General features: G+C 31.3%; 66 protein-coding genes and 4 pseudogenes. 41 read left to right on the plus strand and 29 right to left on the minus strand.

The genetic code is table 11. From position 1 onward, the window contains the following. Window positions 1–262: 262 nt before the first annotated feature. The 9 genes from CLLI_RS14690 (at window position 263) to CLLI_RS03045 (ending at window position 6,876) form a co-directional block, all read left to right on the plus strand. Window positions 263–454 (plus strand): hypothetical protein, encoded by a 192-nt coding sequence (locus tag CLLI_RS14690; protein WP_207655065.1) that lies wholly within the window; start codon window positions 263–265, stop codon window positions 452–454. Window positions 455–1,020: 566 nt separating this feature from the next. Further along, window positions 1,021–2,010: a hypothetical protein gene (locus CLLI_RS03005; protein ID WP_106062774.1), complete on the plus strand. Its 990-nt coding sequence runs from the start codon at window positions 1,021–1,023 to the stop codon at window positions 2,008–2,010. Between the two features lie 215 nt (window positions 2,011–2,225). Continuing rightward, complete coding sequence (locus tag CLLI_RS03010) at window positions 2,226–2,435, plus strand: hypothetical protein (RefSeq protein ID WP_106062775.1); 210 nt, start codon at window positions 2,226–2,228, stop codon at window positions 2,433–2,435. Between the two features lie 18 nt (window positions 2,436–2,453). Beyond that, window positions 2,454–2,813: a DUF5681 domain-containing protein gene (locus CLLI_RS03015; RefSeq protein ID WP_106062776.1), complete on the plus strand. Its 360-nt coding sequence runs from the start codon at window positions 2,454–2,456 to the stop codon at window positions 2,811–2,813. A gap of 4 nt (window positions 2,814–2,817) precedes the next feature. Next, window positions 2,818–3,501, plus strand: coding sequence for a hypothetical protein (locus CLLI_RS03020; protein WP_106062777.1), 684 nt, complete (start codon window positions 2,818–2,820; stop codon window positions 3,499–3,501). A 258-nt stretch (window positions 3,502–3,759) separates the two neighbouring features. Further along, window positions 3,760–4,002 carry a helix-turn-helix domain-containing protein gene (locus CLLI_RS03025; protein ID WP_242975504.1) on the plus strand — a complete coding sequence of 81 codons (243 nt, stop codon included), beginning with the start codon at window positions 3,760–3,762 and terminating at the stop codon, window positions 4,000–4,002. 12 nt (window positions 4,003–4,014) lie between these two features. Beyond that, complete coding sequence (locus CLLI_RS03030; protein ID WP_106062778.1) at window positions 4,015–4,548, plus strand: HNH endonuclease signature motif containing protein; 534 nt, start codon at window positions 4,015–4,017, stop codon at window positions 4,546–4,548. A gap of 369 nt (window positions 4,549–4,917) precedes the next feature. Next, window positions 4,918–5,559, plus strand: a complete 642-nt coding sequence (locus CLLI_RS03040) for a recombinase family protein (protein WP_106062780.1) — start codon at window positions 4,918–4,920, stop codon at window positions 5,557–5,559. Window positions 5,560–5,562: 3 nt separating this feature from the next. After that, window positions 5,563–6,876, plus strand: coding sequence for a tyrosine-type recombinase/integrase (locus CLLI_RS03045; RefSeq protein WP_106062781.1), 1,314 nt, complete (start codon window positions 5,563–5,565; stop codon window positions 6,874–6,876). Window positions 6,877–6,922: 46 nt separating this feature from the next. Here the strand turns inward: CLLI_RS03045 and CLLI_RS03050 are convergent, their stop codons facing one another. Continuing rightward, on the minus strand, window positions 6,923–7,102 hold the full coding sequence (locus CLLI_RS03050) for a hypothetical protein (protein ID WP_009532310.1): 180 nt from the start codon (window positions 7,100–7,102) through the stop codon (window positions 6,923–6,925). Window positions 7,103–7,274: 172 nt separating this feature from the next. Here CLLI_RS03050 and CLLI_RS03055 point away from each other — a divergent pair, with 172 nt between their 5' ends. From CLLI_RS03055 to CLLI_RS15090, 4 genes and pseudogenes are all read left to right on the plus strand, one after another. Next, window positions 7,275–7,829 (plus strand): hypothetical protein, encoded by a 555-nt coding sequence (locus CLLI_RS03055; RefSeq protein ID WP_106062782.1) that lies wholly within the window; start codon window positions 7,275–7,277, stop codon window positions 7,827–7,829. Window positions 7,830–7,844: 15 nt separating this feature from the next. Beyond that, entirely contained in the window at window positions 7,845–8,282 is a 438-nt protein-coding gene (locus CLLI_RS03060; RefSeq protein WP_242975505.1) for a DUF6508 domain-containing protein, read from the plus strand. A 131-nt stretch (window positions 8,283–8,413) separates the two neighbouring features. Then, window positions 8,414–8,704 carry a class I SAM-dependent methyltransferase gene (locus CLLI_RS03065; protein WP_106062783.1) on the plus strand — a complete coding sequence of 97 codons (291 nt, stop codon included), beginning with the start codon at window positions 8,414–8,416 and terminating at the stop codon, window positions 8,702–8,704. Beyond that, window positions 8,701–8,754: pseudogene (locus tag CLLI_RS15090) on the plus strand (hypothetical protein); the annotation flags it as partial. The gene CLLI_RS03065 and the pseudogene CLLI_RS15090, both read left to right, overlap by 4 nt. Before the next feature lie 4 nt (window positions 8,755–8,758). Here the strand turns inward: CLLI_RS15090 and CLLI_RS15095 are convergent. Continuing rightward, the gene (locus CLLI_RS15095; RefSeq protein ID WP_106062784.1) at window positions 8,759–9,013 is read right to left on the minus strand and encodes a response regulator; all 255 of its coding nucleotides are present in this window, start codon (window positions 9,011–9,013) and stop codon (window positions 8,759–8,761) included. 111 nt (window positions 9,014–9,124) lie between these two features. Here CLLI_RS15095 and CLLI_RS03080 point away from each other — a divergent pair, with 111 nt between their 5' ends. Continuing rightward, window positions 9,125–11,233 (plus strand): sensor histidine kinase, encoded by a 2,109-nt coding sequence (locus CLLI_RS03080; RefSeq protein WP_106062785.1) that lies wholly within the window; start codon window positions 9,125–9,127, stop codon window positions 11,231–11,233. A 267-nt stretch (window positions 11,234–11,500) separates the two neighbouring features. On the opposite strand, the gene CLLI_RS03085 is transcribed toward CLLI_RS03080, so the two are convergent. The 5 genes from CLLI_RS03085 to CLLI_RS03105 all read right to left on the minus strand — a co-directional run bounded on the left by CLLI_RS03085 (window position 11,501) and on the right by CLLI_RS03105 (window position 15,743). Then, a complete protein-coding gene (locus CLLI_RS03085) occupies window positions 11,501–12,415 on the minus strand; it encodes a transposase (RefSeq protein ID WP_106062786.1) in 915 nt (304 codons plus the stop codon). Window positions 12,416–12,542: 127 nt separating this feature from the next. Further along, a complete protein-coding gene (gene cutA / locus CLLI_RS03090; RefSeq protein ID WP_106062787.1) occupies window positions 12,543–12,878 on the minus strand; it encodes a divalent cation tolerance protein CutA in 336 nt (111 codons plus the stop codon). Window positions 12,879–12,909: 31 nt separating this feature from the next. Beyond that, a complete protein-coding gene (locus tag CLLI_RS03095) occupies window positions 12,910–13,683 on the minus strand; it encodes an arginase family protein (RefSeq protein ID WP_106062788.1) in 774 nt (257 codons plus the stop codon). Between the two features lie 323 nt (window positions 13,684–14,006). After that, entirely contained in the window at window positions 14,007–14,987 is a 981-nt protein-coding gene (locus tag CLLI_RS03100) for a diaminopimelate dehydrogenase (protein ID WP_106062789.1), read from the minus strand. A 309-nt stretch (window positions 14,988–15,296) separates the two neighbouring features. Beyond that, window positions 15,297–15,743 (minus strand): hypothetical protein, encoded by a 447-nt coding sequence (locus CLLI_RS03105; protein WP_106062790.1) that lies wholly within the window; start codon window positions 15,741–15,743, stop codon window positions 15,297–15,299. A 284-nt stretch (window positions 15,744–16,027) separates the two neighbouring features. Here CLLI_RS03105 and CLLI_RS03110 point away from each other — a divergent pair, with 284 nt between their 5' ends. Beyond that, window positions 16,028–16,414, plus strand: coding sequence for a helix-turn-helix domain-containing protein (locus tag CLLI_RS03110; protein ID WP_242975506.1), 387 nt, complete (start codon window positions 16,028–16,030; stop codon window positions 16,412–16,414). 196 nt (window positions 16,415–16,610) lie between these two features. Further along, window positions 16,611–17,327 carry an alanyl-tRNA editing protein gene (locus CLLI_RS03115; RefSeq protein ID WP_106062791.1) on the plus strand — a complete coding sequence of 239 codons (717 nt, stop codon included), beginning with the start codon at window positions 16,611–16,613 and terminating at the stop codon, window positions 17,325–17,327. Window positions 17,328–17,566: 239 nt separating this feature from the next. Here the strand turns inward: CLLI_RS03115 and CLLI_RS03120 are convergent, their stop codons facing one another. Beyond that, on the minus strand, window positions 17,567–18,466 hold the full coding sequence (locus tag CLLI_RS03120; protein WP_106062792.1) for an MBL fold metallo-hydrolase: 900 nt from the start codon (window positions 18,464–18,466) through the stop codon (window positions 17,567–17,569). A 216-nt stretch (window positions 18,467–18,682) separates the two neighbouring features. Here CLLI_RS03120 and CLLI_RS03125 point away from each other — a divergent pair, with 216 nt between their 5' ends. Further along, window positions 18,683–18,991 carry a hypothetical protein gene (locus CLLI_RS03125; RefSeq protein ID WP_106062793.1) on the plus strand — a complete coding sequence of 103 codons (309 nt, stop codon included), beginning with the start codon at window positions 18,683–18,685 and terminating at the stop codon, window positions 18,989–18,991. 2 nt (window positions 18,992–18,993) lie between these two features. Here CLLI_RS03125 and CLLI_RS03130 read toward each other — a convergent pair whose 3' ends face one another. The 3 genes from CLLI_RS03130 to CLLI_RS03140 all read right to left on the minus strand — a co-directional run bounded on the left by CLLI_RS03130 (window position 18,994) and on the right by CLLI_RS03140 (window position 20,925). After that, window positions 18,994–20,103 carry a Coenzyme F420 hydrogenase/dehydrogenase, beta subunit C-terminal domain gene (locus CLLI_RS03130; RefSeq protein ID WP_106062794.1) on the minus strand — a complete coding sequence of 370 codons (1,110 nt, stop codon included), beginning with the start codon at window positions 20,101–20,103 and terminating at the stop codon, window positions 18,994–18,996. Between the two features lie 40 nt (window positions 20,104–20,143). Beyond that, window positions 20,144–20,575: a hypothetical protein gene (locus CLLI_RS03135; protein ID WP_106062795.1), complete on the minus strand. Its 432-nt coding sequence runs from the start codon at window positions 20,573–20,575 to the stop codon at window positions 20,144–20,146. Window positions 20,576–20,691: 116 nt separating this feature from the next. Next, window positions 20,692–20,925, minus strand: a complete 234-nt coding sequence (locus CLLI_RS03140; protein ID WP_106062796.1) for a hypothetical protein — start codon at window positions 20,923–20,925, stop codon at window positions 20,692–20,694. 360 nt (window positions 20,926–21,285) lie between these two features. Here CLLI_RS03140 and CLLI_RS03145 point away from each other — a divergent pair, with 360 nt between their 5' ends. After that, on the plus strand, window positions 21,286–21,606 hold the full coding sequence (locus tag CLLI_RS03145; RefSeq protein WP_106062797.1) for a TIGR04104 family putative zinc finger protein: 321 nt from the start codon (window positions 21,286–21,288) through the stop codon (window positions 21,604–21,606). Window positions 21,607–21,862: 256 nt separating this feature from the next. On the opposite strand, the gene CLLI_RS03150 is transcribed toward CLLI_RS03145, so the two are convergent. Then, entirely contained in the window at window positions 21,863–22,321 is a 459-nt protein-coding gene (locus tag CLLI_RS03150) for a GNAT family N-acetyltransferase (RefSeq protein WP_170063633.1), read from the minus strand. A gap of 288 nt (window positions 22,322–22,609) precedes the next feature. Between CLLI_RS03150 and CLLI_RS03155 the strand changes: the two genes are divergently transcribed. The 7 genes from CLLI_RS03155 to CLLI_RS14785 all read left to right on the plus strand — a co-directional run bounded on the left by CLLI_RS03155 (window position 22,610) and on the right by CLLI_RS14785 (window position 28,112). Next, on the plus strand, window positions 22,610–23,230 hold the full coding sequence (locus CLLI_RS03155; RefSeq protein ID WP_278335560.1) for a sugar O-acetyltransferase: 621 nt from the start codon (window positions 22,610–22,612) through the stop codon (window positions 23,228–23,230). A gap of 178 nt (window positions 23,231–23,408) precedes the next feature. Next, a complete protein-coding gene (locus CLLI_RS03160; protein ID WP_106062800.1) occupies window positions 23,409–24,083 on the plus strand; it encodes a DedA family protein in 675 nt (224 codons plus the stop codon). Further along, window positions 24,058–24,606: a phosphatase PAP2 family protein gene (locus CLLI_RS03165; RefSeq protein ID WP_207655066.1), complete on the plus strand. Its 549-nt coding sequence runs from the start codon at window positions 24,058–24,060 to the stop codon at window positions 24,604–24,606. Before CLLI_RS03160 ends, CLLI_RS03165 begins: the two co-directional genes overlap by 26 nt. A gap of 91 nt (window positions 24,607–24,697) precedes the next feature. Then, window positions 24,698–25,300 (plus strand): undecaprenyl-diphosphatase, encoded by a 603-nt coding sequence (locus CLLI_RS03170; protein WP_106062801.1) that lies wholly within the window; start codon window positions 24,698–24,700, stop codon window positions 25,298–25,300. A 247-nt stretch (window positions 25,301–25,547) separates the two neighbouring features. Continuing rightward, window positions 25,548–26,600 (plus strand): RNA-guided endonuclease InsQ/TnpB family protein, encoded by a 1,053-nt coding sequence (locus tag CLLI_RS03175; protein WP_423236794.1) that lies wholly within the window; start codon window positions 25,548–25,550, stop codon window positions 26,598–26,600. A 159-nt stretch (window positions 26,601–26,759) separates the two neighbouring features. Then, a complete protein-coding gene (locus CLLI_RS03180) occupies window positions 26,760–27,515 on the plus strand; it encodes a DUF5694 domain-containing protein (protein WP_106062802.1) in 756 nt (251 codons plus the stop codon). A gap of 219 nt (window positions 27,516–27,734) precedes the next feature. Then, entirely contained in the window at window positions 27,735–28,112 is a 378-nt protein-coding gene (locus CLLI_RS14785) for an SDR family oxidoreductase (RefSeq protein ID WP_242975507.1), read from the plus strand. 492 nt (window positions 28,113–28,604) lie between these two features. Here the strand turns inward: CLLI_RS14785 and CLLI_RS03190 are convergent, their stop codons facing one another. Both CLLI_RS03190 and CLLI_RS03195 read right to left on the minus strand, forming a co-directional pair. Next, window positions 28,605–28,970: a hypothetical protein gene (locus CLLI_RS03190; RefSeq protein ID WP_106062803.1), complete on the minus strand. Its 366-nt coding sequence runs from the start codon at window positions 28,968–28,970 to the stop codon at window positions 28,605–28,607. Between the two features lie 51 nt (window positions 28,971–29,021). Further along, window positions 29,022–29,555 (minus strand): basic helix-loop-helix domain-containing protein, encoded by a 534-nt coding sequence (locus CLLI_RS03195; RefSeq protein WP_106062804.1) that lies wholly within the window; start codon window positions 29,553–29,555, stop codon window positions 29,022–29,024. Between the two features lie 183 nt (window positions 29,556–29,738). Between CLLI_RS03195 and CLLI_RS03200 the strand changes: the two genes are divergently transcribed. From CLLI_RS03200 to CLLI_RS03235, 9 genes and pseudogenes are all read left to right on the plus strand, one after another. Beyond that, the gene (locus CLLI_RS03200; RefSeq protein ID WP_106062805.1) at window positions 29,739–31,049 is read left to right on the plus strand and encodes a Na+/H+ antiporter NhaC family protein; all 1,311 of its coding nucleotides are present in this window, start codon (window positions 29,739–29,741) and stop codon (window positions 31,047–31,049) included. A gap of 80 nt (window positions 31,050–31,129) precedes the next feature. Continuing rightward, window positions 31,130–31,543 (plus strand): annotated as a pseudogene (locus tag CLLI_RS03205) (TipAS antibiotic-recognition domain-containing protein); the annotation flags it as partial. 75 nt (window positions 31,544–31,618) lie between these two features. Beyond that, complete coding sequence (locus CLLI_RS03210; RefSeq protein ID WP_106062807.1) at window positions 31,619–32,833, plus strand: MFS transporter; 1,215 nt, start codon at window positions 31,619–31,621, stop codon at window positions 32,831–32,833. A 19-nt stretch (window positions 32,834–32,852) separates the two neighbouring features. Continuing rightward, entirely contained in the window at window positions 32,853–33,011 is a 159-nt protein-coding gene (locus CLLI_RS14430; protein ID WP_170063634.1) for a hypothetical protein, read from the plus strand. A 38-nt stretch (window positions 33,012–33,049) separates the two neighbouring features. Continuing rightward, entirely contained in the window at window positions 33,050–33,508 is a 459-nt protein-coding gene (locus tag CLLI_RS03215) for a GNAT family N-acetyltransferase (protein WP_106062808.1), read from the plus strand. Window positions 33,509–33,558: 50 nt separating this feature from the next. Next, complete coding sequence (locus tag CLLI_RS03220; RefSeq protein WP_106062809.1) at window positions 33,559–33,960, plus strand: GNAT family N-acetyltransferase; 402 nt, start codon at window positions 33,559–33,561, stop codon at window positions 33,958–33,960. A 158-nt stretch (window positions 33,961–34,118) separates the two neighbouring features. Beyond that, the gene (locus tag CLLI_RS03225) at window positions 34,119–34,583 is read left to right on the plus strand and encodes a hypothetical protein (protein WP_106062810.1); all 465 of its coding nucleotides are present in this window, start codon (window positions 34,119–34,121) and stop codon (window positions 34,581–34,583) included. A gap of 227 nt (window positions 34,584–34,810) precedes the next feature. Next, a complete protein-coding gene (locus CLLI_RS03230) occupies window positions 34,811–35,293 on the plus strand; it encodes an RNA polymerase sigma factor (RefSeq protein WP_106062850.1) in 483 nt (160 codons plus the stop codon). After that, window positions 35,286–36,056 carry a hypothetical protein gene (locus tag CLLI_RS03235; RefSeq protein WP_106062811.1) on the plus strand — a complete coding sequence of 257 codons (771 nt, stop codon included), beginning with the start codon at window positions 35,286–35,288 and terminating at the stop codon, window positions 36,054–36,056. The genes CLLI_RS03230 and CLLI_RS03235 overlap by 8 nt, the downstream gene beginning before the upstream one ends. Before the next feature lie 107 nt (window positions 36,057–36,163). On the opposite strand, the gene CLLI_RS03240 is transcribed toward CLLI_RS03235, so the two are convergent. Continuing rightward, window positions 36,164–37,210 (minus strand): DUF4179 domain-containing protein, encoded by a 1,047-nt coding sequence (locus tag CLLI_RS03240; RefSeq protein WP_106062812.1) that lies wholly within the window; start codon window positions 37,208–37,210, stop codon window positions 36,164–36,166. Between the two features lie 4 nt (window positions 37,211–37,214). Further along, the gene (locus tag CLLI_RS03245; protein ID WP_106062813.1) at window positions 37,215–37,769 is read right to left on the minus strand and encodes a sigma-70 family RNA polymerase sigma factor; all 555 of its coding nucleotides are present in this window, start codon (window positions 37,767–37,769) and stop codon (window positions 37,215–37,217) included. A 271-nt stretch (window positions 37,770–38,040) separates the two neighbouring features. On the opposite strand from CLLI_RS03245, the gene CLLI_RS03250 reads away from it, so the two are divergent. From CLLI_RS03250 to lepB, 5 genes and pseudogenes are all read left to right on the plus strand, one after another. After that, entirely contained in the window at window positions 38,041–38,745 is a 705-nt protein-coding gene (locus tag CLLI_RS03250) for a YoaK family protein (RefSeq protein WP_106062851.1), read from the plus strand. Window positions 38,746–38,832: 87 nt separating this feature from the next. Further along, window positions 38,833–38,997: pseudogene (locus CLLI_RS14790) on the plus strand (flavodoxin family protein); the annotation flags it as partial. Between the two features lie 175 nt (window positions 38,998–39,172). Continuing rightward, a complete protein-coding gene (locus CLLI_RS03260; RefSeq protein WP_106062814.1) occupies window positions 39,173–39,652 on the plus strand; it encodes an RNA polymerase sigma factor in 480 nt (159 codons plus the stop codon). A 2-nt stretch (window positions 39,653–39,654) separates the two neighbouring features. Then, entirely contained in the window at window positions 39,655–40,350 is a 696-nt protein-coding gene (locus CLLI_RS03265; protein ID WP_106062815.1) for a zf-HC2 domain-containing protein, read from the plus strand. 160 nt (window positions 40,351–40,510) lie between these two features. After that, complete coding sequence (gene lepB / locus CLLI_RS03270; RefSeq protein ID WP_106062816.1) at window positions 40,511–41,062, plus strand: signal peptidase I; 552 nt, start codon at window positions 40,511–40,513, stop codon at window positions 41,060–41,062. A 41-nt stretch (window positions 41,063–41,103) separates the two neighbouring features. On the opposite strand, the gene CLLI_RS03275 is transcribed toward lepB, so the two are convergent. The 6 genes and pseudogenes from CLLI_RS03275 to CLLI_RS14955 all read right to left on the minus strand — a co-directional run bounded on the left by CLLI_RS03275 (window position 41,104) and on the right by CLLI_RS14955 (window position 47,896). Beyond that, complete coding sequence (locus tag CLLI_RS03275) at window positions 41,104–41,544, minus strand: hypothetical protein (protein ID WP_106062817.1); 441 nt, start codon at window positions 41,542–41,544, stop codon at window positions 41,104–41,106. Window positions 41,545–41,701: 157 nt separating this feature from the next. Then, a complete protein-coding gene (locus tag CLLI_RS03280) occupies window positions 41,702–43,699 on the minus strand; it encodes an oxidoreductase (RefSeq protein ID WP_106062818.1) in 1,998 nt (665 codons plus the stop codon). Between the two features lie 152 nt (window positions 43,700–43,851). Beyond that, window positions 43,852–45,042 (minus strand): SAM-dependent methyltransferase, encoded by a 1,191-nt coding sequence (locus CLLI_RS03285; RefSeq protein ID WP_106062852.1) that lies wholly within the window; start codon window positions 45,040–45,042, stop codon window positions 43,852–43,854. A gap of 229 nt (window positions 45,043–45,271) precedes the next feature. Continuing rightward, window positions 45,272–46,384 carry a helix-turn-helix domain-containing protein gene (locus CLLI_RS03290; RefSeq protein ID WP_106062819.1) on the minus strand — a complete coding sequence of 371 codons (1,113 nt, stop codon included), beginning with the start codon at window positions 46,382–46,384 and terminating at the stop codon, window positions 45,272–45,274. Between the two features lie 283 nt (window positions 46,385–46,667). Then, window positions 46,668–47,750: pseudogene (locus CLLI_RS03295) on the minus strand (AAA family ATPase); the annotation flags it as partial. Between the two features lie 14 nt (window positions 47,751–47,764). Further along, window positions 47,765–47,896: a hypothetical protein gene (locus tag CLLI_RS14955; protein WP_278335561.1), complete on the minus strand. Its 132-nt coding sequence runs from the start codon at window positions 47,894–47,896 to the stop codon at window positions 47,765–47,767. 341 nt (window positions 47,897–48,237) lie between these two features. On the opposite strand from CLLI_RS14955, the gene CLLI_RS03305 reads away from it, so the two are divergent. After that, window positions 48,238–49,230 carry a CPBP family intramembrane glutamic endopeptidase gene (locus tag CLLI_RS03305; RefSeq protein ID WP_106062821.1) on the plus strand — a complete coding sequence of 331 codons (993 nt, stop codon included), beginning with the start codon at window positions 48,238–48,240 and terminating at the stop codon, window positions 49,228–49,230. Window positions 49,231–49,251: 21 nt separating this feature from the next. On the opposite strand, the gene CLLI_RS14960 is transcribed toward CLLI_RS03305, so the two are convergent. From CLLI_RS14960 to CLLI_RS03320, 3 genes are all read right to left on the minus strand, one after another. Further along, complete coding sequence (locus CLLI_RS14960) at window positions 49,252–49,674, minus strand: helix-turn-helix domain-containing protein (RefSeq protein ID WP_146127066.1); 423 nt, start codon at window positions 49,672–49,674, stop codon at window positions 49,252–49,254. A 420-nt stretch (window positions 49,675–50,094) separates the two neighbouring features. Further along, window positions 50,095–50,457 (minus strand): VOC family protein, encoded by a 363-nt coding sequence (locus CLLI_RS03315; protein WP_106062822.1) that lies wholly within the window; start codon window positions 50,455–50,457, stop codon window positions 50,095–50,097. Window positions 50,458–50,540: 83 nt separating this feature from the next. Then, on the minus strand, window positions 50,541–50,768 hold the full coding sequence (locus tag CLLI_RS03320) for a DUF2798 domain-containing protein (protein WP_170063635.1): 228 nt from the start codon (window positions 50,766–50,768) through the stop codon (window positions 50,541–50,543). Window positions 50,769–51,269: 501 nt separating this feature from the next. Here CLLI_RS03320 and CLLI_RS03325 point away from each other — a divergent pair. Beyond that, window positions 51,270–52,409, plus strand: a complete 1,140-nt coding sequence (locus CLLI_RS03325) for an MGDG synthase family glycosyltransferase (RefSeq protein WP_170063636.1) — start codon at window positions 51,270–51,272, stop codon at window positions 52,407–52,409. Here the strand turns inward: CLLI_RS03325 and CLLI_RS03330 are convergent. The 4 genes from CLLI_RS03330 to CLLI_RS03345 form a co-directional block, all read right to left on the minus strand. Next, on the minus strand, window positions 52,406–52,900 hold the full coding sequence (locus tag CLLI_RS03330) for a glycosyl-4,4'-diaponeurosporenoate acyltransferase CrtO family protein (RefSeq protein ID WP_106062825.1): 495 nt from the start codon (window positions 52,898–52,900) through the stop codon (window positions 52,406–52,408). The genes CLLI_RS03325 and CLLI_RS03330 overlap by 4 nt on opposite strands. A 61-nt stretch (window positions 52,901–52,961) precedes the next feature. After that, on the minus strand, window positions 52,962–53,762 hold the full coding sequence (locus CLLI_RS03335; protein ID WP_106062826.1) for a hypothetical protein: 801 nt from the start codon (window positions 53,760–53,762) through the stop codon (window positions 52,962–52,964). 209 nt (window positions 53,763–53,971) lie between these two features. Further along, window positions 53,972–55,171, minus strand: coding sequence for an FprA family A-type flavoprotein (locus tag CLLI_RS03340; protein ID WP_106062827.1), 1,200 nt, complete (start codon window positions 55,169–55,171; stop codon window positions 53,972–53,974). Between the two features lie 54 nt (window positions 55,172–55,225). After that, the gene (locus tag CLLI_RS03345) at window positions 55,226–57,133 is read right to left on the minus strand and encodes an acyl-CoA dehydrogenase family protein (protein ID WP_106062828.1); all 1,908 of its coding nucleotides are present in this window, start codon (window positions 57,131–57,133) and stop codon (window positions 55,226–55,228) included. Between the last annotated feature and the right edge of the window lie 271 nt (window positions 57,134–57,404).

Below are 57,404 nucleotides of genomic sequence, written 5' to 3' on the forward strand. Positions count from 1 at the left end.
TCAATTAAAATAGTCTAGCTATAGGTGATAAAACTAATCCACAGCGTCTTATGATAATTATAGTAAAAATCTTTAAGAAAGGAAAAGTATAATGAATTTTTACTATATGTTCATTATACAAGGTGAATGTTATGAAACTTAAATTGGGTAATTGCTCAGTGCAGTTAATAAAATCTGGTAACAGATTGTATCGAGCATATTAATTTGTTATCAGTAAGCTGCACCCTTTTGAAAATATATTTTTAAAAGGAAGCGTATTATTATGAATTTAGAACAATTAAAGAAAATAGTTAAATCATATATGGATAGTGATAAAGTAATGCTTGATATGGGTACTGGAGGTGGAGAATTTCTTCTATCTTTAAATCCATATAGGGGTAAAACCTATGCAACAGAGGCTTATTTATCAAAGATTAAACTCATTCGTTCAGCAAGCGTAATACTGCAACCATAAACAAGGAGCAAAAACAAAGGTTTGAGATTAACACATTCTCTATTTGATAAAGTCTACAAAGTATTATAATAAAGGCTTTCAAGCATTTCTCTTTCATACTATGTCAATGCAAAACGAACAAATGAGATTCGGTTTATTTGACCGATATTTTATATTGTTTTTCTTATCAAAATAAAGAACGTAATACTATTATTATACTATTTATTTAAGGGGTATCACAGGATGAATCCAGATAACCCACATTTAATTTTAGGATTAAGGATATAGGAAATATAGGTAATCAAATTAAAATCAATCTGGGGTCATTCTGGTTACTCTGGGGATTATCATAAAAATGGATGGTCGGTAATTACATGGAAAGATAGAGAAAAAAGTTTCAAATACCTATGTACTTATTCTGAAATATGTGGTATAATATATATAGTTAAACAAGTACAATAAAATCAATATTCAGATGAATAATAAAATAATTTAGAATGCTTAGAAGAGCGAGTGGCCAGATGGATTGATTCTGGTAACTGGCTCTTTTTGTCGTCTAAAAACATAATCAGAATGGAGGTGGAACAATGGGAGTAAAGAAACTTCAAGGCGCGGACGGAATGAACTTTGAAATGCAAATGACAGTTGCAGGATTAGAGGGTGCAAAGTTCAATGAGGAACTAAAGAACAAAGCAGGACGAGATATTGTAAAGGTAAATTGTTGGGGTGGTAGATTATCAGCCTTTGTGAATCTTCCTCATGCTGTAAGACCCAATAATGTGCAACCCTTTCAGCTTTCTGACTGTATCAGTTTAGAGTTGGTACGAAACCAAGTTGTAGAGTTTATGCGTTCATGTTTGCAAAAGCATTTGAAAGATAAGTATTCAGAGGAATTTCTATCACAATTGACTGTAACAAAACTTGAATGCAATCTAACCATAAAATGTGTTGGTGCTTGTAAGCCAAAAGATGTAATCAAGCTATTTGAAAAAGCATTTCCAAAGGTTACTGTGTATAAAGAAACCGATGATAAGGGAAAACCGCACAAGAAACCAGAAAGAGGAATCACTACAACCAAAGCCCATGAATGGGTGTTAAAGGTATATGACAAATCTTATCAGTTGAGAAAAGATGGAGATTTGAGTGTTGAATCCGATTTGATTCGTGTTGAACTGGTTTTCTTAGACAGAATGCTTGACCGTATGTATTCTAACAAAAGGTCGCTGGAAGATATTTTGACGAGGAAAGCAATAAAAACGCTGATAGACCAGTATCAAGTGACCTTTGATGAAATATGCGAAAATGAGCTAAAGAATGTGCTGAATGCTTGTACCCAAGAAGTATTTGAAAGTCTTACTTACTCTACTTCTGGTAACGAGGTAAGCGATACAGTAACAAGGTGCAAAGAGTTTATTCTTGATATAGAAGTGCTACGCAAAGCCCTACAACGATGGTATAAGTTTCGTGGTATGGCAGATAACTCAAAGCGAATGGTATTTTACTATCGTAATGGTAACTTCGGTATTCCAAAAGATGTGCTTAAAACGGTAAAACTCATGCATAATTCAACAGGTTAAAACAGGGTTAAAAAGTATCAATAATTGTTACCCTGGAGCCCCAAACTTTGAAAACTGAAAATCTTAAAATCATGGTGTGAAACATCATTTTATAGGTGTAAAAACCATTCTACAAACGATTTGGGCATTTTTCAAGAATCAAATTCTGTCCATAATTACATGAGACAGAACAGCACAATATTATCAATGCAATAACAACCAAAGGAGGTAGAGCAATGCCAATAGCTACAATAATCCAACGTGATATTAAATTAAAAAGCAAGCCTACAAGTGGTTTACAAGCTTACAACCTTTTGATAGAAGCTATAAACGAAGAAGTAGAAGAACTGCAAACTATCCTATCCGAACTATCTGAATCAGAAGCTAAACAATGCTTCATCAGAGAATGGAATCCAAATATTAGGAGTGTTTCAGTTCACGATTAAGCAAAGGAGCGTGATTAAATGGCTTTCAAGAAAGGAGTGAGTGGTAATCCAGCAGGTAGACCCAAACAAACACAACAGCAAAAAGATGAACGAGAGCACTTCAAGAGGTTGCTAAAATCATCTACTGCATCTGCCCTTGAATCCATTATCGCTATCTCACAGGACAGGTACAACAAGGACAGATTTAATGCTTGTAAGTTTATCATAGAAAAAGCATATGGAGCAAATACAGCTTTTCTGTTGGACGGTACAGAGGACACTTCCCCTATTGTGATTGAGGTTGTGCCACGCAGAACAGAAGATGACGATGATGAATGGGACGAAGTAATGAAAGCTTCACCTGATGACGATTTAGAAGATTATGAATGGGAGGAATAAAACAATGCCAAAAACAAAAACAGTAGCAAATAATGGATTAAGTATTATTGAGAACTACAACAATCTCTTTACGCAGATTAACGCTGCCAAGACTGCTGATGATGTGAGTGTACTTCTTGCAGATGTCAGAACATTTATTGCGATTTACAAGAAAGTTGACAATACTATGGCTAACAGAGTCTACGAGAAGTTTCAAAGCAAACTGCAAAGCTTACTTGAAGAAAATAACTTTGTGTATGAACGCATGAACAACAAAGTAAATGAAACTCGTGATTGGGCTTATGACTATGCAGGAGAAAAGGACGATTCACAAGCGGTACAAAGCAAGGTGCTTCAACTCATTGCAAAACTACCAAAGAGCAAGACAACAGCCAATGAGAACGGAATCACAACAACTATTTCAAATACCATTAATTCTGGTGTTATAGGTAGTAAAGCAGTATTAGAGTTGTTAAAATATCCTGCTTATGCTGATATGGTATCTGCAAGATTCAGAGAAAAAGCATTTGAGGGTAGCAAGACACCTGCACAACAAGCATTTGAACGGTTAAAAGAAACCAGTTTGAGAGAAGCTGAACAAGCACTTTCTTCTGTGTATTTGCAAGGGTTCCATCTTCGCAACATTGAAAAACAAGCAAACGCATTCAAGAAGCCTACTAACTGGAACGAAACCGAGGGTAACCAATAACCGATATACATCAGAAGAACCCAGAGCCACCCAGATTGAATTTAAAATAATTTGATAAGGATTCCTATAGGTATAGGACAAAATTCATCCAGAGTCAATCTGTGACTTCAGATGATAAACATAAAATTGAGAATAAATATAAATAGGTCGCTATGATTAGCCCAGTTTCCGAGGACGGAGCAAATACAAACATGGGTAATCAGTACAACAGTTCAGTCAAATATGTATTGGTTCCTCTAAGGAAAGGGAGCAATCATAATGAAAAACGTAAATAATGCAACTAATAATATTGAGAACAACGAAGCCATCAACAACGCTACAGAGCTAAAAATACCTCGCATGGTACCTATTCAGACGGTAGCTGATGAATGTGGCTTCTCATATAAAACATTATGGAAGATGTGTAAAGAAAATCAGATTGTGTATATAAAGGCCGGTAATAAGTATCTCATCAACTTTGATAAGTTTATTGAGTTCCTTAACACCGGAGTGCAGGAATAGGAGGAATACGCAATGAAATCTGCCGAAAGGAAAGGTAAAGTAAAATGGAGTAAAATAAAAAGCTTTCCTCGTTATGAAATCTCTGACGATGGAATGGTATACGATACCAAGTCTGATAGATTCTTAGTTCCAAGCAATAATAATGGTTACTTATGGGTGTGGGTGCATTCTATTAACGGTAAACGTTACAAGAAAAGTATTCACAGGCTCGTATATGAAGCATTTGTTGGCCCTATTCCAGAGGGGTTAGAAATCAACCACAAAGACGAAGTTAAGAGCAACAACAACCTGTCTAATCTGGAATCGCTCACCAAAAAGGAAAACTGCAATTATGGTAGCCGAAATCAGAAAATCGGCAAAGGTAATTCAAAGCAAGTATATCAATACACATTAGATGGTGTGTTGCTGAAAGTATGGAACAGCATTACAGAGGTTGAACAAGCCCACTACGCAAGGACAGGCGTTTCAGAATGCTGTAATGGACATAGAGAACAATTCAGAGGGTTTGTCTGGTCATTCGCCAAGAAATACACAAAAGCCGCTTAATTGCATGGTATCAGAATCTATACTTTCTGAACCTATGCAAAAGATACTTCATAGGGGTATCAAAATGCCAAAGATAACGCTTTTGATTATTTTCAAAAAGAGTGTGTACGTTTTGATACCAGCCTGATAAGATAGATACATCAACAAACGCTTGTTCGATAATTCTTAGGAAAGAGGTGTATCTATGAGTTTAGAGGAAAAATGGAAACGTGATAGGCTGGTATTTGTACGCATAACAATTGATGATATGATTTGCAAAGATTGTTCATATCGCTTTGATTGTGAAATTATGTGTTTGATGTACGAAATCAAGCCAGATACGATATTAAGTGGTGGTAAATGTGATTTTTACGCAAAGGGGGAATCCCTATGAAGTATGTAGCATATCACAGGACAAGCACCAAGGACCAACATCTGGATAGAGGAATAGCAGAAATCAATAAGTTCTGTTCTGATAGTGGTATTAGCTTATACAAAGATAAAGTTTATACAGACCAACAGACAGGTAAGAACTTCAATAGACCACGCTATTCCATGTTAAAGGACGAAATACTTGAAAGTGGAGATGTTCTAATCATCACAGAGCTTGACCGATTAGGACGAAACAAAGAAGCAACACTCAAAGAACTGCGCTTATTCAACGATAATCACATTCGTGTTATGGTGTTAGAATTGCCTACAACATTGCTTGACCTATCTACTATGGAAAATACAATGGCTCGCATGATGTTAGAAACTATCAATAATATGATGATTGAGCTATATACAAGCATGGCACAAGCAGAGATTGAGAAGAAAGAGAAAAGACAACGGGAAGGAATCGAAGCTAAAAAGGCTCGTGGTGAATGGGACGATTATGGTAGACCAAGAGTAATGAGCCTTGAGGAATTTGCTACTCACTATCGCTTGGTACAGCAGGGAGAGAAAAGACCGTTTGAGCTTATGAGGGAATTGGAAATGTCAAAACCCACCTTTTACCGTTATAAAAATCAAATAGAGAAAGGGTGTTAAAATATGGCATCAGTAAAGAGAGTTGAGCATAAAAGCGGTAGAGTGGTATATCGCATTGTAATTTGTCAAGGATACGACAAACAAGGAAATAAACTGGTGAAGAATCTTACATATTCAGTCAATCAGTCTGCCACACCTAAACAACAAGAAAAAGAAGCGTTAAAGTATGCCATGGATATGGAAGATAAAATCAAGTACGGTTATGACTATGACGCTGAAAAAATGTCATTTGAAGATTTTGCATACAAGTGGCTTGAGAGTGTTAAAGATAACATTGCTTACGGTACCTATGCAGGATATAAACAGGCATTAGAAAGCCGAATCATTCCCTACTTTAAGGGATATAAGGTAGCTCATATCAAAACACCACACATTGAAGCATTTTATAGAACTCTGGTTGATGACTATGCAACAGGTACCATAAAGAGATTTGCTAATGTGTTGAATCTGATTTTTAAGACAGCCAAGCGTTACAGCATGATTGAGAACAATCCTTGCCAAGACGCACAAAAACCAAAGAGAAAAGACGAGGGCGAGGGCTTAAAGTTCTTTACTCCAAAGCAAGCATTGATGTTTATGAAATCTCTGGATATGTCATACGAGGTAACCTACAAAGGCCATCAGCGTATTGATGATACAGGTAAACCATACTATGTGAATGAGTACACAAAATCCTATACTGTGCCTACACAATACAAAGTGTTCTTTACTCTCTCATTGTTCTGTGGATTCAGAAAAGGCGAAACACTTGCTTTACACTGGAATGACATTGACTTTAAGGAAAAGAAAATCTCTATTTCAAAGTCTGTTGGTATGACGGAAAATGGATTTGATTATAAAGAGCCTAAGACAAAGAAGTCTGTCAGAAAGGTATCTATTCCAGATGATGTAATCCCGCTTTTGAAGAAGTATCATAGTGAGTACCTACAGACACGATTTAGTCATGGTACTGCATGGCAAGGCGATTTCAGCAATGGCGGTAATCTGTTCATTCAAGCAGACGGAAAACTTATGGGGCATACAACACCTTATCAGTATTTCACAAAGCATTTACACCGCTATAATGAGTGGGTGCAGAATAATCCAGACAAAGCAAAGGCTGAGGGATTAGAGGAATTACCGATTATTCCGCTTCATGGGTTGAGACATTCATGTGCTACCTTGCTTAATTATCTGGAAGTCAACATCATTGAAATATCAAAGACATTAGGACATTCAACCTGTTCCACTACAATGAACATCTATGCTCATAGCTTTGAGGAACAGCAAGAGGAAGTAGCAACAAAGGTAAATGAGTTCTTACGATTGAACGCATAAATAATTGAGAGCTAGAGGAAAAAATCCAAAGGCTCTCATTTAGTCATCATTCATCTTTCAATTCCATGTGGTCAAGGGCATATTGCAAAGCCATGCTGATTAGTTCATTACGAGAACGATTCGTTTTAGCTGCTAAATCGTTATATTCCTCTTGCAAGGCTCTATCTATGCGTATCGTCATGGTGACAGATTTATCTTCTTTTGGTGTTACGATAAATTTCTCCATAATGCAATTCCTCCATTGGTTTTGATTACATTATAGTATTGACAAGAGGTGCAAAACTATGACACAATAGTGAGTTGAATTTACACTTTACTTTTGTGTTACACTCTGCTATAATGGTGTTGCTGACGGATTAGTGATTGTTGGCAAGTCCAAGAGTGTTAGGGTGAACAAAATGCAACCAATATTTACAATGCAGTATGGAGAATTTGCAGTTGCAGATTATCTATCAAAAAGATTAAAAGGTGCTTCAATATTTATTCCAGCTTCAGCACAAGAAAAAGGAATTGACTTGTTGCTCTATCGTCACGATAATGGATGTAATAAGTCCAATACGATACAAGTTAAAATGTCACGAACATATTACAGTGAAAAAGCTAATGCAACATATCCATATTATTTATGGTTTAATCGGTTCCCTATTCAACAAAATGCAAATTGGTACATACTAGTGGGAATATATGCAAAGCACCCTGATGACAAATCAAAAGGAAGAGCCAAAAGCACCGTATGGGACACAATCATGCTTGCTTTCACAAATAAGGAAATGGCTCTATTTATGTCAGAAGTTAAACAGAAGAAAGACCCAACAAAGGACGATAGAATGTTTGGATTTGGGTTTGATTCAAGCAAGACGATTTATCAGACCAGAGGATATGCGGAAGAACGTGATATGAGCTACTACCTTATAGAAAATCGTTTTGAAGAAATCAGCAATTCATTTATCTGAAAGGTGTGATGTTTAATGAGTATCTATAAATCACTGACTGATTACTTGCCCAATATTGAAAAAGATAAGTTAGGGAAATGGATAGTTGACAAGGATAGCAAAGGTACTTTAGAAAATCCTATACAAATGCCCTATGTATCATATTCAGACATGGTACGACATTTTACAGATGATGTTTATGCTTTCATGGATGAGCACCCAGAATATGAGCTAAATCGCTATAATGACATCTTAGAAGAAAACAACATTATATGGGAAAAGAAATCCATACAAGAAAAAGATGTATCTTCCTTAGATGGTAGATGTATAATGGCCTTGCTTGTGGGTGCTGTTCGTTCCGAAAGATTTAGTGATGGTGCATTGCTTACGTTCTTCGACAGTGGTACCATTACTAAATGGTTAAAGCGACTTAAAGAAATAGATAGCATAACAGAGGAAAAGAGTCCTGACTAACAAAATGGTCAAGACTCTTTCTATTTAGTGCTACGTTATACTATGATGATACTAAACTTAGGGATAGCTATACCGAGATATGGGGTAATAGGGAAAGTATAAGTTCCTAAAAGTTAATCAGGGTATTACTTGTGCCGAACTATGCAGAGATAGGGAAAGTGCTATATAATATACCTAACATTAAACTAAGCAGGCAGGTTCTGATTCCATATGGCATTGAAGTAAGTGAAGTTGAAGATGACTTAAAACTACCTTTTGATGATAATTTCTTTGACCTTATTGTTAATAGACATGAAGCTTATTGTTTATCTGAGGTAAACCGTATTTTAAAGTCAGGATGGATATTCATTACTCAGCAGGTTGGAGAAAAAAATAATAAAGAGTTATCAAAATTTTTATTGGATAAAATTGTGGAACTATAAAAGAAAAGTTACAGCTATCAGATAGAATATATAAATGTGAAAAATGTGGCTGTACTATAGATAGAGATTATAATGCAGAACTAAATATAAAAGAGGCTGGTTCTGCCTTGTTAGCTTGGTAAACTTATCTTCATTAGAAGATATTACCCAAGAAGCCACTACTTCTAAAGTTGTGGTGAGTTCACAAATGTTAATAGCCTTTTCCCCATTTTCAGCCTCTATAGTTTCATACCCATCCCTTTTTAAGTATGCTACTATAAGCTTTCTCATCCTTTCCTCATCATCTACTATTAAAATTTTTTCCTTCATAGTTTTACCACCCACTTTTAAAAAGCTTGCTTTTTTTGCCATTTATCAGCAGGATTTTTTTGTAACTTTATAGAATATATAATGAAATTGAATTTGTGAGGTGTATTCACCATGTATTATGGCATTGAATTCAAAAAGATATTTGGAAAAGAAAATTTAAAGAACATCTTCAAAGAACATTCAATTAATCATATTTTCATTTTTGCATTTTCCTTATTATTGTTACTATATACAGGAAAAACAAATTATAAACTTTTCCACAGCATAATAGAAACACTAACTGCAGTTGCTTGTTTAAGCCTATTTATTATTGTAATAAATACATATAAAATATCAAAAAACAGCTTCTTTATTTACCTAGGCATTGTATATGGTTTTGTTTCCATCTTTAACCTTCTTCATGGAATTGCTGATACAGGTATTTTTAATATTTCAACAGATCCTATAAATTTATCAGTACAGTTAAATATCAGCTATAGGATTATAGAGGGAATATCTATACTTATATCTTTTATTTTCTTATATAAACCCATTAAGCCTATTTTAGTATTTTATTCTTATACATTAATTTCTTCATTATTATTGTATATAATTTTTTTTACAAAGCTTTTTCCAGCTTGTTTTATATATAATTTTGGCTTAACTAGCTTTGAAATTAAATGTGAACATGCAATACTGTTAATCATGTTATCTTCCATTTTGCTTTTTATTAAGAATAGAAAACACTTTAGTAAAACAGTTATATGTTATATGAGTTTATATTTAGTCTTCACAATATTAGTAAGAACCATTTCTATTATAAATACTACTATTTACAATGACTTTTGCTTAGTTTCCCATATTTTAAAATTTATATCCTATTACTTTTTGTATAAAGCTTTAGTTGAAAATGTATTAAACCATCCTTTAAATATTTTATATAATGATCTATCTCATAAAAATAGTGAACTTAACCTAAAAACCATAGAATTAAAGAAAACTGTTTCTAAGTTAAATGAAGAAAATATTAAATTAGAAAAAATAAAAAAGGAACTTCAGCTAAATAAAGATAAACAAGAAAAACTTCTAGAATTTTTACCTGATGCAATATTTGTTACACATAATTCTAAATTTATCTATGTAAATACTGCTGCGGTTGATCTTTTTAAAGCAGAAAATAAAGAAGAATTACTAGGAAAAACTCCATTAAATTTTGTCCATAAAGATTATTTAGATGTATTAACCGAAAGATTAGAGGCTGAAAAAAATCATATCAATCCATATTATAACTTTAATGAATACAAATTAGTTACAATTGATGGAGAAATAATTGATGTGGAATTAAAAACTTCTCCTATAGGATGTAAAGGAGATAATTTATGTATAACCGTATTATATGATATTGGAGAAAGAAAAAAAGCTGAGCATACTGCAAAATTATTATATGAAGCCCAAGAAAATGAAAAACTTAAAACAGAGTTTTTTTCTAATTTATCTCACGAACTTAGAACTCCAATAAATGTTATCTACAGTGCACTTCAAGTAATGGATTTAAATAATAACCCAAAATTTATAGAAAAGTACCATTCAATAATAAAACAAAATTGTTATAGACTTTTAAGGATAATTAATAATATAATTGATTCTACTAAAATAGATGCTGGATATTTAAAACTAAACCTAACCTATGACAATATAATTCCCGTGGTTGAAGATATATCTTTATCTATTTCTTCTTATGTGGAATCAAAAGGAATGGATTTAATATTTGATACAGATGTAGAAGAGCTATATTTAGATTTTGATCCAGATATTATTGAAAGAATAATTTTAAACCTTTTATCCAATGCTGTTAAATTCACAGAAAAGGGTGGTACTATAAATGTTTTTATATCTCACAATGATGAAAGCGTAATTATAGGTGTAAAAGACACTGGCATAGGTATTTCCAAAGATCAGCAAAGCATTATTTTTGAAAGATTTAGACAAGTTGATAAGTCCCTTTCAAGGAATAAAGAGGGTAGTGGTATAGGTTTATCTTTAGTAAAATCTTTAGTAGAACTTCACAAAGGGACTATAACTCTAACAAGTACAGAGGGTGTTGGAAGTGAATTTATCATCCAATTGCCTATTTTGGAAACCTTAAAATATTCTGCAAAATCTAAGCAAACTATAGATAACAATGTAGTTCAAAAAATAAATATTGAGTTTTCTGATATATATTCTGATATATATTCATAGATGGGACGGTTAATTTTTTTATTTTGTCCTATGTACACCTTAATTTACTTCTTAAAATATGTTTTCTTATTTTTTAACATCTGCTTTACCTGCGTTATTAATTACTAAGTTTAGCTATAGATTGTGGTTAAGCTTGTACACTTTTATTATAGACATGCAAATAAGCCCCTTTACTTAAATAAAATAAAGAATTTTTTTAAATAATAAAAATCTCTAGCTTACATTTTTGTCCACACAATTGTATAGAATAAGTAATACTTCCCTTATCTATGCTGGTTGCAGAGAGATAAATTTATTTATTATATTCTTATACTTCTCTTCTGTAGAAATAATTTCAACTCCAATAGAGCAAAGACTTGATACCCTTGATTGAGTAATATTTCCTAAAACCTTACATATATCACTGCATCGGTAGTTGCAGAGGCTCCTCATTAAGAGCGTAGCCAAAGCTCTTATAATCTTAGCATTTTTATTGTTTTTTACATAAAGCATCATTTCATTTATTCCTGTTTCTTTTGCAAGAAATTTTGATATTTGTTCTGGTTCAAAATTTCTTACTATTATTTTTTTCTCGCTTCTATATTCTGTTTTTTCATCTTCAAATTCTAATTCTTTTTTTATCCTTTCGCCATCGCATATATAAACAAATTTAACATAGTTTTCTCTTGCTTTTTTTACATCGTTATTAAATATCTGCATTATAAATGCCTCATCTAAAAGACCTGTATCATCTTTTTCAATACCAAGATACACTTTTAAACTTGAATACTTATATTTTTCAGGACAATTTTCATATCCTCTTATGCTTAATGGATTATTGTGTATGTATGCTGATAGGGTAATAAGGTAACTATCTGAACTTACAATTTTACTCTTAAATCTATCCTGGAACAAATGTCCATTCCTTTTATGTATACGATTAAAGGTTATAGCATACTTAAAATTTAAACCATGCATTATTTTTGATATATCAGCACCATTAGAATCTATTATAAAATGGCCATGATTTGTCATTAGACAATATGCATATACTTTAAATCCATAGATTTTCTGATAATATCTCATTTGACTTAGATATTGCATTTTGTCATCATGTTCCTTAAAAAGTGGTACCTCTGTTATACTTTTTACAATTACATGGTATATTGCATCCTCTGCTTTTTTCCTCTCACATCTAGGCAAAAAAACACCTCATTTCATAGTCATTATTTAAATCATTGACATGAAATGAGGTTATTATTCACATTTATTACAATTAGTTAATTTTTATTAACCGTCCCTTATTTCTATTTCCTTATTTATATTTACGTTAAAATTCAAATGGATTTAATATAGGAATTATGTTTATAACAGGCACCTCATAAGGATGAACCCGCTTTATTGTGTCTACAGCTTTTTTCAAAATTTCTTTGTTACAGCAAAATTCAACCTTGTATTCTTCCGCTTCGCATATCTTTCCTACTTCACCATTAAAAGGTTCTGATCCATTTAAAGGTCTCCACGAACCTGCAACTTTAGAAACAGCCATACAATTATCATAATTTCCACCTATAGTAAGTGCTCCTATGTGGTTTAAACTTTCCCGTAATTCTTTTACATATTCTTCTGGTATGAAAGTTTCTATTTTAAAAACACTAAACCCCATATTATAAACTCCCTTCAATTTTCAATAATTACTAACTTATTCGTTGTTCCAAATTATTAATTGTATTTAAAATTGTTAAATTAGCTCTATCATTCTTTCGTACTGCTTCTAAGCTTTCAGGACAAAAGTTCATCACTGGGCTATATGGATATTCCCCACAAACATCTACGCCACGAATTCGCTTATTTTTGCCAATATATTTAACTAAATTAAGTAACTGCATAAGCTTCATATTTCCTTGATCCCAATTTGTTACCGCTTGTGATTTCTCAAGAACGTCTTTATCAATACTAATATAGACATTATAAGTAGAAATTGCCGATTTTATGTATTCCTTTATATCTGCTTGTCCTATTTGTTTTTCTGAAAGGATCAAAACCTTCCCTTTCAGGTGTGATGGTATAGATTCCAGCAAATCTACCCTGGTGCCTACAATAACAACTTTTTTAAGCATTGGCAATCGCTCTAAGGATTTCAGTACCCAAGATCCACAGGTAACTAAAGATTCGCAAGGAGCATCCATCATATCTGTATGATGGTCAAATAGAATTAAAGTGAAGGGAGCCTGTACTTCTCTCATAAGCAGATATGTAACATAATGGTAGTTACCACTTCCTATAAATGTTATTCCTTTACCTTTATGTTTTTTTAATCTCCTGTCAATAGATACTAATGATTTCGCTTCACAATATCTGTTTGTATTTTTAATATCTGAAAGCTTAATCCACTCATAGTGAGTTTTATGAAAATATGTTTGTATCTGATATACTTGATCAAAATCCAATATATTCACTGAAACTTCCACAGCTCATACACCTCCATGTCAATCTTATTAGTCCTCCTTCTATGAAGTTTCAACATTTTCTGATAAGGGTGCTAGCTCAACATCTATATATAATTATACATTTAAGTAAGTTACTCTGTAAAATGCCGTATTCCACTTAATTTCCTTGCAATTTTTCTATCCAAACAGTAAAAGCCTGTAATCCATGTTAATTGAAGGATTATTGGCTTTTCTTGTTTATTCCATATAGTTTTTATCGGGGACAGTTAACAAACCTTAGCAACAAAATTAGGGACAGTCAACAAGCTTTAATACTTGTTAACTGTCCCTAATACTGATGCTTTTTAAAGTAATTCTTTTCTCAATTCTTCAGGAGATTTAGGAGATAAATATCCAAAAGGAATATCAAAAACTGTAACTGCTCCTTTTCTTCCTTCCTGTGAAAATTTATGTATTGCTCTAGCATAAGCTAATAATACACTAGAAGTGAATTCAGGATTGCTATCTAAAGTAAGGCTAAATTCCATTCTTTGTTTATTTTCTTCACTGGTATTGCCTGTGCGAATAACAAATCCACCATGAGGCATTCTGCAGTGATCTTTTTTGAATTCTTCTTCAGATATAAAATTAACTGTTGTATCGTAATCTGCAAAATAATTTGGCATAGTCTTTATAGTTTCTTCTATTTTATTTAAGTCTGCTCCCTCACAAGGAACCACATAGCACACTCTTTTATGCTTTTCTCTAGCTGTAAATTTTGGATTTTTCCCTGCTCTTACTTTTTCCAAAGCTTCTTCTATTGGAATTGTATACTGAACAGCATTCTTTACTCCTTCTACTCTTCTTATAGCATCAGAGTGTCCCTGGCTTACTCCTTTACCCCAAAAAGTATAATCCATTCCATTTGGTAAAATTGCCTGACCTAAAAGACGATTTAAAGAAAATAAACCTGGATCCCAGCCTGAAGATATAAGACTTACAGTTCCAGCTTCCTTTGATACTCTATCCATATTTTTAAAATGCTCAGGTATCCTTGCATGGGTATCAAAACTATCCACAGTGTTAAACATTGATGATACCATAGGTCCTTGTTCCATTAAATCTGTAGCAGAACCTCCGCATAAAATCATAACATCAATTGTTCCTTTAAATAATTCCAACTGTGATATATGTATTAATTTACAATTGTTTCCTTCAATGTCTTTTACATTTCTTCTTGTAAAAATAGCTATAAGCTCCATATCTGGATTATGTTCAATAGCCTTTTCTACTCCTTTTCCTAAGTTGCCATACCCTACAATTCCTATTCTTGTTTTTTTGCTCATATCCTTCACCTCATTTTATTATATTTTTCTAGAGTGCATAATCTTTCCTTATGCTGTTATCATAGATTAAACAATATTTGTTTTATATTATATCACAAAATTCATTTTTTATTTTTAAGAATTCTTCTATATTTGGCATGTAAAGATTTATTGTCACTGCCATAGAAACTCATATCAGCATAATGGCTACTTAATTAGGGGACAGTTATCAATTTTTTAATATAATGCTTGACTACAAGCTAAAAAATTGATAACTGTCCCCATATTCTAAATAGATAGATTTCTACTTAGGCTTACATTTTTTACTGTTTATATGTTCTTTACTGTTTCATTAGCTTTTTCAACTGTTTCTGGTTTTTCTGGATCATCTGTATTTTCTGCATTAACAACATTCTTTTCCAAAGTGCTTTTTTCAATCACATCATCATCACTCTGAGCCTTAGTTAACATTGTCAAACATTTTGAAATCTTTTCATTAATCATACCGACAGCAAATAAAGCAAATGCTATGCCTGCATAAAGAGCCAATGATTCAAAAACCCCTGGAAGCAATTGAATTGGTACTAATTGTTTAATAACTTCAGTAGAAGGATATCCCTGAGCTACATATTGGCCAACAGTACTTTTAAATAATAAAATATTATTAGCCAATGATGCAACTGCAATAAGTGCTACCACTGAGGCAACAACATACAATACAATTGAGCTAACAGGTTTTTTTGATTTTTTACATACTTTTTTCTCTTCAGGTTTCATAAAATTAATCCTCATTTCTGCCATAAAGGCTGTAATATTAAAGTAAAATTTCTTTTTACAGTGACCTTTTCTTCTTTAATTGTTGTCTTTATATTACTAAGCAATTGTTACAGCAGGGTGTCAATTATATGTCGATATTGTTAACATTTCATAGTTGATATACATTTTTCTTATACTGATAGAATTATAATTTTCAATAAAAGTATCATCATTAGATTTATTGATAACTTGCTAATAAGCGACTTTTAAAACAATACTTGTAATTATTATCCTGTTTATGTATAATGATTGCAGAAAATCTTAAGCGATTGAGATTAGAAAGAAATTTAAGTTTGGGACAATTAGCAGAATTATTTGACGTAAGTAAGGTGATGATCTCACAGATTAAAAAGGGCGATATAAATCCAACAATCAATACCATTTGGAAAATTGCTAAAAAATTAAATGTTCCATATACTGTACAGATTGATAAACATAAAAACTCAACTTATATTATTAAAAATCTGATGTTAAAGAACAAATCAGCGAAGATGGAACCTATCATGTTTGCTGCTATTATGGCAACATCACTAACAGAAATTTTGAATTATTTTTGCTCAAGATGGATTCTGAGGCAATCTATGCTTCTATTGGTCATTCCGAAAAATCACAGGAGTATACTACTGTTCTAGAGGATGAACTTGTGTTCCGCAAACAATGAAGATTATTCATTAGGCTCAGAAGATTCCGTTTGTTTTTCATCAACAGCTCCTCATACCTATAAAAGCTGTGGAAAAACCGTCCTTAAAGCTATGGTTATAAATTTTTATCAAATTTAACAAAAGTATATATAAAAATTTTATATAAATGTTAAAGGAGGAATAAGAAATGAGTGGATTAATGTTTCAAAAAGACAGCTATGTAAAGGAATTTGACTGTAAAATTATTAAAGTAGATGAGGATGAAAATGCTGTAGTTTTGGATAGAACAGCATTTTACATAGGTGGCGGCGGTCAACCATGTGATACTGGGACATTAAAAACAAAAACAGATGTATATATTGTTACAAAAGTTAAGAAAAAAGGACAGGATGTATATCATTATATTGATGGAAAACTTCCTGAAATTAATGAAACTTGTATAGGAAAAATAGATTGGGAACATAGATATAAATTAATGAGAACTCACACTGCTATGCATATTTTATGCGGTGTTGTATGGAGAGACTATAAGGCCAAAGTAACTGGTGGAGATATGGATTGTCTTAAAGGTAGACTAGATTTTGAATTTGAAAACTTCCATAAAGAACTAATAGCGGAAATTGAGGATAAGATTAATAGAGAAGTAGAATATAAAAGAAATATTAGTGTAAATATTCTTCAAAGAGAAGAAGCTTTTAAAATTCCAGACTTAATAAGAACAAAAATAAATCTTCTTCCTGAAGGAATTACTGAAATAAGAACCGTAAACATTGAAGAATTGGATCTTCAGGCAGATGGCGGAACTCATGTGAAAAATACTGAGGAAGTTGGAAAAATAAAAATAGCAGATTATAAAAGTAAAGGAAAACTCAATAAAAGAATATATATTGAATTAGAAGAATAGCTTAATCATAAATTCAATAAAGCATTGGAATACTTCCTACTTTGCACAAATAAATTTCTTAAGATTTGCAGCAAAAAAATAATAAAGTAGGTTAAAATTATCTAACAAATTCAATCTACTTTATTATCTGTGCTCTATGCTCTGTAATTATCTTCTATACTCCATTACTTTAAGGGACGGTTAACAACTCTTTTCTCTTAACTGCTTGTCTAAAAGCTTAAAAGTTATTAACCGTCCCCCTATTGTTGATCCTTTGAATACTTAAGAAGTCCATTATTTATATTTAACTTTATACTTCCGGTTTCATTTAAATATTCAACATAGGACTTCAATATTTTTTCCATTTGGGAATATTTATATTTGGTTTTTACATTAATATTGAATTTTTTAATAGCAGTCTTGAGAATATCCTCCATGGTCATGTCACCTTCTATGAGACCATATACCCTCGCCGCTATGTTTTTATAAAAATTTATATTATCATCTATAAGTTTTGTAATATCATTATACATGCCTTTGTGTGCCACTACATATTTGCTGCATTTTAATTCATAAAGCTTCAATTTACTTTTTAAATCCTCTGTAAGTATATAAGCATAAGGCATTTTAGCCCCTTCCATTACTTCATAACTTATCAGTGAATCTCCTAAATACCCAACGTCATCAGGAGTAATAATGCATATATGTGCAGGACTATGCCCTGGTGTATGAATAATTTTAAATTTAATACCGCACACACATATACTATTTTGATCATTTGAAATCATGATGTCTGTTTGGCAAACCATATGTCCATAATGTTCCTTAACCTCAGATAAAGTTTGATTGCTATAATAAACTTTGAGATTAATTAGTGAACTACAAATAAAAGCTTCATCAGCTGGCATAGCAATAATGCAGTTATACTTTTCCTTTAAATGTGCATTATTTCCTGCATGGTCTATATGAGCATGGCTGCATACTATAGCAGCTACCTTAAAATTATTTTTTTCTAAGACCTCATCTATTCCTTCTCTTTCTCCATTTGCCCATCCTGAATCCAGCATAATAATTTCTCTATGATTAATTTTATAAAAAGGTATATATGTCATCCCCGTATCAATACAAAATGTGCTTCCCTTTATCTGCTTTATATCCATATGTCTGCTTTAGTGAAAGATCACTAAATACTCACTTCCTTTTCTTTTGCATTTATTATAAAAAATATTATATCATACCAAATATAAATATTTCTATAACCATTTCTACTACTTTACCAAGTCATATGTTATAATTAATCATAATAATAAAATTATATGTTGTGAAAAGCATTCTGAATAAATTATATAAAATATATACTTGAAGGGTTAAATTTTATGAATAATAAATTTTTATGTGAATTTCAGGAAGATATTTTCGATAAAGCAGGATATTATACATTATATGTAGTTATTGCCTTCCCATCTTTTATGATTACTATTGAAGGGATGGAATTACAATTTATTATACTTAGAATTATTTTATCTGGGATAGCCCTATTGATTTTAGCCTTAATTTATTTAAAATGTAAAAGTTCTAGAAATGAAAAAGAAAATAAAAAAATTATTTATGATATATATTTCTTCCTTATGTTAACTCTTACCTGTGTGTATGAGCTTATGAAGCATTTAAATTTCTTAGTCTGAAATTATTTATTTAATTGTTTAATTATATATTCAAAGCCATGTTTTCTATAATCATCCCAGAATTTCTTACGGCTTTCTGGAAACTTTACAGGCTGGCTTAAACGCTGTTGTTCTGCAAGAGATTCTTCCTTTGGGCGCTTTTCATATTTTAATTCTTCACTGCATTTCTTAAAAAGATCCTCACCTTTTTTATTGTTAATTAAAATTACGGAAACCCCTTTTTTGTCCATCCATTCAGGAGCGTACTTTTCAATACCCCAATAATCTGCAATGGTGATATCTGATGCACGATGTATATCTGTAAATCTGCATTTCTCACAAGAAGGACGCATAATAGTCTTTTCTCCGAAGAAAAGTTTATAAAATCTTTCATCATTATGAATTTCTTCACTATTTGAAGTTGTAAATATGAATGTTTTGTTACTGTTTTCCCTGCTCCAATCCATTATCTTAGATCTAAATTGAATACTGGTTAGTTTTCCCCCATACTCTTTTTCCAATAGTCTTTTGTAATCTTCCCAAATTAGAGGACTTGGTATGCTGTGGCAAATCAAGTCACATATATATAAATTTTCATTGAATGGCGAATTCCCCATATATCCGCGTAATCCTGCAGCTTCACAAGGTGTACCAGTAAACAATACTTTTCTCTTATCAATTAAGTCATTTTTTATTTGCTTAAATATATCCCCCATGTTGCTCTGTACATACTTGGATATTCTCATTCTATTTCTCTGATCATAGTTTTCTGCTCTCTTATGCAGCACATGAAATTTATCGTCGTAGTCAGCACCATAGACTACTCCACCTTCTCTAAGTATTGCATCGGAAATTGCTGTGAAAACTCCTCCAGATGTAGAATTCATTAATACTTCTTCTGATTTGTGCTTAGCTGCTAAAAATTCTGGAATAGTTTTTTCTTTGTAATTTCCATCACAAATTAGAGGGCAAACATTTACACAACTATTACAATCTATGCATAGTGCTTGGTCTATTACAGGATATAAAAAGCCCTCTTCATCTGGTTTCATATGAATAGCCTGTGTAGGACAAGTATTGTAACATGCACTGCATCCACAGCAATACTCTTTTTTTAAATAAATCCTTTCCATAATAGCTCCCCTTTTGTTTTACCTTTAATAATTTTTTTAGCTATTTTATTCCAATATATTCATTTTTTATTTTATCTGAAAAAACTTGATTTTGTTTTGCTACATTTAGCAAATATGTTAGCACATCTCCTGGATATACTACTTCTTCTGGTAATCGGGTACTTTCTAATGATTTTCTGCTAAGTGATATAATGCAATTTTCATTATGATTTTCTTTACATTCTCTGCATAACCTGCAAATACATGCTATACTTTTTGCTAAAGCATTTTCATCATACATTTTCATATCATCTTTAGGAATTAGTTTAACTCCATCATTTATTGATTTTTCTCCGTTTTTATATGCTGCCTTTATAGCATTTAAAGAAAATCCTATATTACATTTTGGTGGTACACATTCACTGCTTCCATAATATTTACATTCTTTACAAATTTCATTTAAACTTTTCTCTGTCATTTCAAAATAATTCATATTATATCCCCCTGTCTTTTAAATTTAGTTAATTGTAATATGTTATATGACACAATAATAGTACATATATAACTTATTGACAAGTAGTCATTAAATTCTTTTTCAAATTATAAAGCCTACAATTGTGTTTTTAAATTTCCTTTACTATTAATTTCTATTGGCAGGGCTATTTCTATATTAAATTCAAATTCTTCTCCCAATTTATTCATATTCTTATCTTTAGCAGCATCTATAGTATATTTGAAACTTTTTTGATTACCAAAAACTTCATTTGTCAATGGAAATACTACAACCATCTCTTTTATATCTTTTGGTTTTATTGCCCCATCAATATGGTCACTATTAATCAAACTAGCATTTATTCTCTTATTATCCTTATTGATGATAAACCCCTTATTTGGTTCTATATAGTATTCATTAGAATCAGAATTATTATGAATAAGTAGATGTAGAGCTATTATGTCTTCTCGCTTTCCATTGATTTTACCCTTAATAGTTTTAAAACTTGATAATGTTATACTTAATTCACCTTGTGTTTTCTTAGCTTTATCATATACCTCATCAAATACTTTATAATGTGCATGAGATTCCGTTACCCCCTTGACCTAAATAAACCCATTCTTATATTAATAATCCAAAGTGATATAATATAATTAATTCATAATGCTGGGAAAAATGTGTCGCATTCAAAATTAAGGGAGGTAGTGTTAATGCAAAAATGCCAGAAATGCTCTAAAGAATTTACATGGAAAAGTATTATTAAATCCTTGTTATTTAGCTATAAACCTATCAAATGCAGTGGCTGCAATAGTCAACACTATGTAAATTTTATGACTAGGATTGTCTATGATTGTTTTCTTCTTGCTCCGTGTATACTTGTACTTACAAAATGGTTTAATTTTTATAATATTTTCGGAAAGTACGATTTATTGGTTTATTTATTTTGGATTGTTCTTGTAACATGTATAGGGCCTTTCTTTGCCAGATATCACATGGAAGAAACCAAAGAAAAAGCGAAAACTGAATGGTAAATAAGGGGTATTAAAGCGTAATTAAATGCTATGAAAATGTCGGCTTTACAAAAGTAAAATTAATTAAAAATGTCCGAGAATCATCCAATGGCTATTGGAACTTATATAAAATGGCTATTTCAAAAGATGAATGGTTAAAAAGGTATATTACTCATTTCATTAGATAGGCATATGTGTAAATGATTTGTTTAGATTATGATTTCGTACATTTTTTAAGGAACTCCTAAAAGAGTTCCTTTAGTTCATAAGATAAGAACTATATGAACTTGTAAGACATTTCTCCAGTTACATCTTTAAAATCATATTTTTCATATAGCCTTCTACCAGCGTCAGTAGCATTTAAAGTGACTTTTGTATATCCTAAGTTTTTTGCGCGTTCCATAATATTACTTAAAAGCCTACTTCCTAACCCTTTATTTCTATATTCTGGGACAGTATACATATCTGTAATTAATGCTATTTTCCCATCTAAATTAAAAAGTGAAGGACAGATGTTATAAAAGCACATAATACTTATTGCAACAATATTTTCATTTTCCTCTGCCAAAAATGCCACAACATCTCCATTTAATAAGCCATCATTGTAATAGCATTTTAATGTTTGTGAATACTTATCCCAATTATAATTTCCAATATTCTTTTTTGCCTCATTAAGTAATTTTATTCTTAATTTTACAAGACTATCTATATCGTTAATAGTTGCCATTCTTATCATTTGCATTCCCCCAAATAAAAACTTATTTTTTCCTTCCTATGCAATAACCTACAATTACAAATCATTATTAATTATAACACATATGCCATATTCCGGGGAAAATAAGTTGCTTCACAATTTCAATTTTTTAAATTTGGCGATTCAACTGGAAAGCGAGCAATTTGTTATAACAATATAGAAAATATGTTATAATTTTCTTACTGGATAAATGGAATTTATAAATGAATTAAACAAATGCCAAAGTCCGATGAATGTTATTGATAAAAAATAATTTATAGGGGTGAGATCATGACTGAAAAAGAAAGAATGTTATCTGGAAAATTATATATTGCTCGGGATGAAGAATTGGCAAGAGACAATAAAAAATCAAGGATGTTAACACGTCTCTTTAATAATAGTACAGAGGAGCAACTGAAATACAGAGTAGAATTATTAAAAGAACTATTTGAATCTACGGGCAAAAATATCTACATTGAGCCTCCCTTTCGTTGTGATTATGGATGTCATATTTCTATAGGTAATAATTTTTATGCTAATTATGATTGTATTGTTATTGATGTATGTAAAGTTAGAATTGGTCATAATGTTTTTTTTGGCCCTAGAGTATGCATATTTACAGCTGGACATCCAATTGATGCAGATATCAGGAATACAGGATTAGAATATGGAAAACCAGTAACAATCGGAAATAATGTGTGGATAGGTGGAAATGCTGTTATAAATCCTGGAGTTACAATAGGAAACAATGTTGTTATTGGTTCTGGAGCAGTTGTTACTAAAGATATCCCTGATAATGTTATTGCAGTTGGAAATCCTTGTAGGGTTTTTAGGGAAATTACTGATGAAGATAAGAAATATTGGGAGAAGCAGAGAGAGGAATACCTAAATAGTAAAAATACTGATAGATAGGAGTATCGGCTATATACTCCTATTTTTTTATTAATAATTTCCTTACTTAAATTTTAAAATATAAAGCAATTTTTTAATATAATTTAAGGTTTTTTTAATATAATTTTAATCTTAGATATCTATAATGTATAACATGCTGGATAAAGAAATCAAGTTTTAATAACGAAGAAAGAAAAATATGAGTATTATACAAACTTTTATTAATGTAGTATTACATCTTGATAAGTATTTAAATGTGATAATACAAAACTATGGAATATGGACATATGCCATTGTATTTCTAATTATATTTTGTGAAACTGGATTAGTTGTTACCCCTTTTCTACCAGGGGATTCAATATTGTTTGCCACTGGAGCACTTGCTTCTATTGGTTCACTTAATTTTCCTACATTATTTATTACCTTTTTTATAGCTGCAGTAGCTGGTGATACTGTAAATTATCATATAGGTAAAAACATAGGAAATAAAATTTTAGAAAAAGAAGATATGAAATATATAAATAAAGAATATCTTGAGGAATCACATAAATTTTATCAAAAACATGGCTCTATGACTATAGTATTGGGAAGATTTATACCTATAATAAGAACCTTTGTACCATTTGTTGCTGGTATAGGGGAAATGAGTTATCCAAAATTTATTTCTTACAATATGTTAGGTGGATTCTCCTGGGTTACATTAATGTTAGGCGGAGGATACTTCTTTGGTGGATTGCCTTTTATAAAGGATCATTTTTCCTATGTAGTAATTGCCATTATAATAATATCTATTATTCCAGCAATAGTTACAGTTATAAAAGAAAAGAAAAATGGAGGTAATAAAATCAATGATGTCATTAATACAGAATCTTGATAATTCTATTCTATTGTATATTAATAATAATATACATGGACATATAATGGACAAGGTTATGGTTACCATAACTATCTTAGGCAATAACGGATTAATATGGATTGTAATTGCAGCACTGCTAATTATAAATAAAAAATACAGAAAGATAGGGTTTATGGCTTTAACAGCTCTAATATTAGCCACAATTTTAGGAGAAGGAATTTTAAAGCATTTGGTTCAACGTGTAAGGCCATCATCAGATATACCAGCAGCTAACCTTTTAATTCCAAAACCTTTATCATATTCATTTCCATCAGGGCATACTACTTCTTCATTTGCAGTTACAGGAGTATTAACAAAATATTTTAAGAATTATACATTTGAACTTTTTAGTTTAGCATCTTTGATAGCTTTTTCAAGATTATATTTAAATGTACATTACCCTACTGATGTTTTAGCTGGTATAATCCTAGGATTAATATGCAGTAAGATAACAATTTATATATTTAGTAAAGTAAATAAAGACTCCACAGTTTCTATATAAGCAAAATGGTCAGTACGTATATTATCTTCTTTTGCCGCTGCAGAAGTTTTAGCAGTATACAAAAGCATACATTAGAAAGGATATTTTAGATATGAATATGGAGATTTTTAGATTAATAAATAATTTGGCAAATAAAAATACAGTTTTAGATAAGATAATGATTTTCTTTTCAAAAGATGTTCCCTATATATTTATGGCAGTTATTGCGATAGTATTTATATTAGGTGTTGTTAAAAAGAATGAAGAATATAGAAAAGCCTCTGTAAATGCTTTTGTTATTACAGTAATCAATTTAATATTAAGTTTTATAATTGGAAGTATATATTATGTGGACAGGCCTTTTGTTCACAATAAGGTAAATTTATTAATGCCTCACTCAGCAGATGCCTCTTTTCCAAGCGATCATGCTACAGGAACAATGAGTATCGCTTTAGGTTTAGGAAAATATAATAGAATACTTGGAGTAATAATGACAATACTATCAATAATTGTAGGTTTTTCAAGAGTGTATGTAGGAAACCATTATCCTTTAGATGTTATTGGTGCATATATTATGGTGCTTATTACAAACTATTTATATAATTTAGTGTTAAAAGATAAAATTGAAGAAATTTATATAAAAGTTGAAAAGTTATTGATTAGTAAATTAAAACTTGATAAGAATACAGATAAGAATATATTAAATAACCAGTAAAATAATTTTTTCATTCAATCGTGGCAAGGATACTCCAACTTCTATAAGTATGGGAAGAATTGCCACTTGCCGACAGGCAACTCCATAACTTGCCACTTATACACCTTGCTTTCTTATTGTAATACCTTCACTAATATGATATAACTATATTAATTAGTGAAAAGGAGTCGATATTATAAAAATCACTATAACATCTAAAATACAAATATATCCTACCCATGAGCAAATAGAAATTTTAAATAATACAATGTTCCAAATAAGAAAAGCATTAAATTATATATCTAAATATATCTTTGATAATAATTGCTTAAACCAAAGTAAGATAAATACTGATACTTATTATTATTTAAGAGAAACTTATAATTTAAAATCTCAAATGGCTCAAAGTTGTATGAAAACTGTTATTGCTAAATATAAAACTAACAAGTCCAATGGACATGATTTTAATTTAGTGCAGTTTAAAAATTTAGAATATGACCTTGTTTGGAATAGAGATTATTCTTTAACTAAAAATATATTCTCTATTAATAGCCTACACGGTAGACTTAAAATACCTTATGAAACTAAAGGTATGGAAAAATATTTTGATGGTTCTTATAGCTTTGGTACTGCTAAACTTATATATAAATTCAATAAATACTTTCTGCATATTCCAATGACTAAAGATTATCCTCAAACTATACCTTTCGAAATCAATAAAATTGTAGGTATCGACCTCGGTATCAACTTTTTAGCAACTACCTTTGATAGTTATGGTAAAACCACTTTCTATAATGGTAGAAATATAAAGGCTAAAAGAGGTCACTATAAAATATTAAGAAAACAGCTACAAGAATGTGGCAGTAAATCGGCAAAACGTAGAATTAAATCTATTGGTTCAAGAGAAAACCGTTATGTTAATGATATTAGCCATACCATTACAAAGGCACTCGTTGATAAGTATGGAGCAAATACATTATTTGTTCTTGAAGATTTAACTAACGTTAGAACTGCTACTGAAAAAGTAAATATAAATAATAGATATGTTTCTGTATCTTGGTCTTTCTATCAATTTAAGCAACTACTTGAATATAAGGCTCAAATGAATAACTCTATGCTTATAGTAGTTAATCCTAAATATACAAGTCAAACTTGCCCTAAATGCGGACATACTGAAAAAGCAAACAGAGATAAGAAAAAACATATCTTTAAATGTAAAAATTGCAACTATCAATCTAATGATGATAGAATTGGAGCAATAAATCTTTGGAGAAAAGGTCTTGAATATATTGAAAGTAACTCCAAAGAGCATAGTGAGTAAACTTGCTATGTTGCGGTGGTGTCAATCACCGTATCGTAACCTACGTTTGAGATGGAAGATATTTTGTATCATTAGCACCATGTGTAGTAGAGTTACAAACCCCCACTTCTAAAGTGAGGTGTAATTGATAGGCTGATAAGATATCGGAGGGTAATATTTATGGAGGAAAAGGCAAAGATACTTATATTAGGAACTTATCATTTTGGAAATGGTGGAAACCATCTAATAAACATCCATGCAGGAGATATTACTACTGATAAAAAACAAGAAGAGATTAAAGCAGTGGTACAAAAGCTAGCACAATTTAAGCCAAATAAAATTGCTGTAGAAACAAAAAGAGAAAATGACAAGGAATTAAATGAGGCTTATTCAGAGTATTGTATAAATAATGTTTATACATATAATGAAACAATAGGTCATAGGCATGAAATCGTTCAACTAGGATTTAGATTAGGACAAACATTGAATCATACTAAAATTTATCCTATAGATTATCCAGTAAATCTTCCAGAAGATCTCTTTGAATATGCTAAGAAGAATTGTACAAAGTTTTATGGGAAATTTATAAATGAAGTAAATGAATGCGGTATAAATGATAATAATTTTTTAGAAAATAATACAGTTATTGAAAACCTGAAATATCTTAACGATCCTAAACGGATTGCAAAGCAGCATAGTAATCTATATCTACATTTAGCTAAAATAGGAGCTGGGGATACATATTATGGAGTAGATATGCTTACGGAATGGTATAGGAGAAATCTTTATATCTTTTCAAATCTACAGGATATGGCTGAACCAGGAGATAGAATCTTGGTAATCTATGGAGCGGGACATTGCAAAATACTTCGGGATTTTGTATCAGAATATAATAAATTTGAATTAGTTGATCCTCTGAGTTATTTATGCACTTGATTTGTAGATAATTAATTTTTAAGTTACATTAATAATTTCAAGTCCTCTCCCCTACAATTCTACGCTAAGCTTTTTTAGCTTAAAAATAACATACCTGTTACAACAATACAAAATATGTTATAATTCTCTTGTTTTATAAGTCGTGTTGGTAAAATATGACGAATCAACAGGATCTAACTTATATAATAAATTAATGATGATATATAGGGGTGGAGAAATATGAATGCATTACCAATAGCTGGTGAAAATGAAGGTATTGGCTATTTCATTGCCAAGCAGTGGCTTGAGAATGGAAATTATGTTTCGGTACTTGATTTGAACTATGATAATATTGATGAACTTAAAAAAGCCTATTCCAAAACTTTGCTGACATTTAAATGTGATGCCTGTGATTTGGAAACCGTAAAAATGGCGGTTAACAATACAAGTGCTCAATTTGGTAGTATAAATTATGCAGTGCACAATGCTTGCCTTTGTTTATTTAAGGGTTTTGAAGAACATACTATAGAAGATTTTGATAGAGTAATAGATGTGAATTTTCATGGTGCTATAAATCTTACAAAAGCAGTATTGCCTATTATGAAGACGCAAAGATAAGGCAGGATATTTTTTACAAGTTCAGGTGTTGGCGTTACAGGATATATAAATATAAGCCCATACGCTTGCAGTAAGGGGGCTATAGAATCTTTAGCCAATGCTTAAGTAATGAATATGCAGATAGTGGCATAACATTTCATATACTGCATCCGCCACTTACTAATACAAAATCTTCTTCACCGCTTCCAATTCCAAAGGAATTTAAAGCATCACCGGAAAAAGTCGGAAAGGGATTCGTTAAACACATAAATAGTAAAAGGTTTATTATTACCCCTTCATTTACTGATGCGGTATCAGTAAAATTAAGTTACCTTTTCCCTCTATTCATGGGAAAATTACTTGTAAAAATGACTAAAAGGGCAAGTAATAATTTGAACTAATGTTAGTTCGAAATCTTCTTTTAATGCTTAACAATTATATAATCATAAGGCGATTATATTGGTCTGTTCGGCTATATTATTTAGCCTTGGCAAAATGGCTGAATCAAATGGCTTATAGAAATTTACAACCGTCCGCATTATCATGTATTAATGGCTTTAACCTTTTTTTCAACACCTTAAAGAGTTCTTCACATTCTTCATTCATCTTATATATTAAATGAATTGTATTTTTCAGTTTTGATTTTTTGGGCGGGACAATGGGTGAAGAAGATAATATAGATACTGAAACAGATAGTTCATATGATGTTAATACCAGAGAGGATAATATTATTAATATAGGATTAACACAATTTTCAATATATTCTTTTTCACAAAAGTTTAAATTCAATCTACACAATTCCGTCTTAACTGAATTAATAGCATTTAACAGTGCGTTAGTATTATTAATAGCTGATATTATACTATCCTCATATTCCATTCCTCTATCCACCTGTGTAAAATATTTCTATTATAAATAGCTGAAAGTAATTCATAGAAACTTACAGCAGTTATCCCCCTGAGTTAATTTTTTTAATCTCTTTTTCAATACCTTATAAATATCCTCAACTTCATCATTCATACTATATATTGTATGAATTGTATCCTTTAGCTCTCCCTTTTTACGTGGAACTATTGGTGAAGTAGTTAAAATACTTACTGAAGTTGCTAACTCAAAGCTTGTTGTTGCTATAAATTCCATGGTAGTCTCTAAAGGGGTAACACAGTTGTCAATATATTCTTTTTCACAAAAATCTAAGGGCAGCCTACACAGTTCAGTCTTAATTGAATTTATTGCTGCTAATGCTTGAGCTGTTTGAACAATAGTTGTATTTACATCTACAGTGTCATTAGGTGCTTGACTTTGAACTACCGCATCATTTATCTGTGTTGAATTTCTAATATCATTAATTAAATCCTTTAATTCATTGATAATTGTATTTATTCGTTCCTCTCTAGACTTTTCATTAGAATTGTCCCCCTTACTGATATTATTATCCTTTGTATTTTCAGCATCATTACTCATAAGTTCATCTCCAAATTAATTATTAAGATACTTTATCTGTAATAATTGTATTAATAATACTTTAAAATTATTCCCTTACAACTATTTCCTTTCTAAAATCAAAAATAACAGTTGGACAAATTTTCCTATATATTATATCATTGTGGATAGATAAAACTATTTTAATAAATGGGGGAAAGTTGTATGTTGGAGTCAGCAATTATTGGTATGTTCATTATTGGACTCTTAGTTTGCATAGGATTTAATTTATCACTTATCTATGCTCTATTATTCGGATTTATTCTATTCTTCTCATATGGTTTAGCAAAGAATAACACAGTAAAACATATGATACAGACATCTTTTAAAGGTATAAAAACAGTTAAAAATATATTGATTATATTTTTCTTGATTGGCATACTTACAGCAGTATGGCGTGCATCAGGGACAATATCCTTTATTATTTACTATTCTACAAAATTGATTATTCCAGAAGCCTTTATTCTTATATCATTTTTACTTTGCTGTATATTATCTGTACTTACAGGAACTGCATTTGGAACAGCTGCTACTATGGGCGTAATTTGCATGACCATGGCAAATGCCATAGGTGCAAACAAAATATTGGTAGGTGGTGCTATATTATCTGGAATCTATTTTGGCGATAGATGTTCCCCAATGTCAACAAGCGCATTGCTAACAAGTGAGCTAACAGGGACAAACATTTATAAAAACATTCAACTTATGATTAAAACTTCAATTATACCATTTATATTCACATGTGCAGTTTATCTGATTTCCGGTTTTTTGTTTGAGAGCAAAAGTGCCCCACTTGGAATTAGAAGCCTGTTTGCAGATAATTTCAACTTGCATTGGATCACTATTTTACCTGCAATAATAATCATTGTACTGTCTATATTTAAGGTTAACGTAAAAATCACAATGGCTTTAAGCATCTTAATGGGTAGTATCATTTGTATTTTACTTCAAAAAGTTCAGTTTACCTCACTGTTTAAAATGTTTATTACAGGATATCACTCATCTAATCCAGAACTTGCAATCATGCTAAATGGCGGCGGTATTCAATCTATGCTTAAAGTTTCTGCCATTATATGTTTATCGTCTTCTTATGCCAGTATTTTTGAAGAAACCGGCTTATTAGATGGCATAAAAAAACATATTAATAGTCTTTCAAATATAGTCACTCCATTTGGCAGTATTGCTATAACTTCATTTTTCACAAGCATGATAAGCTGTAACCAGACTTTGGCTATTATACTAACTCATCAGCTATGCAATAATGTTATTTCCGATAATTATCAGATGGCAAATTCATTAGAAAATACAGCAGTTGTCATTGCCCCACTTATACCTTGGTCTATTGCAGGAGCTGTTCCATTAGCTGCAATATCAGCACCCACAAGTTGTATTTTAGCAGCTTGTTATTTATATATATTGCCAGTGTATAATTTCTTTATCTCAAGAACAAAAAGTATTGACATTAACGTTGCGTAAAGGTGTATATTTATCTCATCAGGAGGCGATAAAATGGAATACACAGTGCAGAAACTAGCTGTATTAGCAAATATAAGTACAAGAACTTCCAAGGTTTTAAGAAAAAATTAATTGAAGACAATGAAAAAAAGTATGGTAGTGAAATTCGTGAAAAATATGGTGATGAAGCAGTTGATAAATCAAATGCCAAGCTTAATAATATGACTCAAGAAGAATATGATGAAGTTACAAGACTTGGGGATGAAGTCACAAAAACCCTTAGTGCTGCTTTTAAAACAGGAGATGCTTCAGGGGAACTTGCTCAAAAGGCTGCAGATTTGCACCGCCAATGGTTAAGCTTCTATTGGGATAGCTACAGTAAGGAAGCCCATGCAGGAATTGCTCAAATGTATGTAGCCGATGAAAGATTCAAAGCATATTATGATAAAGAGCAGCCTGGAACAGCAGAGTTTTTGAAAGATGCAGTGCTTATTTATACTGGAATGGAAAAATAATAACTTCTATTGGAAATAAGCGGTTGGATAACACCAACCGCTTTGGAGCTTAAAAAATTAAATAGGGAGATAATAATGAATACAAACAATAATTGGAAGAAAAATATAATACTCTTTTTAACCAGTCAAACCATATCTCTCTTTGGATCTATGCTGGTTCAGTATGCAATTACGTGGTATATTACATTAAAAACACAATCCGGTACAATGATGACAATATCAATTATTTGCGGTTTCCTACCCACGTTTTTCCTTTCTCCATTTGCAGGAGTGTGGGCTGACCGTTATGATCGAAAACTACTCATCATTTTATCAGATTCTACCATAGCGGTAGCGACGCTTATTTTAGCCATACTGTTTTTTATGGGATATGATGCAATATGGCTGCTTTTTGTAGCATCTGCCATACGTGCACTGGGTGCAGGGGTTCAAACGCCGGCTATTGGAGCTTTTCTTCCACAGCTTGTTCCCCATGATAAGCTTACTAAAGTGAATGCAACAAACAGCAGTATCCAATCACTAGTTATGCTTGTTTCTCCAATGCTTAGCGGCGCACTTCTAACTACAGCTACCATTGAATCAATATTCTTTATTGATGTTATTACTGCTGCTATAGGGGTTTCCATATTGCTTTTATTTTTACATGTACCTATTCATACAAAAGCCCTTGAAAAGCAAAAAATCAGCTATTTTGGAGATATGCTTTATGGAATGAAATATATCAAAAATCATGAATTTGTTAAGACAATCTTTATATTTTGTGCAATTTACTTTGTATTAGTTGCTCCTTTAGTATTTTTAACTCCGCTACAGGTCACACGTAGTTTTGGTGATGATGTTTGGCGCCTGACAAGTGTTGAAGTCACATATTCTATTGGCATGATGATAGGTGGTTTAATCATGGCTTCCTGGGGAGGATTCAAAAACAAGCTTCACACAATGGTACTATCAAACCTTGTTATAGCAGTTTGTACCTTTGCACTTGGAATTACCCCTATCTTTTGGATTTATCTTCTCCTAATGGGGTTAATGGGTATAGCTTTGCCAATGTTTAATACACCATTTACAGTTTTGTTACAGCAGAAGGTTGATCAGGATTTTTTAGGTAGAGTATTTGGCGTTTTGAGTATGATTTCAAGTTCCATAATGCCGCTGGCAATGCTTGTATATGGACCCATAGCCGACTTCATTAAAATAGAATGGCTGCTTATTGGAACTGGCTTTCTTATGTTTATTCTAAGCCTAATTATGTTAGGCAACAAAGTACTCATGGAGGCGGGAGGAGAATAGAAAAATAAATAATTTAAATATGAGTATGATAGAGAACAGTGAAAATATTGAATTAGTTAAAATAGATGGTGGTAACCATGGTCTTGAATGTTCAAATGCATTAAAAAGCATAGAAATGCTTAATACAACAATGGAATCATTTAGAAAATTTATAATTAACCATATCAGCACTTATTAACTATAAGTTGAATTTTATTAGATAAAAGGAGATTGAAAATGAATATTGAGTTTAAACAAATTGATAGAACAAATTATAATGAGTGTATAGAACTTACTTTAAATGAAAAACAAAAAAAATTTGTGGCATCTAATATGTTTTCTTTAGTACAAACAGCATATGAACCCGATTTATATCCATTAGGTATTTATAATTGCAATAAAATGGTTGGTTTTATTTTATATGACTTCGATATTGAACTCAACGGATGGTCAATGAGCAGATTTATGATTGATGTGAAATATCAAAATCAAGGAATTGGAAAAATGGCTTTACAAAAGTTCAAAGAATTCTTTATAAACAAATATGGCCATATACAACTTTATACAAGTGCTGAAGTTGAAAATCAGATTGCCATTGCTTTATATGAAAAACTTGGTTTTGAAAAAAAAGAAGTATTTGAATATGAAGCATGCGGGAGAATTTATAAAGAAATCAGAATGATTGTTCAACTTTAATAGTTTATATAGTCTTAGTTTATGATAATAATATAAGGAGATGCTTAGGTATGAGTAACATTACAGTAATAGAAAGAAAACCAACAGTTGAAGAATATATTCAATTAAGAGATTCTGTTGGATGGAAAATACTACAATATGACAAAATAAAAACAGGTTTGGATAATTCAGTTTACTGTGTTTGTGCAGAAGATCAAGATAATATAATAGGGTTTGGAAGAATTGTTGGAGATGGCGGAACAGTTTTTTATATACAAGATATAATAGTTAAACCATCATATCAAAAGCAAAAAATTGGTACGTTAATTATGAGAAAATTAATGGAGTATATTGATAATAATTGTATAGAGGATGCTATTATTGGTCTTATTGCAATAAGTGAGCTTGATAAGTTCTATAAAAAATTTGGGTTTACATATAATCCAAATAATCGTTTTTATAGATATAAATAGTTTTTTTAATATGGCATAAAAACACCGTAAAATTCACATTTGAATAAATACGATGTTGAAAAGCAAAATGACCTCCACATTATGGGAAAACGGCTATGTAATAATATGTGAATTATGTTATAATTTTTATATAAGTTAATTCATATTGGGGGACAAAAATGAAAAAAGATAAAGCCTTAAGGATTTCTTTGATTTCTATTTTATTATTTAATGTGTTCTTTATTATTATGTTAATTGGGTATAACGACATTATAATTATACCAAATAGCTTTTTTAAGAGTATAACCAAAGAATATTATTTTTGGTACATGGATAGACCTCTTGTATACAATGAATCAATTATAATGGGCATAACTGGCATTCTAAAGCCAATGTTTTCATTAATCCTTTCACTAGAATTCTTCTATATAATATTTAATAATAAATATATAAATGTAATTGAAAAAAAGAATTTAGTAATATCTTTAATTATTGGTTGTACTATTTATTGTTTAAGCTTTCTTTTTATAAAATACGGAACTGAACATTATAGATTATTTATGACTCTCATTTCAACGGAAATACTCTCCATAATATTGCTAAATTTAGTTTTAAAAGTTAGAAAAGAAATTACATTAATTTAAATAATTTCTTAAGATACCGTATTATTCAGAAATGGATTTTATGGTATCTTTGTTTTACAATTGATTTACAAGATGCAGCTTTAAGCCTTGTATAAAGTTAGTTTTGTATATTATAAAAAATTTAAATTTAATTTAAAATAAAATGAACCATTTAGTATATATATCCATCTAATTAGTGTAAGGCAAAAAGGTAGCGCTACAGTTTGCAGAGAAAGGTAGGAAGTCAATTGAATAAAGATACATTTATAGATAGAGTTCTTGAGGCCGAATCTACTTTATATCATGTATCTAAATCAATTTTGACTCATGATCAAGATTGTGAAGATGCAGTTCAGGGGGCAATTTTAAAAGCTTATAACAAATTAGATACACTAAAGAAAGAACAATATTTTAAAACATGGCTGGTTAGGATACTCATAAATGAATGTTATAGTTTAAAGCGAAAAGAATATCCACAGGTATCTTATGAAGAATACTTTGAGTCTGTGGAGATCCATGATAAAAAGGATTATAGCGAATTATATTTGGCTATTCAGAAATTACCAGACCGAATTCGTATTACAATTGTTCTTTATTATGTAGAGGGATATTCTGTAGAAGAAATTAAAGAGATTTTAGAAATACCCGCAGGAACTGTAAAAAGTAGATTAGCAAATGGACGAAAATTATTAAAAATAAAGTTAGAGAATATGGAGGCAAATTATGGATAATTATAATTGGAATAATGCCTTTCCGGATACACCCAAAAGTTTTAAAAATAAGGTAAGTACAACATTAAACAGCTTGCCGGATCAAAAGGAGAATGGTGAAATGGAAAATAGAAAAATATATAAAAAAGGATCATTTAAGAAAAAAATTATGATTGGATTAGTAGCTGCTATGGTACTGGGAACAACTGTATTTGCTGCAGGAAAAATTTTCTCTATAACTTCGCACGGAAGTAACATACCAACTTATACTACCATGCCTACAACAGAACAAGTAAAGAAGGATCTTGGATTTAATCCTAAATTAGTTAAGGAATTTGACAACGGATATATCTTTGCAAATGGATATACTACAAATAATGAAGGACTTGATGTGAATGGTAATTCTGTAGCAAAAACAAAATCACTTGATTTTACTTATAAAAAAGGAAATGATAAATTAAGCCTTTCTATGGAAAATGGAAGGTTGGGTGAAAACTCAGAGAAAGCCACTGTTATTGATACTTATAATGGTATAGATTTATATTATCATTCATATGCTAACAAGCTTGTGCCAGGAGATTATAAATTAACAGAACAGGATAAGAAGGATGAATCCTCTGGTAAATATGTATTTAGCTATGGATCTGATAAGGAAAAAATCTCCCAAGTTCAATATTTAAATTGGATGCAACATGGAATCAACTATTCTTTTCTAGCAATAGATTCTGATATATCACAAGATGAATTAGCTAAAATGGCAAAGCAGGTTATGGCTGCCAAGTAAAAACAGTAGCCATAATGATTTTAAAAGTCATGGGAAGGCAGATAGGTTTGTGTAAATACAAATCTATCTACCTTCCCTATTTTTGTCAAGAAAGATAGGTGAAATAATTATTTAAGTTTAGATAAATCTATAGTGAACTTATCCCCTGCTTTTTTATATTCACCATCCATCCTGCCACTTTTCTCTGGATATTTAGCTGCATATGGAGTTAGTGTTAAGGTTTTGGCATTCTTATTAATACCACCATCAATTTTTTCTGTTCTAAATAATGTTTCATTTTCTGTATCATAGTTCATATAAAAGGAAATTTTATTACCTAAATCATCATTTCCTTTTAACACTATATCATATGCTGATTTTGTTTTTGAATTAGCTGCTGATGTGGAAGCATAAATTTTTTGGCCAAGTGCATTATCTGTATACTTAGATAAAGTATATTCTTTACCATTTTCAAGTGTAAATTTATTATTAAGTGCCATTTCCCTAGTATCAACCTTTAACTGATCCCCATTAGTTTTAAACTCAAAGCTCCATGTTCCATTTTTTTCTTTATCATCTAATAGCATAGACTTACATAAAATTTTTATATTTAAATCTCCACTTAAGTCAACCTTATCTAAATGATAAGTCATTACCTCCTCTGTAGTGTAATCATCAACAACTTTACCGCTTCCATCAGCTGCATTACTAGCTTTCTTACCATTTACATAGACAGTGAAAAATGGCATCCAAGACCTACCGCCTTCTAATTTTTCATTAGAGCTTATATTAGAAGAAACAATTAACTGATTTCCATCCAGAATAACTTCATTCAGCTTAACTGTTATGCCCTTGTCAGTTACAGCTTTATTTACAACAGTCTTATACCCATCTAAATTTCTTTGTATTCCTAAAAGGCTGCCTATATCCCTGCCAATAATGTTACTTACTCTTGTGGCATATACATCAGCATTACCACCTAGTATTCCCACTGTTAATACTAAAGTTACTGCAGTTGCCACTGCTATATTTCTTTTATAAGATTTCTTACTATTAATTGATTTTCTAAACTTAGCCTTTAGATTTTTCCTTTCAATATCATTAAAGTCCTCTTTTTCATACTGTTCCAAGTTTATATCCGCATCATTTAACATAGTATATATATCATTTTTCATATTACTACCCCCTACTTTCCATAATTTTAAACATATTTTTTATTTTTTTCTTTCCTCTGGATATCCTATTATAAATAGTTTCTCTATTTAATCCGGTCTCTTTGCTTATATCATCTATTTCTTTTTCTTCCACATATAACTTGTAAAATAACTCTCTATCCCTTTCCTTTAAGCAATTTAACATATCTTTTATATCATCATCTAATTCATTTTTAGTAACTTCTTCATGGGTTGTATCTGGAATACCTATTTCTAAATCATCTATATTTTCATATCCCAGACTTTTTAAATACTTTCTTTTATAATCTATAGATTTAAACTTAGCTATGCCAGCTACCCAGTTTTTAAATTCATTTTTACTTTCATCAAAGCTATCAATGTTATTCCAAATACCAAGAAGTATGTCATTAATGCATTCTTCCTGAACACTTTGCAAGTTGTAAAGCTGTTTCTTTACAATGGATTTTATAATCCATCCATAGCTGTCTATAACATAATCTAATGCTTTTTCATTTTTATTTACTAACTGAGATATAAAATTATCTTCATCAATTTTCATTTTTAACCTTCTTTCTAAAGCAAGCTTGCATTTATTTATCCCCTACACTTAATACTTCGACTGTTAAGCTATTATATCTATCAATAATTTTAATTTTATCCATAATTTATTGCATATAATATAAAGTAAAAAGTGATTTTATTGGCATAATGATAAATGTGCTGATATTCCATATATTGCCTTAATAATATGCTATAATTAATTCATAATAGTAAATTTAAATGATCATGAAGGGGGGATTTAAACTTTGGTTGGCAAGGTTTTTGGTACAATGGAGGAAAAAAGTGAAGAACTATTTTCTCACCATATGATACATGAATCTGTTCCATTTGGTGTACTTCTGGCAATCGTTGGCGGATTTTTGGATGCCTATACGTTTATGAGCAGAGGTGGTGTTTTCGCCAATGCTCAAACCGGAAATATCGTACTCCTAGGTGTATATGCTTCAAAAAGAGAGTGGAGGCAGGCACTGATTCATGTTCCACCTATACTTGCTTTCATAGTTGGGGTTATTGTTACTGAATGGATAAGGAATAATCAGTCACGTTTATTTTTAAGAGATTGGCCGCAAACCGTCTTAATTCTTGAAATTATAATACTTTTTATCATAGGATTTATACCTGATACTATTTCTAGTATTGTTGTAACTGCTATAGTCTCATTTGTTGCCTCTATTCAATCATCTTCATTCCGTAAATTAGTTGATTCCCCATACGCCACAACAATGTCCATGGGGAATTTGCGAACAGCTTCACAGGCAGCATATATTGCCTTTACAAAAAAAGACCGTGCATCAGCCATACGTGCTGTACGTTTTTTCATGGTAATTCTATCCTTTATATTCGGAGCATTTTTAGGAGGATTGTCTACATTAGCTATGGGAGTTAAGGCAATATGGATCGCAGCGGTTGTATTGGTGTGTTCAGCTGTATTATTTAGCCTTGGCAAAGGTAAAAACAAATATGAATCAGCATGATGTTTTAGTGGCAATATATTGCGTCCTATTGCATTCTTCTTATTTTTAATGTAAATATAATGCATTTAGTATTTAATAACAAACCGGAGTGGCAAAAAGTTAGCTATCATAACCACTTGCGGTTATAGACCAGAAAATGGAGCTGATTTATTTGAGGAAGGTATAAAACGGTATTGTAAGCACTTTCAATTAGAATATATTGGAATGCTGGCTGAAAGACACTTTGCTAGAACACCGTATTATTCAACGTGAATATGCGGTGCTTTCATTTCATAATTCAAACAAGTGGCAATTCTAATCTAACTATGCAGTATCCTCTTCCAACCCTTTCCCCTACAATTTTTCATCATAATTTTATTGACAATTATATTACATCTTGTAACGTTTCTCCAATTAGCAAGTCTTATTTATATAAGGAGGTGAAAATGTGACCGACTTGGCTGACATCTATGAACAATATTTTAAAGATATTTACTCTTTTGTATTCTTGCTTTGCAGAAATGAAGAAGTTGCTGAAGAAATAACTCAGGAAACTTTTTTTAAGGCACTTAAGAGTATTGATAATTTCAATGGGAAATGCAAAATCAGTGTGTGGCTTTGCCAAATAGCAAAAAATACATACTATTCCCATGTTGAAAAGCAAAAACGATTTGAATTTGATAATACACCTGATAAAGCAAGTGAAAATAGTATTGAACAACAGTTGGTAGATAAAGAAGCTGCTTTACGTATTCATAAGGCTTTACATTGTTTAGAAGAGCCTTATAAAGAAGTGTTTACTTTGAGGATATTTGGAGAACTCTCATTTGTTCAAATAAGCCAACTTTTTGAGAAAAGCGAAAGTTGGTCAAGAGTCACATTTTATCGGGCAAAACAAAAAATACAATACTTGTTGAAGGAGGAGTAAAAATGAGTAAAGTATCCTGTGATGTTATAAAGGATTTGCTGCCCTTATATTATGATAATGTATGCAGCGATGACAGTAGAAAAATGGTTGAAGAGCATCTTTCTGAATGCAGTCATTGTAAAAGCCAATTAGATAACATAGGAAGAGAAATTAATCTGCCAAAAGAAACTATTGAGCAAAATCTAAAGGATGGTAATGCAATAAAAAATATTGCTGTTTTTTTCAGGCATTCTAAACTAAAATCATTTATTATAGGATTAATTGGTGCTGCTGCACTGTTTACGATTGTTTTTTTAGCATTTACCTATCCAATTGTTGACGTGCCTACCGATGTAGCAAAAATAACAGATGTATCCCAATTGGCAGATGGCAGAATTGCTTATCATATTCAACTAACAGACGGATATGAATTGCATAGAATAAAATACAACACGGACGAAAATGGAAACTTTTATTTAACTCCTAAACGCCCAATTATTAAGAAAAAACAAATGATAGGTGCATCTGGCTTTGCAAATATGTACGATACATTTGATGATTTCCTTAAAACTGTATATCGTGATAAATACGGTGCTAATGCGGAGATTAAAGCATTGTATTGGGGAAACCCAAAGGATAACATTCTAATTTGGAAAAAGGGAATGAATTTACCTAAAGCAAGTGAACAAGTTGAAAATGAGTGTAAATTATATAATTAATCCATGACTTTAAGCCTCCTCCCCTATAATCATTATTAGAATGTTTTTAGAAGCTTCACAATTATTTCATAAATACAATATATTATTAACTTATGGATAATTATGTTTAAAGCCAATGGGCATTTGCACTAAAAATAATATTGATAGATGGGGTGTTTATATGGATAACAAACAATCAAAAGAACACAATAAGAATTTACTTAAAGAAATTAGAGAATATGCAGTTTCTATAGGGCTAGCAATTGTTATTGCACTGGGTTTTAACAACTATGTATTTGCTAGAGCTAATGTCGATGGCCCTTCTATGCAGCCTACACTTCATGATAAAGACAATGTGTTTATGGAGAAGATAACTCCAAATTTAAAAAACTTTAATAGAGAAGAAATAATTGTATTTGATTCTAACAATGAAAATCATGATTCCTATGTGAAAAGAATAATAGGTGTAGCTGGAGATAAAATAGAAATAAAAGATGGTCATGTATACTTAAATGGCAGCCTTCTAAAGGAAGATTACTTAGATCCAAATACTATTACAGAACCTATTACCCCTACAACACAATATACAGTTCCAGAGGGATATGTATTTGTCTTAGGAGATAATAGAGGCAATAGTACTGATAGCAGAATTCTTGGACCAATTAGTATAAAAGACATACAGGGCCATGTGGTAGTAAGGGTTTTCCCTTTTGATAAAATGAAGGTGTTTTAAAAAGATTGCGATGCAATCTTTTTATATTATGACTTAATAATCTAAACAAGATTTTGTTTCTTTAAAAATTTATAAAATATATAACATATAATTAATGGAATAAGGTATGAAAAGTATGTACCAATTATATTCCAATGGTTATAGTAAACTATTCTACCAGCTAATAACCCGCACCCTTCTATGAATATCATTGCTAAACTTGCTATAGGTAAACCAATATAAATATTAATATCATATTTTTTTATAATATAAATACTTATACATGGATAAAGACAAAACAATCCTATATCAAATGGTAATCCTGAAAGGTTAGTAAACTCAAAGGGATATAAGTTCCAAAGGTAATGGAATCCTAAGGTGTTAACTATAAATGATAAAACACTGGCAAATGGAGCAATGTAATATAAAATTTTACGTTCCCGAACAACAATTAAGGCAATTGCCCAAGGTATAATAAAACCTATCATAATATTTGTACCCATAAAAACACCTCTACAGCGCATTTTATAATATTATTCCACAAATTTGTAATTAATTATTCACAGAAAGGCTAAAAACTTGTTAACTGTCCCTAATTCCTATAAAAAGGCACTTGCCAATATTACATCGGCAAGTGCCTTTTACCATACATTTTTCTATTTAAATATCCTTTGCTACTTCATAAGCATCCCATATAGCGCTCATTATGTTGTGAGCATGCCTAGCATCTCCTATTACATAGGTTTCATAGGATTCATTTTTAATTTCCTCATATAGTTTATTTTCATTTTTGTAACCTACTGCAACAACTACAGTGTCTGCTTGTAATTCATCCTTTCTAAAGCCTTTATTTATTATTTGTACTCCATTGTTCGTAATCTTCAAAGCACTGCTATTAGTAACCACATTTACATTATTAAACTTCAACAAATCTATAAGCATTATTCTGTTCATATGTGGTATAGGTGTCTCACCGGAAATAAGTATATCAGGTAGAGCTTCTACTATGGTTACATTCTTTCCACTTTGTGCAAGCCATAGAGCAGTTTCAGAGCCTACTAATCCTCCACCAATAACTACAATTTTCTCTCCCGCTTTATGAATATCCAAAAGAACATCTTCTGCTAAAACTACTTTATCACTATCTATTCCTTCAATATTAGGCTTAATAGCCTTTGAACCAGTTGCTATAAATACTACATTTGGTTTTTCATTTTGGATTAATTTTTCATCTACCTCTTTATTTTTTAATACATTTACCTTTAACTCATTTAATTCATTTTCGTACCATGCCATTAATTTTCTATCTTCTTCTTTGAAATCTGGAATTGATCCAGGAATAACATGGCCACCTAATTTATCTGTTTTTTCGTATAATGTAACTTCATGTCCCCTAAGTGCAGATGCTCTTGCTGCCTCCATTCCTGCAATTCCTCCACCTACTACCAAAACCTTTCTCTTGTTGTGTGCAGGTGTTATGGCATATTCTTTTTCACGTCCTGTAGCAGGATTTACAGCACAGGAAAGAGGCCTTCCTGCAAACATTCTTCCCATGCATCCATCATGACATGCTATACATGGACGAATTCTTTTTTCCTGCCCCTTCATTACTTTTTCCGGCCAATATGGATCAGTTAATAACCCTCTTCCTATACCTACCATATCCAACTTGCCATCATTTAAAGCCTGTTCTGCCAATGAAGGTACTTCCATTCTTCCTGCTACTATTACAGGAACTTTAACTACCTGTTTTAATTTTTCAGTAAATGGAAGATAGCATCCATGTTCTAAATAAATTGGCGGATGAGCCCAATACCAAGCATCATAGGTTCCACAGTCAGCATCAAAAGCATCATATCCTGCTTCTTCTAATATCTTAGCTGCTTCTAATCCTTCTTCTAAATCACGTCCTAATTCTTTAAAATTTTCTTTTGGAAGTCCGCCTTGTCTCCAGTCCTTTACATAACTTTTTATACTATATCTTAATCCAACTGGAAAATCATTTCCTGCAGTTTTCTTAATCTCTTTAACTATCTCTATTGGGAGAGTTAATCTTCCCCTTAAATCTCCACCGTATTTATCTGTTCTTCTATTAAATATTGCAAGGGTAAATTGATCAAGAAGATATCCTTCATGTACCGCATGTATTTCCATTCCGTCAAAGCCTGCTGCCTTTGCTATATGTGCAGCTTCACCAAATCTTTTAACCATAGTCTCAACTTCTTCAGTTGTAAGTTCTCTACAAGTAACAGAGGGATCCCAATAATTAGGTATTGCTGATGGTGCTACTGGCTGACAATCTAAAAATGCAGGTGCACCACTACGTCCAAGACCTAGAGTTATTTGAATAAATATTTTTGCTCCATAGGAATGAACCTTTTCTGTAAGTTCTGAGGAAGTTTGTATGAAATGTACTGGATTCACTGTAATACATGGAAAACTTGGCATCTTGAGTTTTTCTATTTCATTTTCTACCTTTACAGCTCCTGTTATAATAAGACCTGTACCACCCTTTGCTCTCTCCACATAATAGTCTATAGCTCTTTTAGAAAAACATCCATCATCTGTAATAAGCCCTAGATTAGCCATAGGAACCATGGCAATTCTATTCTTTATCTCTAGCTTTCCTATTTTGATTGGCTGAAAAATTTTATTCATAGTTTAATTCTCCTCCATTTTTTTTTTAACTTCGGCGATTTTATCAATTCATGTCCCTCTTTATTACCTGAATATTAAAACTAACTTCAATATCCATATAATGTATATCTATATTGTACATTCTATTTTATGGTAAATCAATATAATATAATTCATAAATACAAGTATTTCCTTGTCATTGGCAGATTGCTATTAAGTCCTTTGGAAAAAACAATTTGGTGAATGTCTAAATCGCTGGCACGAAAAGATGCAGCACAAGAATTTAGATATAGTCTCCACATCTTTACAAAACGTTCACTATATTTTTCTTTAATATAATCTATATTCTTTTCAAAATTTTCCGCCCAATGATCCAGTGTTTTTGCATAATGCAATCGCAGGCTTTCTACATCTAATAAGTGAAAGTCGTTTTCTGGTAAAAGATAAATCAACTCTCGAATTGAAGGAATATATCCTCCCGGAAAAATGTATTTACAGATCCACTTATTGCAAGGGCCCTCAATTTGTCCTGTAATACAATGTAAAACAGATAAGCCACCGGGAACAAGAAGTTTATCTACTGTTTCCATATACTTAGATAAGTTTGCTTCTCCAACATGTTCCACCATTCCGATACTAACTACTTTATCAAATTTACCACCATGACTTTCTGCAAGACTTCGATAATCCATCAATTTTACATCTACCTGTGCTGCTAACCCAAGTTCTGCAATACGCTGCTTTGTTTTCATATATTGTTCCTCACTTAAGGTTATGCCTAAAGCTTTTACTCCATATTGCTGTGCAGCGCGAATAATTAACCAACCCCACCCGCATCCTATGTCCAGTATAGATTCACCCTGATGCAGCTGTAGTTTTTTTAATATGTAATCAATTTTTTGTAATTGAGCTTCATAAAGAGAATCCTCTGGTGAACAAAAATAAGCACAGGAATAACTCATAGTTTCATCTAGCCACAGTTCATAAAAATCATTTCCTAAATCATAATGATGCTCAATATCTTTTCGCTGCTTTTTCAGAGAGGTTGATTTATTTCCACTATCAAATAATTTACTTAACCCATTTAATCTTTTCTTTTCAAAAAACGGTATATTAATTTTGTAGGCTGTTTCAACAATTTGCTGAAGATTGCCTTTAAAATCAATAATTCCATTCATATAAGCTTCTCCCAAAGCTAGTGAGGGATCTTTTAATATCTTTATCCCAGAAATTTTATCTTTAAATATAATTTTAAAACCAGGATCATCTTGACCATAATTTTCACTTGATCCATCCCAGTAGTCAATAGAAAAGGAATAGTCATTAATTCCTCTGCAAAATTTGTCCAGAACAGTCCTCTCCATATCCTTCACATTTTCACCTTCCTTTGTAATTAATACAATATTAATTATTTACGTAATCAAAAAATTTATTCAATTTTCCCATTGCCATAAGGATGTTTTTAATCAGCAGGTTTTGAAGAAAAATGGGCATATAAAAAAACTAAGAGGCTATAATATTATAGTCCCTCAGTTTTTATCCAAATATTCATAAATGCTTCTAATCACTGTGTTTCATTAGAAATCTTCTTCTTTATTTCCCATTCAATGATCTTTCCTCTAATCTTTTTAATTCATTAATTATATAGATAAATTCTTCTCTTTCTCTAATTGAATCAAATTCTTCTGCTTCAAAAATCTTGAATATATTTTCATATAAATTCATGGTTATGGTGCACTTTCCATCTTGTATTTCATTAAAGCACCAAACAGATCTAAACTTTCCGGGTTTATTAATATCATGTTTTCTCATATCTTCAACCATTTTGTTTAACATATCTATAGCTTTTTCATCCTCATTGAATTTTAGATAAGTTTGTGCAAGGCTTAAATACTCAGTTGATAAGGCCAATGCAGAATCTCCATTAGATAAAAAAGTCTTTTTAATATTGATAGATAAATTATAGTACTTCTCTACCATACTTAAGTCTTTTTCATCTTTCATATATGAATTAGCTAATCCTAAGCATGCAAAGCTTATATCGTTAATGCTTTTATATAAACTGCTTTGCAGTATCTCTCTTGCTTTTTTTAATTCATTCTTATCTATATATATGCCTGCAAGTAAAACATTTGTATCAAGCTGACTTTTATGAATCTTGTTTATAGCCTCTATAGCCTTATCTTCTTCTCCTATTGCTGGATATAATGCTCCAAGCTGAAATAACGCTTGTTCAACTAATTCTACTCTACTAGAATTTTCAGATACCTCTTCAAACAACTGAATGGAGTAGCCCATCATTCTCTTACCCATTTCCTCATCTGAACTTTTCCATGAATACATGGTAAACAAGAATCCTATCCTAAGCTTTAAATAATAGCTATATGGATATTTTGCTATATAATTTTTGCTCTTTTCTATTGCTTCATCTAAATCACCACTGCTAAATAGCTTTTCACATTCACTAAATATATTCATAACCTCATCATCTGAAAGTTCAATTTTAAAATTTAACAGCTTATCAATAGTAACATTAAAGAATGTTCCAAGTACTGGAAGTAACGTTATATCTGGATATGAAACACCACTTTCCCATTTTGATACTGCTGCCGTTGATACTCCAATGAAATTTGCTAACTGATCTTGTGTAATTCCTCTTTCTTTTCTTAATCTATAAATAACTTCACCTACTAATAATTTTTCCATACATTATCACTCCATATAGTTATTATAGGGCCCTATGCACTTAGTATACCGTACTTCCCTATGTATACCAATGGATTCATAGTTGAATATGCTGTGGAAAACTTAACTGTAGGTTAAATTGAGAATTGAGAATAAATGTTAAAGTTTCTTTAGAAATTTTTATCACTAAATATACGAAAAGAATTTTTGCCATAAGCAAAAATTTTCTCCTTATTTATTATTTATTATTTATCTTAAAAACTCTTTTTAATTTTCCACTCTCAATTCTCAACTCTCCACTAAACTAGCAGTAACCTTCCACTATTTTCTTTCTACTATCTTTAATATCCACATAGGATTCCTGTATTGCTCCTATTGAATTTACAGATTTTCTAAAATCAAATATTAATAGATATCCTTCCTCTAAACCATATTGTTCCAAGTATTTTCCCAGTTGTATTAAACCTTTCTTATGATACCCTTCCCCTCTCCATATTTTTAGCTCTAAAATATACATCTTTTTATTATAAGTTATTACTATATCAAATCTTTTTTCTTCTCCACCTTGTACTTCTTTAAATGCAAAACCGCCGCCATTTATTATAGGACTTAAGAAAGCTAAAAAAACCAGTCGTCTGTCTTCTTCCAAAAAACCTTCCCTTTTCTCTGAGTACTCATGTTTCATGAATTCCCCAAACTTTATTAGTATTTTTTTAACATCTAAATCCCCATTGGAATCTATAAACTTTTCTTTTTCATTATAGTTTGAAAAGTCTGTAGATGTTTGAATTTTAGATGTTCTATAATCATATATAAGTTGCTCATATATCCTATTATTTATTTTTAATTTTCCTTTGTCATTTTTAAATATTCCATACAATACCCCTAAATTTATACATGGGTTATAAATATTAAACGCTATACTCATTCCATTTATAAGAAGATTATCTACTATTTGTGCTAGCTCTTTGTTATTCTCAATATTTTTTATCAAACTATCAAAATTAGTGTTACTATCTTCTAAAAGTTCTTTTACAGCTAAAGTAATATATTCCTTTTCCCATTTTAGCTCCTGCTTTGGCATTATTTTTTCATCTATAATTTTGCATAGTTTACTTACTAAGAAAGGATATCCTGATGTATAAAAGTAAAGTTTTTCTGAAAAATATTCTTTATCTAGCTCCACTTTTTTATAATCCACATAATCGTCTAACATTGTCATTATTTCATCTTTTGAAAAACTCATATCCACATCAAAATCTGCGGCAATATTCCAAGGACTATTATATTTATGTTCTTCATCTGGTCTTATCTTCATTTTAAGGCTTTTAACATCATGTACCCCTGCTAGAATGACACTATGGAAAGTATAATCTTTACCTTCATTATATTGTGCTAATTTTAAATTTGAAAAACAATATATTGTATATAATCTTCTTGCTGTATGCTATTACTTTTAACTGCAGGTATATTCTTTTCTTGTGCATAAACTGGTACACCTGTTAATAAACTGATTGACATGATTGCTGCCATACAAGCTGATGCTTTTCTCCTTGAAGTTCTCTTATATCCCGCCCAGTATTTTCGATAAAAAAGCACATTTCCTTTAGCCTGCTATAGGTTCTGTAATCATATCTTTCCACAATTTTATTTATACTCATGTTGGTGGTTATAATAAGAGGAAGCCTAGAGTTATTTCCCTTCTCCACTATTTGATATATGATAGCTCTTGTCCATTTATTATCTTTTTCTGCAATTATATGCATTTTATTGGGATTAATGTTACAATTGTTATATAATCTATTTACAATATATTTCACATTTGTAGATATAAACAGTATTAGTTAAAACCTGTACTTAATAAGGGGGTAAAAATGTCTGAATACAATTTTTCCAACAAAGAGCTTTTTATATTTTTTATGATAACCTTTGGTTTGACCATAGGTATGGGTATTGTTATGGGGTTTGCATACACTAAATATCCAGTGGATTCTTTTACCTTAACACAGATGTATTATCCATCTATAGGTGTGATGACAGCTTTATTGTTAAACAAAGAAAGACGCAAAAACCTTCCCATGAAATTTTATGGAGTTTATTTGTTTTTTACCATTACATCAATTTTAGTTCTTTTAATAGATATATTTGTACTTAATAAAGATCCAAATGCATATATGCTAATGTTGTGGGTTGTAGGGAGCATTATCTTATCTCTTGTATATTTTATAGATAAAAAAGAGAAAATATATCATTCCGGATTGGGACTTGATAAAAATGTGAAATCATCTATTGGTTATACTTTGTTATTTGTTGTTCTATGTATATGTGAGAGCTTTTTAAGTGCACTTATCTCGGGAAATAGTAAAAAATTTATTGATGCTTTCATAAGCACAGAAAAATCGAATAGCGTATTTCACTTTCCGAGTATGTGTATTGCATTTTTAGGAGAAGAATATGGCTGGAGATATTTCCTTCAACCTGCCCTTCAACAAAGACTGGGTAAACGAAAGGGTGTAATTCTTTTGGGGATTATATGGGGAATATGGCATTTGCCAATAAATTTATTTTATTATAGTCCAGCAACGCCTTTTTACTCTGTTTTAAATCAATTGATTGTCTGTATTGGCTATGCCATATTCTTTGGATTTGTCTATATGAAAACGGAAAACATATGGGCTGTTACTGTAATCCATTTCGCAAACAATGGAATTGTTCCTACCCTTAACAGTGCTGCAGGAGTTAATGTTATCCTTAGCGGGAAATTAGTATTAGCAAACTTAATTTGTTTCTGTGTAATCTATTTGCCTTTCATATTTACTAAAGAATATAGTGAAACAGAAAAAAATACTTTTACTATTCACTCATAGATCTGTGCTCTTTGCCCTTTACTATATATCCTCTCTATATTCCAAAATATCACCCGGTTGGCATTGTAGTATTTTGCATAATGCATCAAGAGTTGTAAATCTAAAAGCTTTTGCCTTTTGATTTTTAAAGTTAGAAACATTAGCCATAGTCATACCAAGCTTTTGGGATAATTCTGTTAGTGACATTTTTCTTTTTGCCATCATAACATCTAAATTTACAACTATCATAGGAATAATTGTTCCTGCATACAGAAAAAAGTCCTGTACAAAATATAAGAATAACTCTGCTAATATAAAAATTATAACTTCACTAAATGCACATATTGCCATTCCTTTGAACTCCTCAGCAATTTTAGGTGAAAAGGAATTCCCTTCGGTAAATAACTTACATATGGATTTTAATTTAAACAGCGACACAACATAAGGAGCAGCACAAGCATATATACACCAACATTTTAATGATTACAATAAATATTTATCGTTATTCTTTATATTTTTATCGTTCTTACAACATTTTTTATGAATATAATTTTCGTATCCTTCAGTTCTAAAAATTTCTTGGTCTTGATATAGAAGTCAAAAGCAAAGAAAAAAGTGCCTCATCCTGCAAAGATTAGCACTTCTTCCTTAACAAATTTACTTAATTAAATTTATCCAATAGCCCTAAAACAAAATAAGCACTCTATGAAAGCAACTAGCACCAAATCAAAGATTTGGGTTATCTGCTTTTGTTCTAAGACTTGGCTTAGTGTTGACGCACTAAGCTTTTCTTATTTATGTTATATCAATTTATCAATCATGATATTATGCACCTTTCACATTTATAAACCGCCATAAGTTGTGCAGCTACCTAATAATTTGTTATTAAATATTCTCTACAAACTGAATTTTTAATCCATTTGGATCTAATACATAGAAAAACTTGGTATGTGGATTAGGTTGAAATGGTCCACTATGGATGTCTATGCCCTTTTCTTTAACTAAAGCCATTGTTTCATCTAATGAATTCACTTCAAATCCCAGTGAAATATCTTGCCCAAAGTTTACTTCATTAGAAGCTTCATTGCATACAAGTTCAATCTTTGTTTCTCCATCCCCTAAAAATGTAATTTCTACTCCTGGCCCTGCTTTGAATCTTCTATCCACCTGAAGCCCAATTATTTCTTTATAAAACTTTAAAGATTCCTCCATATTTTTAACCATTAATGTACTCCAGCAAAATTTCATAATCTAGTTCCCCCTATTCTATAAATTCTCAAAAAATAATACTATAATAACATTATAATCCACCCTTGGTAGCACATCAATTACTATTCCTCCACTATGTTATTTACTATCTTCTCTGCCAATGGAATAAATATATTAGCCAATGGCACAGAGATGGCTGTACCCAACAATGCAGATTTTAAAAATGCTATAAAAAAGCCCTCTCTAAATCCATAATTTATTAATACCATAAAAAAGGCAATGGGTATAGATATAAATGCAGCAGCAAGACATGAAAAGACAACTCCCCTATACTTCTTATTTATTTTCACAAATATCATCCCCCTCATTAATCTTCTCTATTAATATCTATTCAGTGCCTTCGCTTGTTATAACGACCACTATCACAGGAGAAATTTTTACGCTAAATGCAAGTTAAAATAAAACACTCCTCATTTATCAATAATATATTCACCTTAGAATAGATTTTGCTTATCTTTTTATTGTATTTAATCTAATTTTAATCTTCTACAAGTACAATAATGAATGTTAGTGTAAAGTTGCCGAAGTGAAAATGAGTTAATTAAGGGTTTAAAAAATCGTTCAAGCAGATATAATGTATTATAAAATAATATCATTCCAGTTGTTACTAGAGGTGAAAAAACTGGATTATATAACATAGGCATATGTAGTTAAATGCTTTTGAGATTGACCTCTTACAATAATACTCTCAAAATGTTACAATATAAAAGATGCATAGCAAAAAGTTAAGGAGCTAGATATTTAATAATCATTGAATGCAAGATAAGGAATACAAGGAGGAAAATGCTAAATTGGATAAGATTCTTTTTATATCATCTAACTATACTGGAAATGGTCATAAAAGTATAATTCAGTCCTTATATAATCAATTTGAAAAATTAAACCAAGGGATATCCATTGAAGAGGTAGATGCTTTTTTACTTGGTGGTGTTTTTACAAAAACATTGTCCAAGCTTTATAATAAAGTGGCAGTCTTTGCTCCTCGTTTATGGGGGGCTTTATATAAATTAGGGAATAAAATTCCCAGCCTTATTAATTCTTTCATAGAAAGTACCATAAAAAAGAATTTTCTTAAGCTAATACAAGAAAGCAAACCAAACTTAATTGTCACTGTTCATCCAGCTTTCATAGGATCTATTATTAATATTCTCGAAAAAAATGGTTTAAATATACCTGTTATAGTAATAGTAGCGGATTTGGACAATATCTCTCATCTTTGGGCTGATAAACGTTCATTATATACTCTATGCCCGTCAAAAGAATCCTATAATAGCTTAGTTGAGCTAGGAATTCCTAAAGATAGGTTGAGGATTTTTGGGTTTCCAACAAGGGATATATTCAACCATGTAAGTGCTGAAAATGTCCATATACCAATAGCTTGTACCGTTGATAATAGCAGACTTAATTTTTTCATTATGAATGGCAGTCAAGGTGGAAGTTTTTCAAAACAAATATCTGAAAGCCTTTTAGAAAACTTTAATTGTAATGTGGTAATTTTAGTTGGAAAGAATACTAGGCTTAAGAAATCCCTTGAGAGCTATTTGAAACCTAAATACCCTGACAGGATAACAGTTTACGGATTTACTGATAAAGTTAACTACTATATGATGAATTCCGACATACTTCTAATAAGAGCTAGTCCTAACGTACTTATGGAAGCTATAAATTTGTGCAAACCAATAATAATAACAGGCTCCTTTACAGGACAAGAAGAAAAAAACCCTCAGTTTGTTACACGTAACAATCTAGGAGTTGAGTGTGAGGATATAAATAAGCTGCCGCAAGTTGTAAGGGAACTTATTGATAATAATGGAAAAATGCTTAAAGAAATAAGAGAAAGTCAATTAAAATTTAGACAGCCTAATGCAGCAAGTGATATAGTTAAATTTATTGTAAGTGTTTTGCAAAATATCAAAAACAAAAGGGATTAAACTTCTGTCCCTTTATGTTTCATAATTGATATTATTCTAGGTCTATTATATCTTTGAATTATTATAAAAGGAAAATTTAATATGATGGCTAAAAACAGCATAGAAATAAATGCTGTAATGCCATCAAATATTAAAAATATAACTGTAGAAAAAATAATAGACCAGTGTGTAAATTCAGCTTTGCATGACTCCATTAAATATTTCGCTATAAATTCACCCTGGAATTCCTTTATAAATTTTTTAGGAAATATAGATTTAATAAAATCAGCTAATTCTGGAAGTTTCTTTTTCCATGCCCTCACTTTAAATTTATCTTGATAAAACTCTCCGCCCTTTTCCCAATTTCTTTCCTTGTACATCCAGCTATTATATCGATAATACCGTTCAGGCAATTTTGTTGATACAAATGTTAATATCATCGAAATAAAAAGGAATACTCCCGTGTAAATTGCAAACTTTCTTAAAAAAGATGATTTAGATATTATTCTCATAGTATGCCCTCCAATACAAAATCATATTTCCGACGAAGCTTATCTTTGCTAAATTATATTTTCAATGTCTTCTTAAAATTATCCAACAGCACAAGGCTATGACCAAAATTGATAAATTCTGAACTATAGAAATGCTCTTATGAAAAATAAAATAGGAGCAAATTAAAGGATAAATTATTGTAAGAGACATTTGAACAGGTACAATATGTATTATATCACCAAATTTATATGCAACTTGTAGAAATGCCCCTGAAATAAATCCAACAATAATATATTCATATATATAAGCAGATCTAAAAATTCCGGCAAATGAACCTCTTCCAGTATTAACACTTACATTTAATATAACATATGCAACTCCGCCAGTAAGTCCGGATATAGATGAAAATAAAACGGCCTTTATCTTATTCGTCAATTTTTTTAAAAAAACTGGCATTAACAATAAAAATGGAGACAAGGTCAATGCATAAAAGGCTGTTTTATCAACGTATGTAATAGTTTTCCTTTGCTGAGCAGCACAGATTACATATAGGCAGACAATAATAATTATTGCAAATAGTATATCTGATTTGTAAAGCTCCTCTTTTAAAAAAATGTGTGACAGAATAATAACAAATACTATACCTAAGCCTGAAATTGCTGAAATCACTTCAGGAGCCAGTCCTTTAGAGGCAATTGCTGTTGGAAAAACAGAAATATTATAGGCCAATATAAGCCCTATAACCCATATTATTAAGTCAGAGGAAATCTTCATATTTTTTATATTTTTCAAATTAATTAGTTCTTTAAAATTTATGCCGCTTGTACCTTTTTTTTGCAGCAATATGCCTATAGAATGTAAAAGTATTCCCATAATTGCCAATATGACACTCCATAAATTAGTCATTTCATAATACCTCGAATAAACATTATTTAATTTTTTTAAAGCTATTTACATTACCTTGTAGATACTTTATTATATAACATAAATATTAAAATTATATTAATTTTTAAAATTTTAAAAAAGCACATATACCTTTCCCAACTTACAGGAATTAGATACATGTGCTTTTCATTATTATTTTTCTAAAATTACTTCATTGATTCTATAATGCTATCAGCAAGGGATTCCATTGAATCTACATCTTGTTCTTTCATGCTGGAGTTCACTGATATCTCATTGTCTAAAACGGTTATGTCTTTCATTTCATTTAAAAGTTCACGCATCAATTTATCAGATTGAGGAGCCCATGAACCATTTTCTATAAGACCAAAAGTACGTTTTTGAACATTTAATGCCTTCATATCCATAATGTAATTTAGCATTGGTGGATAAATCTTTAAGTTATAAGTTACAGAAGCAAGAACCACATGACTATATTTAAATGTTTCAGAAATCAAATAGGACACATGAGTTTTTGAAACATCATACATAACTATATTAGTCATTCCTTTTTTAGCTAATCTTGTTGCCAAGTCGTTAGCAGCGGCTTCTGTGTTGCCGTACATTGTTCCATAAACAATCATTACACCCTTTTCTTCAGGTTCATAACGGCTCCATTTATCGTACTTACCTAACAAGTACCCAAAATTATTACGCCATACCAATCCATGTAGAGGACATATAATCTTGATATCTATAGTACTTGCCTTCTTCAAAAGAGCTTGAACATGTGGACCATACTTACCTACAATGTTTGTATAATATCTTCTAGCCTCATCAATCCAATCTCTATCAAAATTTACTTCATCATTAAATAGTTTACCATCCAAAGAGCGGAAAGAACCAAAGGCATCAGCAGAGAATAGTACACCATCAGTAGCATCATATGTCACCATAGCTTCTGGCCAATGTACCATTGGTGCAGATACAAACACAACATTATGCTTTCCAAATGACATAGTGTCGCCTTCTTTTACTTTCATTACCTTACCATCAATATGGAAACCAAATTGATTCATAAACATGAAAGCTTTTTCAGTGCATATAATCTTTACATCTGGATAACGAAGAATAATCTCTTCAATGCATGCCGCATGATCTGGTTCCATATGGTTTATTACCATGTAATCTAAAGGTCTGTCCCCTAAAACCGCTTGAATATTCTCAAGAAACTGACGGCAAATTGACCAGTCCACTGTATCAAAAAGTACTGTCTTTTTATCTAAAAGTAGATAAGAATTATATGAAACGCCTTTTTCAATAGGATGAATATTTTCAAATAGGGCAAGGCGGCGATCATTGCCACCAACCCAATAAAGATCCTCAGTTATATTTCTAACACAATACATATTTAATCCTCCTTCATACCAAAACACATTATTCCATTTATTTAATCATGTAAATTATACTTCTATAAATTCATCTTTTCCTTCACCGCAAGCTGGACAAGTCCACTCTTCAGGTAAATTTTCAAATAGTGTACCTGGCATTATTTCGCCTTCTGGATCACCTACGCTAGGGTCATATTCATAACCGCATCCGTTACATACATGATACTTCCAAGTTGGAGCAGCTTTCTTTGGAATTGCTCTTTTCATCTTCTTCATTGGTGGTGCTTCCTTCTTTGCTTCTCCATTATCTAAAGCAGCAGTAAGTAGTGGCAATATCTCCATCAAATCTCCAACAATACCATAGTCCGCATTTTTAAAGATTTTAGCATTAGGATTTATATTTATAGCAACAATTGTGGAGGCATCCTTTATGCCTTTCAAATGCTGACTCGCACCTGAAATACCACAGGCAATATAAAGATTTCCTTTGAACTTTTGACCAGACATACCAACATAACGATTTAGTGGTACATATTTAAGTGTTTCAGCTACTGGACGAGAAGAGCCTATGGCTGCACCAGCTTGTACTGCTAAATCTTTTATAAGCTTCATATTTTTCTTTTCTCCTATGCCTATACCTGCACTAACTACCCTTTCAGCTTTACCAATAGGAGTATCCAAAGGAATTCCAACTGTAAAATCATAGCCATCTTCCTTAAGAGCTTTTACAAGAGCATTAACTCTTTCTTCAGGAGTTCCTTCCTTGAAAATAACTTTCTTACGATAACCTGTAGCAGGTTCTCTCTTAGAAGTTTTACCTGTGTGCTCTTCCTTAGGCATTTTTCCTATAATGTTAGAAGCTATAACCACACGCTGAATCTCATTAGTTCCTTCATATATTGTACAAATCTTAGCATCCCTATAAGCACGTTCAACTTCCATACCCTTCATATAACCGCTTCCGCCAAATATTTGTAAAGCGTCATTTACAATCTCAAGGCAAACATCGGAAGTATATTGTTTAGCCATAGCGGCTTCCATACTATAATGCTCATGATTTTCTTTTAGCTCTGCTGCACTATAAACTAGTAATCTTGCTGCTCTAAGCTTTGTAGCCATATCAGCCAACTTAAATGCTATAGTCTGCTGCTGACAAATAGGCTTACCAAACTGAATTCTTTCTTTTGAATACTCCAGTGCATGTTCATAAGCACCCTGTGCTATACCAAGAGCCTGAGATGCAATACCAATACGGCCGCCATCTAATGTGGACATAGCAATTTTGAAGCCTTCTCCTTCTTTACCTAATAGATTTTCTTTAGGTACTTTTACATCGTTGAAAACCAGTTCTCCAGTTGCAGAAGAACGAATACCCAGCTTATCGTAATGTTTACCAAAGCTAAAGCCTTCAGAGTCCTTCTCCACAATAAATGCACTGATACCACGAGTACCTATATCAGGTGTAGTAACTGCAAAAATAATGTAAATATCAGCCTCACCTGCGTTTGTTATGAAAATCTTTTCTCCATTTAAAATGTAGTGATCTCCTTCTAACACGGCAGTAGTCTCAGTACCAGCAGCGTCACTACCGGCATTTTCTTCAGTAAGACCAAATGCTCCAAGTTTCTCTCCCTTTGCCAGTGGAACCAAGTATTTTTGCTTCTGCTCCTCAGTTCCATAGGCAGCAATTGGATATGTACCCAAGGATGTATGAGCGGAAAGGATTACCCCTGTACCACCATCAACTCTTGATAATTCCTCAACGGCAATTGCATAGCTTAATACATCCAGACCTGCTCCGCCGTATTCTTTGGGATATGGGATTCCCATCATGCCCATATCAGCTAACTTATGAATTGCTTCCGAAGGGAATTTATTTTCCTGATCCAACATAAATGCAATAGGTTTTACTTCCTCTTCAGCAAATTCTCTAATTTTTGTTCTCAAATTTTCATGTTGCTCTGTAGTCTTAAAAAACATAAATACACCTCCGATTTATCTAATATATTTCATTGCATAAAGCATATTTTGAAACATCTTATTTAAATGTATACTTAATTCGTATATTTTTATTGTATACCTAAACAACATATTTTTCAACCCCAATTGAAACTTTTTTTGTCATGGTTACCAACTAAATGTGTAGCTTGTCCCAGGAAAAGGTCATATTTTATGATGTTATGAAGAATATCTTTCAAATAAAAAAGAAGGAAAAAACTTCAGATGAATTATTTTCTCACCTGAAGCTTTC

This window comes from Clostridium liquoris, from assembly GCF_002995785.1.
Classification (GTDB): Bacteria; Bacillota; Clostridia; order Clostridiales; family Clostridiaceae; genus Clostridium_AO; species Clostridium_AO liquoris.

What these genes read in the sequence shown, in the direction of transcription:
- CLLI_RS14690 (WP_207655065.1), top strand. Translation starts at nt 263, where the DNA reads ATGAATTTAGAACAATTAAAGAAAATAGTTAAATCATATATGGATAGT.
- CLLI_RS03005 (WP_106062774.1), top strand. Translation starts at nt 1,021, where the DNA reads ATGGGAGTAAAGAAACTTCAAGGCGCGGACGGAATGAACTTTGAAATG.
- CLLI_RS03010 (WP_106062775.1), top strand. Translation starts at nt 2,226, where the DNA reads ATGCCAATAGCTACAATAATCCAACGTGATATTAAATTAAAAAGCAAG.
- CLLI_RS03015 (WP_106062776.1), top strand. Translation starts at nt 2,454, where the DNA reads ATGGCTTTCAAGAAAGGAGTGAGTGGTAATCCAGCAGGTAGACCCAAA.
- CLLI_RS03020 (WP_106062777.1), top strand. Translation starts at nt 2,818, where the DNA reads ATGCCAAAAACAAAAACAGTAGCAAATAATGGATTAAGTATTATTGAG.
- CLLI_RS03025 (WP_242975504.1), top strand. Translation starts at nt 3,760, where the DNA reads ATGAAAAACGTAAATAATGCAACTAATAATATTGAGAACAACGAAGCC.
- CLLI_RS03030 (WP_106062778.1), top strand. Translation starts at nt 4,015, where the DNA reads ATGAAATCTGCCGAAAGGAAAGGTAAAGTAAAATGGAGTAAAATAAAA.
- CLLI_RS03040 (WP_106062780.1), top strand. Translation starts at nt 4,918, where the DNA reads ATGAAGTATGTAGCATATCACAGGACAAGCACCAAGGACCAACATCTG.
- CLLI_RS03045 (WP_106062781.1), top strand. Translation starts at nt 5,563, where the DNA reads ATGGCATCAGTAAAGAGAGTTGAGCATAAAAGCGGTAGAGTGGTATAT.
- CLLI_RS03050 (WP_009532310.1), bottom strand. Translation starts at nt 7,102, where the DNA reads ATGGAGAAATTTATCGTAACACCAAAAGAAGATAAATCTGTCACCATG.
- CLLI_RS03055 (WP_106062782.1), top strand. Translation starts at nt 7,275, where the DNA reads ATGCAACCAATATTTACAATGCAGTATGGAGAATTTGCAGTTGCAGAT.
- CLLI_RS03060 (WP_242975505.1), top strand. Translation starts at nt 7,845, where the DNA reads ATGAGTATCTATAAATCACTGACTGATTACTTGCCCAATATTGAAAAA.
- CLLI_RS15095 (WP_106062784.1), bottom strand. Translation starts at nt 9,013, where the DNA reads ATGAAGGAAAAAATTTTAATAGTAGATGATGAGGAAAGGATGAGAAAG.
- CLLI_RS03080 (WP_106062785.1), top strand. Translation starts at nt 9,125, where the DNA reads ATGTATTATGGCATTGAATTCAAAAAGATATTTGGAAAAGAAAATTTA.
- cutA (WP_106062787.1), bottom strand. Translation starts at nt 12,878, where the DNA reads ATGGGGTTTAGTGTTTTTAAAATAGAAACTTTCATACCAGAAGAATAT.
- CLLI_RS03100 (WP_106062789.1), bottom strand. Translation starts at nt 14,987, where the DNA reads ATGAGCAAAAAAACAAGAATAGGAATTGTAGGGTATGGCAACTTAGGA.
- CLLI_RS03105 (WP_106062790.1), bottom strand. Translation starts at nt 15,743, where the DNA reads ATGAAACCTGAAGAGAAAAAAGTATGTAAAAAATCAAAAAAACCTGTT.
- CLLI_RS03110 (WP_242975506.1), top strand. Translation starts at nt 16,028, where the DNA reads ATGATTGCAGAAAATCTTAAGCGATTGAGATTAGAAAGAAATTTAAGT.
- CLLI_RS03115 (WP_106062791.1), top strand. Translation starts at nt 16,611, where the DNA reads ATGAGTGGATTAATGTTTCAAAAAGACAGCTATGTAAAGGAATTTGAC.
- CLLI_RS03120 (WP_106062792.1), bottom strand. Translation starts at nt 18,466, where the DNA reads ATGGATATAAAGCAGATAAAGGGAAGCACATTTTGTATTGATACGGGG.
- CLLI_RS03125 (WP_106062793.1), top strand. Translation starts at nt 18,683, where the DNA reads ATGAATAATAAATTTTTATGTGAATTTCAGGAAGATATTTTCGATAAA.
- CLLI_RS03130 (WP_106062794.1), bottom strand. Translation starts at nt 20,103, where the DNA reads ATGGAAAGGATTTATTTAAAAAAAGAGTATTGCTGTGGATGCAGTGCA.
- CLLI_RS03135 (WP_106062795.1), bottom strand. Translation starts at nt 20,575, where the DNA reads ATGAATTATTTTGAAATGACAGAGAAAAGTTTAAATGAAATTTGTAAA.
- CLLI_RS03145 (WP_106062797.1), top strand. Translation starts at nt 21,286, where the DNA reads ATGCAAAAATGCCAGAAATGCTCTAAAGAATTTACATGGAAAAGTATT.
- CLLI_RS03150 (WP_170063633.1), bottom strand. Translation starts at nt 22,321, where the DNA reads ATGATAAGAATGGCAACTATTAACGATATAGATAGTCTTGTAAAATTA.
- CLLI_RS03155 (WP_278335560.1), top strand. Translation starts at nt 22,610, where the DNA reads ATGACTGAAAAAGAAAGAATGTTATCTGGAAAATTATATATTGCTCGG.
- CLLI_RS03160 (WP_106062800.1), top strand. Translation starts at nt 23,409, where the DNA reads ATGAGTATTATACAAACTTTTATTAATGTAGTATTACATCTTGATAAG.
- CLLI_RS03165 (WP_207655066.1), top strand. Translation starts at nt 24,058, where the DNA reads ATGATGTCATTAATACAGAATCTTGATAATTCTATTCTATTGTATATT.
- CLLI_RS03170 (WP_106062801.1), top strand. Translation starts at nt 24,698, where the DNA reads ATGAATATGGAGATTTTTAGATTAATAAATAATTTGGCAAATAAAAAT.
- CLLI_RS03175 (WP_423236794.1), top strand. Translation starts at nt 25,548, where the DNA reads ATGTTCCAAATAAGAAAAGCATTAAATTATATATCTAAATATATCTTT.
- CLLI_RS03180 (WP_106062802.1), top strand. Translation starts at nt 26,760, where the DNA reads ATGGAGGAAAAGGCAAAGATACTTATATTAGGAACTTATCATTTTGGA.
- CLLI_RS14785 (WP_242975507.1), top strand. Translation starts at nt 27,735, where the DNA reads ATGAATGCATTACCAATAGCTGGTGAAAATGAAGGTATTGGCTATTTC.
- CLLI_RS03190 (WP_106062803.1), bottom strand. Translation starts at nt 28,970, where the DNA reads ATGGAATATGAGGATAGTATAATATCAGCTATTAATAATACTAACGCA.
- CLLI_RS03195 (WP_106062804.1), bottom strand. Translation starts at nt 29,555, where the DNA reads ATGAGTAATGATGCTGAAAATACAAAGGATAATAATATCAGTAAGGGG.
- CLLI_RS03200 (WP_106062805.1), top strand. Translation starts at nt 29,739, where the DNA reads ATGTTGGAGTCAGCAATTATTGGTATGTTCATTATTGGACTCTTAGTT.
- CLLI_RS03210 (WP_106062807.1), top strand. Translation starts at nt 31,619, where the DNA reads ATGAATACAAACAATAATTGGAAGAAAAATATAATACTCTTTTTAACC.
- CLLI_RS14430 (WP_170063634.1), top strand. Translation starts at nt 32,853, where the DNA reads ATGAGTATGATAGAGAACAGTGAAAATATTGAATTAGTTAAAATAGAT.
- CLLI_RS03215 (WP_106062808.1), top strand. Translation starts at nt 33,050, where the DNA reads ATGAATATTGAGTTTAAACAAATTGATAGAACAAATTATAATGAGTGT.
- CLLI_RS03220 (WP_106062809.1), top strand. Translation starts at nt 33,559, where the DNA reads ATGAGTAACATTACAGTAATAGAAAGAAAACCAACAGTTGAAGAATAT.
- CLLI_RS03225 (WP_106062810.1), top strand. Translation starts at nt 34,119, where the DNA reads ATGAAAAAAGATAAAGCCTTAAGGATTTCTTTGATTTCTATTTTATTA.
- CLLI_RS03235 (WP_106062811.1), top strand. Translation starts at nt 35,286, where the DNA reads ATGGATAATTATAATTGGAATAATGCCTTTCCGGATACACCCAAAAGT.
- CLLI_RS03240 (WP_106062812.1), bottom strand. Translation starts at nt 37,210, where the DNA reads ATGAAAAATGATATATATACTATGTTAAATGATGCGGATATAAACTTG.
- CLLI_RS03245 (WP_106062813.1), bottom strand. Translation starts at nt 37,769, where the DNA reads ATGAAAATTGATGAAGATAATTTTATATCTCAGTTAGTAAATAAAAAT.
- CLLI_RS03250 (WP_106062851.1), top strand. Translation starts at nt 38,041, where the DNA reads ATGGAGGAAAAAAGTGAAGAACTATTTTCTCACCATATGATACATGAA.
- CLLI_RS03265 (WP_106062815.1), top strand. Translation starts at nt 39,655, where the DNA reads ATGAGTAAAGTATCCTGTGATGTTATAAAGGATTTGCTGCCCTTATAT.
- lepB (WP_106062816.1), top strand. Translation starts at nt 40,511, where the DNA reads ATGGATAACAAACAATCAAAAGAACACAATAAGAATTTACTTAAAGAA.
- CLLI_RS03275 (WP_106062817.1), bottom strand. Translation starts at nt 41,544, where the DNA reads ATGGGTACAAATATTATGATAGGTTTTATTATACCTTGGGCAATTGCC.
- CLLI_RS03280 (WP_106062818.1), bottom strand. Translation starts at nt 43,699, where the DNA reads ATGAATAAAATTTTTCAGCCAATCAAAATAGGAAAGCTAGAGATAAAG.
- CLLI_RS03285 (WP_106062852.1), bottom strand. Translation starts at nt 45,042, where the DNA reads ATGGAGAGGACTGTTCTGGACAAATTTTGCAGAGGAATTAATGACTAT.
- CLLI_RS03290 (WP_106062819.1), bottom strand. Translation starts at nt 46,384, where the DNA reads ATGGAAAAATTATTAGTAGGTGAAGTTATTTATAGATTAAGAAAAGAA.
- CLLI_RS14955 (WP_278335561.1), bottom strand. Translation starts at nt 47,896, where the DNA reads ATGGCAGCAATCATGTCAATCAGTTTATTAACAGGTGTACCAGTTTAT.
- CLLI_RS03305 (WP_106062821.1), top strand. Translation starts at nt 48,238, where the DNA reads ATGTCTGAATACAATTTTTCCAACAAAGAGCTTTTTATATTTTTTATG.
- CLLI_RS03315 (WP_106062822.1), bottom strand. Translation starts at nt 50,457, where the DNA reads ATGAAATTTTGCTGGAGTACATTAATGGTTAAAAATATGGAGGAATCT.
- CLLI_RS03330 (WP_106062825.1), bottom strand. Translation starts at nt 52,900, where the DNA reads ATGAGAATAATATCTAAATCATCTTTTTTAAGAAAGTTTGCAATTTAC.
- CLLI_RS03340 (WP_106062827.1), bottom strand. Translation starts at nt 55,171, where the DNA reads ATGTATTGTGTTAGAAATATAACTGAGGATCTTTATTGGGTTGGTGGC.
- CLLI_RS03345 (WP_106062828.1), bottom strand. Translation starts at nt 57,133, where the DNA reads ATGTTTTTTAAGACTACAGAGCAACATGAAAATTTGAGAACAAAAATT.